Raw genomic sequence first — 56,904 nt, 5'->3', positions numbered from 1 at the left:
TGACTGGCAATTGTCCGGTGGCGGCTTCTATTTACTGGTGGCGCGCAAGATCGTGGTAGGCCTGCGACCGCTCCGTCAGGAGCGCCGCGAGCCGATGGGCAAGCTGATCCCGTTGCCGATGGCCAAGGTCAATCGTCGTAACATCGAACCGTGATACTTCCTTTTTTCCGACCGGGGTTGCCCCGGTCCCGGGCGTCGTCGATCTTCGATTGGCGGGCCACTGCATTTTCTGGATAGATTGGCATGAGCGATAGCGTAGAACTCTTCACCGATGGCGCCTGCAAGGGCAACCCTGGCCCTGGCGGCTGGGGCGCATTGCTGGTGTGCAAGGGCGTGGAGAAAGAACTTTGGGGAGGCGAAGCCAATACCACCAACAACCGCATGGAGCTGATGGGCGCGATTCGCGGCCTGGAGGAGCTCAAGCGTTCGTGCGATGTGTTGCTGGTGACCGACTCCCAGTACGTAATGAAAGGCATCAACGAGTGGATGGCCAACTGGAAAAAACGCGGGTGGAAAACCGCAGCCAAGGAACCGGTCAAGAACGCTGACCTGTGGATGCTGCTGGACGAGCAGGTCAATCGCCATAACGTCACCTGGAAATGGGTACGTGGGCACATTGGCCATCACGGCAACGAACGGGCGGATCAACTGGCCAACCGTGGCGTGGATGAAGTGCGCGGCTTCAAACAGGCCTGAATCGAATTCAACCGATGTACCGAGTCGCGGCCTTCGCGAGCAAGCCCGCTCCCACATGGGAGCTTCGTCGAGCACAGGTTCTGTGCACGCCACCAATCCAGTGTGGGAGCGGGCTTGCTCGCGAATGGGCGCGACTCGGTATATCTGAAGACCCCGGCAAGCGTGTTAATATCGCCGCTTTTGCCCGATTGACCGATTGAGAGCTGAGCACCCGATGGCCACCAGATCCGTTGTACTCGACACCGAAACCACCGGCATGCCGGTGACCGACGGCCACCGGATTATCGAGATCGGTTGTGTCGAGTTGATCGGTCGGCGCCTCACTGGCCGGCATTTTCACGTTTACCTGCAACCGGACCGCGAAAGTGACGAGGGCGCCATCGGCGTTCACGGCATCACCAACGAATTCCTGGTGGGCAAGCCGCGTTTCGCCGAGGTGGCCGAAGAGTTCTTCGAATTCATCAAGGGCGCGCAGCTGATCATCCATAACGCGGCGTTCGACGTTGGCTTCATCAACAACGAATTTGCCCTGATGGGCCAGCACGATCGTGCGGACATCACCCAGCACTGCTCGATTCTCGATACCTTGATGATGGCCCGGGAACGTCACCCAGGGCAGCGCAACAGCCTCGACGCCTTGTGCAAGCGCTATGGCGTCGACAACTCCGGCCGTGAACTGCACGGCGCCTTGCTCGACTCCGAGATCCTGGCCGACGTCTACCTGACCATGACCGGTGGCCAGACCAGCCTGTCCCTGGCGGGCAATGCCTCGGACGGTAATGGCTCCGGCGAGGGTGCGGACAACTCCGCCACTGAAATCCGCCGCCTGCCGGCCGACCGTCAGCCAGCGCGCATCATACGCGCCACTGAAGAGGAGCTGGCGCAGCACATGGCTCGGCTGGAAGTCATCAGCAAATCCGCCGGTGGGCCGGCGCTTTGGTTGCAATTGGCTGAGGCTGAGGCCTCGGCATAGGTCCGTTAACAAGATCGCAGCCTCGTTTCACTCGACAGCTCCTACAGAGTGAAACGAGGCTGCGATCTTTTGATCTTCTCCGATCAGTTGACCCATTTCAGTGCATCGCACTCGCCACATCCGTTCCAACCCTCTACCCTGAGGTGATTGGCAGGCTCTGGCCTGCCGCCTCAGGACACTGAGCCCATGTATAAAGATCTGAAATTCCCGGTCCTGATCGTCCATCGCGACATCAAGGCCGACACCGTCGCTGGCGATCGCGTGCGGGGTATCGCCCGGGAACTGGAGCAGGAAGGTTTCAGTATCGTCTCGGCGATGGACTACACCGAAGGCCGGCTGGTCGCGTCGACCCATCATGGCCTCTCGTGCATGCTGATAGCGGCAGAAGACGCCAGTGCCCATTCGCATTTGTTGCAGAATATGGCCGAGTTGATCGGGCTGGCGCGAGTGCGGGCGCCGGACCTGCCCATTTTCGCCCTCGGCGAGCAAGTGACCCTGGAAAACGCACCCGCCGATGCCATGGCCGAGCTCAATCAGTTGCGCGGCATTCTCTATCTCTTCGAAGACACCGTGCCATTCCTCGCACGCCAGGTGGCGCGGGCCGCGCGCAAGTACCTCGATGGCTTGCTGCCGCCGTTCTTCAAGGCGTTGGTGCAGCACACCGCCGATTCCAATTATTCCTGGCACACCCCCGGTCACGGGGGCGGGGTGGCGTATCACAAGAGCCCCGTGGGGCAGGCTTTCCATCAGTTCTTCGGGGAAAACACCCTGCGTTCGGATCTCTCGGTCTCGGTGCCGGAACTGGGTTCACTGCTGGATCACACCGGGCCCCTGGCAGAGGCGGAGGCGCGGGCGGCGCGTAACTTTGGCGCCGATCACACCTTCTTCGTGATCAACGGCACCTCGACGGCGAACAAGATTGTCTGGCATTCGATGGTCGCTCGAGACGATCTGGTGCTGGTTGATCGCAATTGCCACAAGTCGGTGTTGCACTCGATCATCATGACCGGAGCCATTCCGCTGTACCTGTGCCCGGAGCGCAATGAACTGGGGATCATCGGGCCGATTCCATTGATTGAGTTCAGCCGCGAATCGATCCAGGCCAAGATCGATGCCAGTCCGTTGACCAAGGGCCGGACACCGAAGGTCAAGCTGGCGGTGGTGACCAATTCAACCTACGACGGCCTCTGCTACAACGCCGAACTGATCAAGCAGCAGTTGGGCAATAGCGTCGAAGTCTTGCATTTCGACGAGGCCTGGTACGCCTATGCGGCATTCCATGAGTTTTTCAGCGGCCGCTACGGCATGGGCACGTCTCGCAGTGCAGACAGCCCGCTGGTGTTCACCACCCATTCCACGCACAAACTGCTGGCGGCATTCAGCCAGGCGTCGATGATACATGTGCAGGACGGTGGTGCCCGGCAACTGGACCGTGATCGTTTCAATGAAGCCTTCATGATGCATATCTCCACGTCACCGCAGTACGGCATCATCGCGTCGCTGGATGTGGCGTCGGCGATGATGGAGGGCGGGGCCGGGCGTTCGCTGTTGCAGGAGATGTTCGACGAGGCCCTGAGCTTTCGGCGGGCGCTGGCCAATTTGCGCCAGCATATCGCCGCCGACGATTGGTGGTTTTCAATCTGGCAGCCGCCATCGGTCGAAGGCATCGACCGTGTGGTGACCGAGGACTGGCTGCTGCAACCTGCGGATGACTGGCACGGCTTCGGCGAGGTGAGCGACGACTATGTCTTGCTCGATCCGATCAAGGTCAGCCTGGTGATGCCGGGCCTGACCGCGGGCGGTGCGCTCAGCGAGCGCGGGATTCCGGCGGCCGTGGTCAGCAAGTTTCTGTGGGAGCGCGGGCTGGTGGTCGAAAAGACCGGGCTGTATTCGTTCCTGGTGCTGTTTTCGATGGGGATCACCAAGGGCAAGTGGAGCACGTTGCTGACCGAGTTGCTGGAGTTCAAGCGCAGCTACGACGCCAACGTCAGTCTGGCCAACTGCCTGCCTTGCGTGGCGCAACAGCACGGCGCGCGCTATCAGGGCATGGGCTTGCGAGACCTGTGCGATCAGTTGCACGCCTGTTATCGCAGTAATGCCACGGCCAAGCATCTCAAGCGGATGTACACGGTACTGCCACAAATCGCCATGAAGCCGGCGGATGCGTATGATCATCTGGTACGTGGCGAAGTCGAAGCGGTTTCGATCGATGCGCTGGACGGACGTATCGCCGCCGTGATGCTGGTGCCATACCCGCCGGGCATTCCGTTGATCATGCCCGGAGAACGCTTTACCGAGGCGGCCCGCTCGATCATCGACTACCTGGCGTTTGCTCGCACGTTCGACAGCAGTTTCCCGGGTTTCGTTGCTGATGTGCACGGATTGCAACACGAAGACGAGGGCAATGGGCGGCACTACACCGTCGATTGCATCAAGGAATGAGGACCTTTCCCAGTATGCAACCGGTCATGAATCCGAATTACCCAGGGCTGTCGGTGCGCGTGGCCGACGAGGGCTTTGCCGCTTATATATGGGGCAGTGATTTCAGTTTTGAAGTCGCCGCCTACGGCGCTGCCGAAATCGGCCAGCCGGTAGAGCAGTGGAAGGTCACGCCCATCACCCCTTATCGCAAATGCTATGGCATCGATCCGGAAGAGTTCAGCAGCTTTCGCGATGCCGCCGACAGCGCGATTTTCATGGCGTACCTGGACGACGAACCTGTTGGCCACCTGGTGATCAGCACCAACTGGAACGGTTTTGCCCATATCGATGAGTTGGCGGTACATGCACCGGCCAGGCGACACGGTGTGGCCAAGGCATTGCTGGATGTGGCGCAGTTCTGGAGTCGCAAGAAGAAACTGCCCGGCGTCATGCTGGAGACCCAGAACAACAACCTGGGTGCCTGCCGGCTTTACGAGCGTTGCGGCTTCATGATCGGCGGCATCGACCATCTGCGTTATCGGGGTATTGATCCCAATACTGCCGAAGTGGCGCTGTTCTGGTACCGATTGTTCGACAACCCGCTGGAAAATCCCATCAGTTCGCCAACATCACCGCGGCTTGTTCCGTGATGATCGCCAGCAAAGCCTGAAGGGCTGGCGAGGGCTCGCCGTTCTTAAGGGTCAAGGCGTAGAGGGTGACCGGCACGGCTGGTGCCAGCGGGCAAGCGTCGAGCCCGGTCGATTTGGCGCCCAGGGCGGTGAAAGGGTCGACAATGGCCAGGCCTTCACCGGCCTCGACCATGCTGCGCATCATCTGGTGGGTTTGCACCCGCGTCTGTATGACCGGTGCCGGCCGCAGCGCATGCAGTTTGTTTTCAAGCGCCGGGCTGATCGGGTCGTGGCCTTCAAGTCCGACCATCGCCTGGCCGGCCAGGTCCTGGAGCGAGATGTACTTCTGCTTGGGTTGCAGCCAGCCGTGAGGGGCGAGCAGTTGCAGCTTGCCGTGAGCGATCGGTTGGCAATGAATATCGTCGTGATCGGGATCGTGCAGGCTCAGGCCCAGGTCACTTTCGCGAAGCAGCAGGCTGCGCACGATCTCGCGTGTGGGTTGGCTCAGGAGCGTACAGGGTGCGTCAGGCAAGCGTCGGCGCAGCGCGGCGATGCTGTGCGGCAACAATTGCTGGGCCAGGGGCGGGGTGCAGATGATGCGTAACGGCGCCGCCAGGTATTGCCTCAGGCTGCTCGCCAGGCGCTGCACCGGTTCGAGTGCATCGTAGACACGGGTGATTTCGACCTGCAACGCCCGCGCCTCACGCGTGGCCTGCAAGCGTCCGCGAACGCTTGCGAACAGCATGAAACCCAACTGATCCTCGGCGTCGCGCAAAATGCGTTCGACTTCGGTCACCGGCAACTGCAGCCATTCAGCGGCGGTGCCCAGGTGACCGGTCTGCAGGAGCGCCTGGATCACTTCGATATGGCGTAAGCGCATGCGTGAAGTCCATGTTCAGCAGGTGAAGAAGGAGTCAGTGACTGAATCCTAACCCAAGTCTGCGCATATGACTTCTGCTCATAACACCGAGTTATGAAGCGCGGATCGATTCCGGCTCGCGGATCAGCGTTACACCCGTTTGCACCAATTGAAACTCGTTGTCATCGAGTTTGTTGACGCGGTCGCCGATTGCCAGTTTGTACGTGGTGACAGACGTGCCGTCAGCGGACTGGGTGGATTCCTGGAACTCATGTACGGAATAAACACGGCCTTCCGCGTCTCTTGCATGGAACTGACCGACGAGTACTGCTGCCATCTGCTTAGAACCTCTGGAGATAAATCACTCAATGTGCGGTGGGGTAGACCGCCACTGAGCACGGTAAGTTTTCCTACGTAAAAAAAATATATCAGGACGCACAATACTGTGTTTATTGGCTGAACCGTCGCCTGATCATCTATAACTACAGGCTCCTCCCACGGACAATCGAGCGTCTTCCATGAGTAATGTCTATAACATCGCCGTAGTGGTCGGCAGCCTGCGTAAAGCATCGATCAACCGTAAGGTCGCCCTCGCGCTGGCGGATCTGGCGCCGGCCAACCTCAAGCTCAACATCGTCGAAATCGGGGATTTGCCGCTCTACAACGAAGATATCGATGGTGCTTCACCGCCGGCAGCCTACAGTACTTTCCGACAACAAGTCAGTTCATCCGACGCAGTGCTGTTCGTTACCCCGGAATACAATCGTTCGGTGCCTGCCCCGATGAAAAACGCCATCGACGTGGGTTCGCGCCCCTATGGCAAGAGTGCCTGGAGTGGCAAGCCGGGTGCGGTGATCAGTGTTTCGCCGGGGGCGGTCGGTGGATTCGGTGCGAATCACCACCTGCGCCAGTCCATGGTGTTTCTCGATGTGCCGATGATGCAACAACCGGAAGCCTACCTCAGTGGCGCCGGTGCCGCGTTTGACGAGGCGGGCAACCTGTCCGAATCCGTCAGGCCGTTCTTGCAGAAGTTCATCGATGCCTACGGCAAGTGGGTCGAACAACACAAGAAGGTTTGATGAATCGGATTACGCACCGTTAGCCAGTCGGCTACAGATCATTGTTTCCATTTCCGACAACCATGCGGCGGTTTGCGCCGCCGCTGGTTGCGCGGTGACGCAATAACGCCGTCCGCCCCACGCCATGATGACCCAGGCATCGATAATCGCCTGTGAAGGGGGGGCAGGCAGATCGCCACAGGCGGCGAACGCTTCGCGCCATTTCTGCGACAGCTCGTCGAACAGCCTTCGATGGTGTTTAGGCTCGGCGATCTGGTGTTCGATGAGCAGCACGGCATGGTTGAAAAAGGGCTGGTGCTCATCGTCGGGGGTACAGGTCAGGCGTATGAGGCGTTTAATCCGGGTTGCCCAGTCCAGTTCATTGGCTTGCACAACCGCTTCATCCAGATGCTGCAACAAGGCATCCAGTCGATGTCGGATATAGCCGGAGAGCAGGGCTTCCTTGCTCGGGAAATAGTCGTACAGCGTGCCAACCGCAACGCCTGCCTCAAGCGCCACTTCCCGGGTGGTCAAGCCAGGCCAACCGTTTCTGCGCCAAATCCGAACAAAAGCCTGGTAAATCGCTTCGACGGTGAAAATCGCCCGGGCCTGACTCGGCCGTTTCAGCGGTTTTGCCCGGGGATTGACGTTGGGCGAGCCGCCCCTGGTGTTTCCGAACCCGCTCTTCATCGGCTGCCATTACTCTGGTGCTACCCGCCACACTAGCGCAGCAGGAGATTGAAGGATGCAAAGTTCATGTACGGTAACACGGCTGATAACCCGCAAAAATGCCTTGGACCAGAGTCGGATTGAAGAGCTGCAGCGAAGTCTGATTCCGGCGGTCGGCGAGGTGATCTTGAAGATTGACCGTTGCGCGCTGACGACCAATAACATTACTTACGCCGCCTATGGCCATTCGATGAACTACTGGGGATTCTTCCCTACAGGTTTAGAGCAGTGGGGTCACGTCCCTGCCTGGGGCTTTGCCGATGTCGTGGCCTCTGACGTGGCTGGCATCAAGGTCGGGGAACGTTTCTACGGGTATTTCCCGATTGCCAGCCATCTGTGGATGCGCCCTGAGCGGGTTACCGAACGTGGTTTCTACGACGGTGCCGAGCATCGACTCGGGTTGACCTCGGCGTACAACCAATACACCCGTTGCAGTTGGGATTCGTACTACAGCCCGGAAACCGAAAACCTGCAGATTTTGCTCAAACCCTTGTTCCTGACCTCTTCCATGCTCGCGGACTTTTTGCAGGACAAGCAGTTCTTTGGTGCAACTCGACTGGTGTTCTCCAGCGCCTCGAGCAAAACCGCCTACGGCACCGCAGTCTGCCTGGGCAATCTTGCCGGCGTGGAACGCGTTGCGCTGACTTCAACCGGTAACAAGGCTTTTGTCGAGAGTCTTGGTTGTTACGAGCGAGCGGTGTCTTACGCGGATTTGGCGGACGTGCCCAATGATCGTCCAACACTATATGTGGATTTTTCCGGCGACCTTGAACTGCGTGACCAAGTGCACCGGCATTTCGCTGGACAGTTGGCCTACAGTTGTTTCGCCGGCTCGGCACAAAGCACCGATGAGGCTCGATTGACAGCCATCGAGGGCCCGCAGCCGGTGTTCTTTTTTGCGCCGATCCAGATTCGCAAGCGTAATGCCGATTGGGGGCCGGAAGGGGTCAGTCAGCATATCGGCGAGGGTTTGCAGGCGTTTTTCCGGAAAGTCACGGCCAATGAGCCGCCGTTGCTGAAGGTGGTGCAAAGCCAGGGTTACGAAGCGGCGCAGACGGTTATTTCACGCCTGTTCCATGGACAGGTCGCGCCGGTGGAGGGGCATGTGATTCGGTTGTGACTGAAGTGGTCCCTTCGCGAGCAGGCTCGCTCCCACATTGGAAATGCGTTCCCTTGTGGGAGCGAGCCTGCTCGCGAAGGGGGGCGTTCAGCCAGCGAAAAACTCAATACTGCCCCGGCACATTCGGCCAAAGATCCGCCACCAGGAACAAGCGTTCCGCTTCCTCCCAATCGCCGTGGGCATTTTCCGTCAGGCGCACCAGCAGTTGCGCCGGCGCCGCAGGTTCCAGATCGCTGAGCCAGGCCTCCAACTGTTCCGCGTCCCAGGTCTGCTCCGCGGGGTAATGCGCCGGTGCCAGCCAGGCATGCCGGGGCAGGGGTTGCCAGCGACCGGGCGGACTCTGCGCGAAAAAATGCTTCCAATCCTTTTGATGCAGCCAACGACCGCGCAGGTGTTGTGGGTGCGCGCCACTGGGCGAGGCCGCCTGCCCCGGCCATGGGTAGAGCAAATAACCGCCCAACCACAAATGCGCGCTGAACTCCCGGATATCCAGCGCCGCCAGCACCGCGCGACTCTCGGCACGCGCGGAAATCGGCAATTGGTGCTGGCTCAGGTGGGCCAGTTTGCGGTCCAGCCGATCGTGGCAGCCCGGACCGAGCCACTGCGCGGTGTCGTGCCCGTCGCCGTTCTGCGGGCCGAGGTAAAGCTTGATCGCCAGTTCCAGGTGATGCACGCCGTCGCGATCGCGCAGCAGCATGTCCAGCTCGCCCAGGGTGTGACCTTCACGGCGGATAGGCATGTTGGCGGCAATCAACTCGATGCCGGGCGCATGCTGCACGGCAAATTGCCAAAGCCGTTCATAATAAAGGCCCAGGCGTCGGGTGCGGGCCTGGGCCAGCCAGTGCAGCAAACCGTAACTGTCCCGGTCGAGTTTTCTAAGCCAGGTTTCCAGGTGTTCCGGGGCCTGCACCCAGTCACTGCCAGCCAATGGATGTCGCTGCGGCCAGGGCGTGGCGCCGAGCATCGGCGGGGCGAGGATGACCCACGCCAGGTCGCGCACTTCGGGGTGGCGCAACTGGTGGGGTAACTGCAGCAAATCTGGAAATAGGATCATCTTGCGAGCATAGCCCGAATCGTGGGTACACCTTGAGGCTGAAAGGATTTTGTCTATCTCGCGCTTTCACCCATAATCGTGTTTTTCGCCGTCGCAGGCCCCCGCGTCCCCATAGGAGCCCCATGGAGCAATTTCGTAATATCGGCATCATCGGACGCCTCGGCAGTTCCCAGGTGCTGGATACTGTCCGCCGACTGAAACGTTTTCTGCTCGATCGTCACCTGCACGTGATCCTTGAAGACACCATTGCCGAAGTCTTGCCGGGCCACGGTTTGCAGACCTCGTCGCGCAAAATGCTCGGTGAAGTCTGTGACATGGTCATTGTGGTGGGCGGTGATGGCAGTCTGCTTGGCGCGGCACGGGCGCTGGCCAGGCACAATATCCCGGTGCTCGGCATCAACCGGGGCAGCCTGGGGTTTCTCACCGACATCCGCCCCGATGAGCTGGAAATCAAGGTCGCCGAAGTGCTCGATGGGCACTATCTGGTAGAGAACCGCTTCCTGCTGCAAGCTGAAGTTCGTCGCCACGCCGAAGCCATTGGCCAGGGCGATGCGCTGAACGATGTGGTGCTGCACCCCGGCAAATCGACGCGCATGATCGAGTTCGAGCTGTACATCGACGGCCAGTTCGTCTGCAGCCAGAAGGCCGACGGCCTGATCGTCGCCACGCCCACGGGCTCCACGGCCTATGCGCTTTCTGCCGGCGGCCCGATCATGCATCCCAAGCTCGATGCCATTGTGATTGTGCCGATGTACCCCCATACCTTGTCAGGCCGGCCGATTGTGGTCGATGGCAACAGTGAGCTGAAAATCGTCGTGTCCAAGGATATGCAGATATACCCGCAAGTCTCGTGTGACGGGCAGAACCACTTTACCTGTGCGCCCGGCGACACCATCACCATCAGCAAGAAAGCCCAGAAGTTGCGGCTGATCCACCCCCTCGACCACAACTACTATGAAGTGTGCCGGACCAAACTCGGCTGGGGCAGCAGGTTGGGTGGTGGAGGCGACTGATGCTCGATCCCGCGCGTAGCTACGACCTGATCGGTGACGTGCACGGTTGCGCTCTGACCCTTGAGCACTTGCTCGACCGGCTCGGTTATCACAAGCAAGCCGGCGTTTGGCGCCATGCCTCGCGCATGGCGGTGTTCGTCGGCGATATCATTGACCGCGGCCCACGGATTCGCGAGGCGCTGCACATCGTCCACGACATGGTCGAGGCAGGGCAGGCGCTGTGCATCATGGGTAACCATGAATTCAACGCCCTGGGCTGGGTAACCCCGGCATTGCCTGGCAGCGGCAAGCAGTTCGTGCGCGAACACACGCCGCGCCACGCTCGTTTGCTGCATGAAACCTTAACCCAGTTCGAACATCATCCGGGTGACTGGCATGACTTCCAGCAGTGGTTCTATGAACTGCCGCTGTTTATCGATGCCGGACGCTTCCGGGTGGTGCATGCCTGTTGGGACGCCGGATTGATCGAGCCGCTGCGGGCATTGTTCCCCGATGGCTGCATCGACGAGCACTTCCTCCAGTCCTCGGCCGTGCCTGACAGCTTTGCCTGTACCGTGTTCGACCGCCTGTTGCGCGGCACCGACATGCGCCTGCCCCATGGCCTGACCATGACCAGCGGCGATGGCCTGACACGCTCGTTCTTCCGCACCAAATTCTGGGAAGACGATCCGCAAACCTACGGAGACATCGTGTTCCAGCCCGACGCCTTGCCCGACCCGGTGGCCCGAACGCCACTGTCGTCAACCGAAAAAAACAACCTGCTGCGCTACGGCGCCGACCAGCCGTTGCTGTTCGTCGGTCACTACTGGCGCAGCGGCAAACCGGCGCCGATTCGTCCGAACCTGGCGTGCCTGGACTACAGTGCGGTGCTCTACGGAAAACTGGTGGCCTATCGACTGGACCAGGAAACCCGGCTCGACCCGCACAAGTTTGTCTGGGTCGATGTCGAGCGACCGGAGGTGTTGCAATGAGCCGCGTCGCAGTCTTGCGCCTGCCGCTGGCGGTGGACCTGAGCGGGTTCGTCAATTTGTTGCAGCGCATGCAGGTGCCGCATCGGGTTAGCGAGGAAGCCGGTGAACAGGTGCTTTGGGTACCGGCCAACATCAGCGACGACGTGCGTGTGTTGTACGAGCGCTATCCCGAGGGCGATCCGGAGCACAAGCTCGATATCCCGATCGCGCAGTCGATTCGCCGGCCGAACTTCGCCGAGCAGGTCCGCCATGGCAAAGCGACCGCGGCAGTGCTGCTGCTGAGCCTTGTCGTCGGCGCGCTGACGTTGCTGGGCGATAACCTGAGTACGTTGCGCTGGCTGACGTTTCTCGATTTTCGCGTGGTCGGCGAGTACATCCATTTCGTGCCATTGGCCGACAGCCTGGCAGCGGGGCAGTGGTGGCGCCTGGTGACACCGATGCTGATTCACTTCGGCTTCCTGCACCTGGCCATGAACGGCATGTGGTACTGGGAGCTGGGGCGACGTATCGAATCGCGCCAGGGCAGTGTCAACCTCATCGGCCTGACCTTGTTGTTCAGCCTCGTGTCCAACTATGCCCAGTTCGTGTTCAGCGGGCCAACCCTGTTTGGCGGATTGTCCGGGGTGCTGTACGGCCTGCTCGGGCACTGCTGGATTTTTCAGATTTTGTCGCCCAACAGCGCCTATCGCCTGCCCCGAGGGGTATTGGCGATGATGCTGATATGGCTATTGTTGTGCATGTCCGGACTGGTTTCGATGATCGGTTTCGGCGAAATCGCCAACGCGGCCCACGTTGGCGGGCTGCTCGTCGGATGCTTGACCGGTTTGTTGGGTGGTTTGTACAACCGCCGTAAACTGGCCGTCTAAAACTGTTATGTGATTCAAAGAGCGCGGAGACCCAATGTCCTCTTTTAACGAAATGATCAAGAACATCACCCCGGATATCTACCAGAGCCTGAAACTGGCGGTGGAAATCGGAAAATGGTCCGACGGTGGCAAGCTCACCGCCGAACAACGCGAACTGTCGTTGCAGGCGATGATCGCCTGGGAAATCAAGAACCTGCCTGAAGAAGAGCGTACTGGCTACATGGGGCCCCAGGAATGCAGCTCCAAATCGATTCAAGTACCCAATATCCTGTTCAAGTCGGATGCCATCCATTGATCGAGATTGGCCGCGGTGCAATCAGTAAAATGTCGGCGCGCCTGGACGGGCCGAACGTGCAATATGCCTTTCGCCTGGGCGACGACGAGGTTCCGGTCAATCCGTTGATCGGCACCACGGTGCGCCTGGAATACCTGGGGGCGATCCACTGCACCCATTGCGGGCGCAAGACCAAGACCAGTTTCAGCCAAGGCTACTGCTACCCGTGCATGACCAAGCTGGCCCAGTGTGATGTGTGCATCATGAGCCCGGAACGCTGCCATTTCGACGCCGGTACCTGCCGGGAGCCGGAGTGGGGCCAGACGTTCTGCATGACCGATCACATTGTCTACCTGTCGAATTCTTCCGGGGTAAAGGTCGGCATCACCCGCGCCACCCAGCTGCCGACCCGCTGGATCGACCAGGGCGCCAGCCAGGCGTTGCCAATCATGCGCGTCGCGACCCGCCAGCAATCAGGCTTCGTCGAAGATCTGTTTCGCAGCCAGGTCGCCGACAAGACCAATTGGCGTGCCTTGCTCAAGGGCGATGCGGTGTCGGTGGACCTGCCACAGATCCGTGACCAGTTGTTCGACAGCTGCGCCGAGGGCCTGCAAGGCTTGCAGGAACGATTCGGCCTGCAGGCGATCCAGACTATTGCCGACGTCGAACCGCTCGAAATCCGCTTCCCGGTCGAGCAGTATCCGGCGAAAATCGTCAGCTTCAACCTGGACAAGAACCCGATTGCCGAAGGCACGTTGATGGGGGTCAAGGGCCAATACCTGATCTTCGATACCGGCGTGATCAACATTCGTAAATACACGGCTTATCAGCTCGCCGTGCATAGTTAAGGACTCCAGCATGCGCACCGAACAACCGAAGATGATCTACCTCAAGGACTATCAGGCGCCCGAGTACCTGATCGACGAAACTCACCTGACCTTCGAGTTGTTCGAGGACCACAGCCTGGTCCATGCGCAACTGGTGATGCGCCGCAACCCCGAGCGCGGCCCGGGCCTGCCACCGCTGGTGCTGGATGGCCAGCAGCTGGAATTGCTGTCGGTGACCCTGGCCGACCGCGAGCTGGGCCTTGCCGATTACCAACTCACCGAGAATCATTTGACTCTGCAGCCGACCAGCACGACGTTCACGGTCGATACCAGCGTCAGGATTCACCCGGAAACCAACACCGCGCTGGAAGGCCTGTACAAGTCCGGTACGATGTTCTGCACCCAGTGCGAGGCCGAAGGCTTCCGCAAGATCACCTATTACCTCGACCGTCCGGACGTGATGAGCACTTTCACCACCACGGTGGTCGCCGAACAGCACAGCTACCCGGTGCTGCTGTCCAACGGCAACCCGATCGCCAGTGGTCCTGGCGAAGATGGCCGCCACTGGGCGACCTGGGAAGACCCGTTCAAGAAGCCGGCGTACCTGTTCGCGCTGGTGGCCGGTGATTTGTGGTGCGTCGAAGACACTTTCACCACCATGACCCAGCGTAACGTAGCGCTACGCATTTATGTCGAGCCGGAAAATATCGACAAGTGCCAGCACGCCATGAACAGCCTGAAGAAATCCATGCGCTGGGATGAAGAGGTCTACGGTCGCGAGTACGACCTGGACATCTTCATGATCGTCGCCGTGAACGACTTCAACATGGGGGCCATGGAGAACAAGGGCCTCAACATCTTCAACTCCAGCGCCGTGCTGGCGAAGGCCGAAACCGCCACCGATGCCGCGCACCAGCGGGTCGAGGCCATCGTTGCCCATGAATACTTCCACAACTGGTCGGGCAACCGCGTGACCTGCCGCGACTGGTTCCAGTTGTCGCTCAAGGAAGGCTTCACGGTGTTCCGCGATTCCGCCTTCTCCGCCGACATGAACTCGGCGACGGTCAAGCGCATCCAGGACGTGGCCTACCTGCGTACCCACCAGTTTGCCGAAGACGCCGGTCCCATGGCTCACGCGGTACGCCCGGACAGCTTCATCGAGATCTCCAACTTCTACACCCTGACCGTGTACGAAAAGGGCTCGGAAGTGGTCGGCATGATCCACACCCTGCTTGGCGCCGAAGGCTTCCGTAAAGGCAGCGACCTGTATTTCGAGCGCCATGACGGCCAGGCCGTGACCTGCGATGACTTCATCAAGGCCATGGAAGATGCCAATGGCGTCGACCTGACCCAGTTCAAACGCTGGTACAGCCAGGCTGGCACGCCTCGTTTGGCGGTAAGCGAGTCTTATGATGCCGCGGCGAAAACCTACAGCCTGACCTTCCGCCAGAGCTGTCCGCCGACCCCGGACAAAGTTGAAAAACTGCCGTTCGTGATTCCCGTCGAACTCGGCCTGCTTGACAGCCAGGGCGGTGAAATTGCCCTGCGTCTTGCCGGCGAAGCGGCGGCGCAGGAGACTTCCCGGGTCCTCTCGGTCACCGAAGCCGAGCAGACGTTCACCTTCGTCGACATCGCCGAACAGCCGCTGCCTTCGCTGCTGCGCGGTTTCTCGGCGCCAGTGAAACTGAGCTTCCCGTACAACCGTGACCAACTGATGTTCCTGATGCAGCACGACAGCGACGGCTTCAACCGCTGGGATGCCGGTCAGCAACTGTCGGTGCAGGTGTTGCAGGAACTGATCGCCCAGCAGCAGAAGGGCGAAGCGCTGGTACTGGATCAGCGTCTGGTTTCGGCCTTGCGTACCGTGCTGTCCGACGAGACGCTGGACCAGGCAATGGTCGCCGAAATGCTGTCGCTGCCAAGCGAAGCGTATTTGACCGAAATCAGCGAAGTGGCCGATGTCGAGGCGATTCACACCGCCCGCGAGTTTGCCCGCAAGCAACTGGCCGATGCGTTGTTCGAAGGCTTGTGGCTGCGTTACCAGGCCAACCGCGACCTGTCGAAAAAGACCCCGTACGTGGCCGAAGCCGAGCATTTTGCCCGTCGCGCACTGCAGAACATTGCGCTGTCGTACCTGATGCTCAGCGGCAAGCCCGAAGTGCTGGCGGCGACGCTGGAGCAGTTCGATGCCTGCGACAACATGACCGAACGCCTGACTGCGCTCGCTGTGCTGGTCAACTCGCCATTCGAAGAGCAGAAAGCCAAGGCACTGGCCAGCTTCGCCGATCACTTCAAGGACAACCCGTTGGTCATGGACCAGTGGTTCAGCGTCCAGGCCGGCAGTGTGTTGCCGGGTGGCCTGGATCGGGTCAAGGCATTGATGCAGCACCCGGCGTTCAACATCAAGAACCCGAACAAGGTGCGGGCACTGATCGGTGCGTTCGCCGGGCAGAACCTGATCAACTTCCACGCGGCGGACGGTTCCGGGTATCGCTTCCTGGCGGATCTGGTGATCGAGTTGAACGGCTTCAATCCGCAGATTGCCTCCCGGCAGTTGGCGCCTTTGACACGCTGGCGCAAGTACGATGATGCACGTCAGGCCCTGATGAAGGGTGAGCTGGAGCGGATTCGGGCTTCGGGGCAACTGTCCAGCGATGTGTTTGAGGTCGTCAGCAAGAGTCTGGCTTGAGTCTGGCTTGAACTTGGCGGCCTTCGGGCCGACCAGGTTCATGGGGGGCTGAGTACATATCCATTGCTGCGGCAACGGCGGCTGGCGGTTTCGCCCTTACGGCGACTCACTTTTTTTTCAAACGCCAAAAAAAAGTAAGCAAAAAAAGGCTCGCCCCGAGCGTCCGGCCCCTCGCTGGGGCTCGGGGTTCCTTCGCTCCGGCATTCATCCGGGGGCATCGCCCTCCGGTTGGCTTCGCTGGCACCTACATGCGATGTGTTCGACCGCGTCGAACGGCGCTGCGCGCCAATCCCCGGATGAACGCCTCCATTCAGCCTTCCGAAGGGGCGGGTGGATCAAAATCAAAAGCAAGCGAGGCGAGCTGACACTCGACCTGCTTTGGCGGAGGTAGCACATCCCCACTGTAGGAACTGCCGAAGGCTGCGATCTTTTGATCTTGGCGCCTGCCAGCCGACCTGACTTTCGCGAATGCACCCAATCCCCTGTAGGAGCGAGCATGCTCGCTCCTACAGACTCTTCAAAGTGACCCGCTGTAAGAGTGGAACCATCAGTCGCCGTTACCTAAATAACGGATATGTACACCAACCCCCAACCCCGCAATCACCCCACCTGATATCCAATCATTCAGTAAAACCACATCCCCCTGCGGTTAACAAAACATAACGTGCCATCGATTGTCAGCCCTTTAAAAACCTCTATAGGATAAGCCAGCTTCCGAAGGGGCTCTGGATTGCGGGTTTCGAGACTATGCTTGAAACAGGTCATCCCGCGAACACCCCTTGCGGCGCCCTGAAAGGTTGAATGACCTAACAATAATAATGGGGGAAGGTCTATGAGTGAGCCTGTCATGGGTGTGGGTATCTGCCGCCCGCCGGCACTGCGCAAATTCGCGTTGCTGGCCACAGCGCTCTCGCTGTTGGGCTCTGTCATGCTGTCGGCACCTGTGCTGGCCGCGGCTGCGCCAGCATCCGACGTCGTTTATTCCGTTGAATCGGCCAAGGCCAGCAAAAGCCTGGTACTCGATGTCGTGCACGCCGGCAAGCGCCTGGTGGCGGTCGGTGATCGCGGCCACATTCTGTATTCCGATGACCAGGGTGCGACCTGGACCCAGGCCAAGGTGCCGACCCGGCAACTGCTGACGTCGGTGTTCTTCGTCGACGGCCAGCATGGCTGGGCCGTCGGCCATGACGCGCAGATCCTTGCCAGCGAGGATGGTGGCGTCACCTGGACCAAGCAATTCGAAGATCTGAAACGCGAATCTCCGCTGCTTGACGTCTGGTTCCAGGACGCCAACAGCGGTTTTGCCGTGGGCGCCTACGGTGCGTTGATGGCCACCACCGACGGCGGCAAGAACTGGGAAGACGTCAGCGATCGCCTGGACAACGAAGACCAGTTCCACCTCAACGCCATCGCGGCGGTCAAGGACGCCGGCCTGTTCATCGTTGGCGAGCAGGGCAGCATGTTCCGCTCCGCCGACTGGGGCCAGACCTGGGAAAAACTCGAGGGCCCGTATGAAGGTTCGCTGTTCGGTGTGATCGGAACCGCGCAACCCAACACGTTGTTGGCGTATGGCCTGCGCGGCAATCTCTACCGCTCCACGGATTTTGGCAGCAACTGGGATAAGGTCGAACTCAAGGCTGAACGCGGTGACCTGGAATTCGGCCTGTCCGGCGGTACATTGCTTGACGATGGTTCCATTGTGATCGTCGGCAACGGCGGTTCGGTGATCAGCAGCAGCGACAACGGTGAAACCTTCAGCGTCTTCAACCGTCGGGATCGTATCTCGCTCTCTTCGGTCGTCGCGGCGGGGAACGGCAATCTGATTCTGGCTGGACAGGGCGGCGTTCGCGCCACTTCGCCAAATGGCGCTGAGCTGGGCAAATGAGCCGGGTTAATAATAAGAAGGCGTAGTCATGACATCCTTAAGCACCCATCATCAGGACAAGGCGACGTTTCTTGAGCGCCTGATCTTCAACAATCGCCCGGCAGTGATTTTCATCTGCCTGCTGGTCAGTGTGTTCCTGTTCTGGCAGGCGACGCTGATCCGCCCGTCCACCAGCTTCGAAAAAATGATCCCGCTCGAGCATCCGTTCATCCAGAAGATGATGGAGCACCGTAACGATCTGGCGAACCTGGGCAACACCGTCCGCATTTCCGTGGAAGCCACCGACGGCGACATCTTCTCCAAGGAGTACATGGAGACGTTGCGCCAGATCAACGACGAGGTGTTCTACATTTCCGGTGTTGACCGCTCCGGCCTCAAGTCGTTGTGGAGCCCGAGCGTGCGCTGGACCGAAGTGACGGAGGAAGGCTTTGCTGGCGGTGAAGTGATCCCGCAGAGCTACAACGGCTCCCAGCAAAGCCTCGACCTGTTGCGTAACAACGTGCTCAAGTCCGGGCAAGTCGGGCGGCTGGTAGCCAACGACTTCAAGTCGAGCATCGTCGACATCCCGCTGCTGGAGTCCTACCCGGACCCGCAGGACCAGGGCAAGTTGCTGGCACTGGACTATCGCAAGTTCTCCCACGAGCTGGAAGACAAGATCCGCGACAAGTTCGAGAAACAAAACCCCAACGTGAAGATCCACATTGTCGGTTTCGCCAAGAAAGTTGGCGACCTGATCGACGGCCTGGTGATGGTGGTGATGTTCTTCGGTGTTGCCTTCGTCATCACCTTGATCCTGCTGTACTGGTTCACTAACTGCATGCGCAGCACAGTGGCGGTATTGAGTACCACCCTGGTGGCGGTGGTCTGGCAGTTGGGGTTGATGCACTTCTTCGGCTTCGGGCTCGATCCCTACTCGATGCTGGTCCCGTTCCTGATCTTCGCCATCGGTATTTCCCACGGCGTGCAGAAGATCAACGGCATCGCCCTGCAATCCAGCGAGGCGGAAAACGCCCTGACGGCGGCGCGGCGCACCTTCCGCCAGTTGTTCCTGCCGGGGATGATCGCGATCCTCGCCGATGCAGTGGGCTTCATCACGCTGCTGATCATCGATATCGGTGTGATCCGCGAGCTGGCCATCGGTGCTTCCATCGGTGTGGCCGTGATTGTGTTCACCAACCTGATCCTGTTGCCGGTGGCGATTTCCTACGTAGGTATCAGCAAGCGTGCCGTAGCTCGCAGCAAGAAGGATGCGATCCGCGAGCACCCGTTCTGGCGCCTGTTGTCGAACTTTGCCAGCGCGAAGGTTGCACCGGTTTCGATTTTCCTGGCGCTGGTCGCCTTTGGCGGTGGCCTCTGGTACAGCCAGAACCTGAAGATCGGTGACCTCGACCAGGGCGCGCCGGAATTGCGTCCGGACTCGCGCTACAACAAGGACAACAACTTCATCATCAGCAACTACTCCACCAGTTCCGACGTGTTGGTGGTGATGGTCAAGACCAAGGCCGAAGGCTGCTCACGCTACGAAGCCATGGCGCCGATTGATGAGCTGATGTGGAAGATGCAGAACACCGAGGGCGTGCAGTCGGCGATCTCGCTGGTCACCGTGTCCAAGCAGATGATCAAGGGCATGAACGAGGGCAACCTGAAATGGGAAACCCTGTCGCGTAACCCGGACGTGCTGAACAACTCCATCGCCCGCGCCGATGGCCTGTACAACAACAGTTGCTCATTGGCACCGGTGCTGGTGTTCCTCAACGATCACAAGGCCGAAACCCTGGACCGTGCGGTGCATGCGGTGCAGGAATTCGCCAAGGAACACAACACCGAGAACCTGGAATTCATCCTGGCGGCCGGTAACGCGGGTATCGAGGCGGCCACCAATGAGGTGATCAAGAAGTCCGAACTGACCATCCTGATCCTGGTGTACATCTGCGTCGCGGTCATGTGCATGATCACCTTCCGTTCCTGGGCGGCGACCTTGTGCATCGTGTTGCCGCTGGTGCTGACGTCGGTGTTGGGCAACGCCCTGATGGCCTTCATGGGCATCGGCGTGAAAGTCGCGACCCTGCCGGTGGTGGCGCTCGGGGTGGGGATTGGCGTGGACTACGGCATCTACATCTACAGCCGCCTGGAAAGCTTCCTGCGTGCCGGCCTGCCGTTGCAAGAGGCGTACTACCAGACGCTGAAATCCACCGGCAAGGCCGTGCTGTTCACCGGCTTGTGCCTGGCCATCGGCGTATGCACCTGGATCTTCTCGGCCATCAAGTTCCAGGCTGACATGGGCCTGATGCTGACCTTCATGCTGCTGTGGAACATGTTCGGTGCGTTGTGGCTGCTGCCGGCACTGGCGCGGTTCCTGATCAAGCCGGAAAAGCTGGCGGGGCAGAAGGGTAATTCGCTGTTTGCTCACTGATCCCTGGTTGAAACAAAAAAGCCGCAACCTCAGGGTTGCGGCTTTTTTTTGTGCGTGAAGATCAAAAGATCGCAGCCTGCGGCAGCTCCTACAGGGGAATGATGTACATCTGTAGGAGCTGCCGCAGGCTGCGATCTTTTGATTTTGCTTTACGAGGGATCGGTGCCAAGCACCACATTCAGCGCACTACGCGCATCATCCAGCTGCACCAGCGTTGCATGCCGCGCACCCAGCGCATCGCGGTTTTCGATGGCCGTGAGAATCGCCTTGTGCCGCGGCAACGCCAGCTCATGCAGGTTTGGTCGCTGATTGGAATGCTTCAACGCTTCGGCAATCGCTACCGAGAGCATGTTGCACAGGTTCGCCAGCAAGTCGTTGTGGGTGGCGTCGGCTATACGGCTGTGGAAATCCAGGTCCGGTTGCAGCAAGGCTTCCGGCGTCGGTGCCGCCTCCATGCGCTGGTAGGCTTCACCGATGGCGGCAATATCCGCATCGGTGGCGAACTGCGCGGCGAGGGCGGCAGCGGCCGGTTCGATGATGCTGCGCACACTGGTCAGCAGGTCGAAAAACTGGTTCTGCGGGCTGCTTTGCATCAGCCAATGCAGGACGTCCGGGTCGAGCATGTGCCATTCCTTGCGCGGCTTGACCACCGTGCCGACCCGCGGACGGGAATACACCAGGCCCTTGGCGACCAAAACACGGGTGGCTTCGCGCAACACCGGCCGGCTGACGGCATACTCCTCACAGAGCAGGGCTTCGGCGGGCAGTTTGTCGTCCGGCAGGAAACGTCCCGAGACGATCTGCATGCCCAGTTCCTGAACGATGCGCGAGTGCATGCTTTTGCGGTCGGAGGGTTTGCGGTAATCCATGGGGAACGGCGCGGTCCTGTGCGATGGCGATGCCGCGCATGATAACAGGCGCGGCACTGTCTTGAAGTGATCGTTCCCACGCAGAGCGTGGAAACGATCAGGGGGAGGGCTGCGGAGTCAGTGGGAGTGGCGGGGCACCTCGGCGCCTCGGCAACCGACCAGGAAGTCGAAGTCGCAACCCTGATCCGCCTGCAGGACGTGGTCGATGTACAGCTGGCGATAGCCGCCCACCAACAATTGCTGTGGCGGCTGCAGGTCGGCCATGCGCGCCGCCAGTTCGGCGTCCGGGATGTCCAGGTGCAGTCGACCGCTGGCGCAGTCGAGTTCAATCCAGTCACCTTCCTTCACGGCTGCCAAAGGACCGCCAGCCGCTGCTTCCGGGGCGACGTGCAAGACCACGGTGCCATACGCGGTACCGCTCATGCGCGCATCGGAAATGCGCACCATGTCGGTCACGCCCTGGGCCAGCAGCTTGGCCGGCAAGCCCATGTTGCCGACTTCGGCCATGCCCGGATAACCCTTCGGCCCGCAATTCTTCATGACCAGGATCGAGTTGGCATCAACGTCCAGTTCCGGATCGTTGATTCGCGCCTTGTACATGTCGAAATTCTCGAACACCACGGCTCGCCCGCGATGCTGCATCAATTCGGGTGTGGCGGCGGAGGGCTTGAGCACCGCGCCCAGTGGCGCCAGGTTGCCGCGCAATACGCAGATCCCGCCGTCGGCGCGGATCGGGTTGTCGAGGGTGCGGATGACTTCGTCCTCGCCATAGATCGGCGCGTCCCTGGTGTTTTCGCCGATGGATTTGCCGTTGACGGTCAAGGCATCGGGATTGGGGATCAGGTTGGCTTCGCCAAGGCGGCGTAATACCGCTGGCAAGCCACCGGCATAGTAGAACTCCTCCATCAGGAAGCGCCCGGACGGTTGCAGGTCGACGATGGTCGGCATACCGCGACCCATGCGGGTCCAGTCGTCCAGGTCGAGCTCCACGCCGATGCGGCCGGCGATGGCCTTGAGGTGAATCACGGCGTTGGTCGAACCGCCGATGGCGGCGTTGACCCGGATGGCATTTTCGAAGGCTTCCTTGGTGAGGATCTTCGACAGCTTCAAATCCTCGCGCACCATCTCCACGGCACGCATGCCGGACATGTGCGCCAACACATAACGACGAGCGTCCACGGCGGGAATCGCCGCGTTGTGGGGCAGGGAGGTGCCCAGTGCCTCGGCCATGCAGGCCATGGTCGAGGCGGTGCCCATGGTGTTGCAGGTACCGGCCGAGCGAGACATGCCGCCCTCGGCCGCGAGGAAGTCGTCGAGGGTGATGGTGCCGGCCTTGACCTGTTCGCTCAGTTGCCAGACCACGGTGCCCGAGCCGATGTCCTTGCCTTTGTGCTTGCCATTGAGCATCGGGCCGCCGGTGACGACGATCGCTGGCACGTCGCAACTGGCCGCGCCCATCAGCAATGCCGGGGTGGTCTTGTCGCAGCCGGTCAGCAGTACCACCCCGTCGATCGGGTTGCCGCGAATGGCTTCCTCCACGTCCATGCTCGCCAGGTTGCGGGTCAGCATGGCGGTGGGGCGCAAGTTGGATTCACCGTTGGAGAACACCGGAAATTCCACCGGAAAGCCTCCAGCCTCGATCACTCCGCGCTTTACGTGTTCCGCGATCTGGCGGAAGTGCGCGTTGCACGGGGTCAGTTCCGACCATGTGTTGCAGATGCCGATGATTGGCTTGCCATGGAACTGGTGATCGGCGATGCCCTGATTCTTCATCCAGCTGCGGTACATGAAGCCGTTCTTGTCGGCGGTGCCAAACCATTGGGCGGAGCGCAGGGTGGGTTTCTTATCAGACATGATCGATTCTCTTATTGTATGACTATATTGTTCGAGCTGAGGCGTAACATAAGCGCAAATTCGCCTGTTTGGAAGTGTTGTTGGATAAATAGTATTACTATATAGTCGTTTTCAGCGGAGGGATGGCCCTGACGGTTAGCCGTGAGAGGCGTCCCCCGAGGTTCTATAAAAACAACAATCGGAGACCGATCTCATGAGCCAGGAATTGCGGCTGATCCGCCGCATCACACTGAAACTGATTCCCTTCCTGATCCTGCTGTACCTGATCGCCTACGTGGATCGCTCCGCAGTGGGCTTCGCCAAACTGCACATGGGCGCCGACATCGGTCTCGGTGATGCGGCGTACGGGTTAGGCGCAGGGCTGTTCTTCATTGGCTATTTCCTCCTGGAAATCCCCAGCAACCTGATGCTTGACCGTTTTGGCGCACGACGCTGGTTCGCCCGGATCATGGTCACCTGGGGCGCCATTACCATCGGCATGGCGTTCGTCCAGGGGCCAAACAGCTTCTACCTGATGCGCTTTTTGCTCGGTGCGGCGGAAGCCGGGTTCTTTCCTGGCGTTCTGTACTACATCACCCAGTGGTTCCCGGTGCGCCATCGCGGCAAGATCCTGGGGTTGTTCATCCTGTCCCAACCCATCGCAATGATGATCACCGGGCCCGTGTCCGGCGGGCTGTTGGGCCTGGATGGCGTTCTTGGCCTGCACGGCTGGCAGTGGCTGTTTATCGTCATCGGCACCCCGGCGATCCTGCTGACCTGGCCGGTACTGCGCTGGTTGCCGGATGGCCCGCAACAGGTGAAGTGGATGGACCAGGCCGAGAAGGACTGGCTGAGCGGCGAACTGCAAAAGGACCTGCAGGCATACGGCCAGACCCGCCACGGCAACCCGCTGCACGCGCTCAAGGACAAACGCGTGTTGCTGCTGGCGCTGTTCTACCTGCCGGTGACCCTCAGCATCTATGGCCTGGGCCTGTGGTTGCCAACCTTGATCAAGCAGTTCGGCGGCAGCGACCTGATGACCGGGTTCGTGTCATCGGTGCCCTATGTCTTCGGGATCGTTGGTCTGCTGATCATCCCGCGCAGCTCCGATCGATTGAATGATCGTTATGGTCACTTGGCGGTGCTGTATGTGTTGGGCGCCATCGGCTTGTTCCTCAGCGCCTGGCTGACGTTTCCGGTATTGCAATTGATGGCGCTGTGCCTGGTGGCGTTCGCACTGTTTTCCTGCACGGCGATTTTCTGGACCTTGCCCGGGCGCTTCTTTGCCGGCGCGAGTGCGGCGGCGGGGATTGCCCTGATCAACTCGGTAGGCAATCTCGGCGGCTACATCGGCCCGTTCGTGATCGGCGCGCTCAAGGAATACACCGGCAACCTGGCGTCGGGGCTGTATTTCCTGTCCTGCGTGATGGTGTTCGGCCTGGTGTTGACCGGTGTGGTGTACCGCCAGTTGGAACGCAAGCATGTGTTGCCGGCCGATCAGTTTGCTGCCAGTGCCCGTGGGGCTACCCGTACCTGACACAGGCCTGATACAGACCTGTAGGAGCTGGCTTGCCAGCGAAGAGGCCCTGTCAGCAGACATCAGTATTGACTGTCAGATCGCCTTCGCTGGCAAGCCAGCTCCTACAGGGTTTGCGGTGTTTTCAAGTAAAAGGAAAAAAATCATGCGTTTGGTTCAGTTCGAATTGAGTAACGGCGAGCGCCGTGTCGGCGTGGTCGAGGGGTCGCAGGTCCTGGAAGTTCGTGAGGCGCGCACGGTTCGCGACCTGGCGCTGGCGGCGATCGAAGCAGGCGTCAATCTGGAGCAACAGGTGCAGAGCCTGGGGCTTGGCATCAGCCACGACTATGCCGAACTGCTGGCGCAATTGCGCATCCTGCCACCGCTGGATCACCCGGATCCGGCGCACATGCTGGTCAGTGGCACCGGCCTGACTCACCTGGGCAGCGCGTCGGCCCGGGACAAGATGCACCAGCAGGTTGGTGACGAAGCCGCGATGACCGATACCATGCGCATCTTCAAATGGGGCGTGGAAGGCGGCAAGCCTGCGGCCGGTCAGGCGGGCGTGCAGCCGGAATGGTTCTACAAGGGCGACGGCAGCATCGTTGTGCGCCCCGGCCAGCCATTCCCGTTGCCACCGTTTGCCGAAGACGCCGGTGAAGAGCCTGAACTCAGCGGCCTTTATGTCATCGGTCACGACGGCAAGCCGTATCGCCTCGGCTTTGCCGTCGGCAACGAGTTTTCCGATCACGTGATGGAGCGCAAGAACTACCTGTACCTGGCCCATTCGAAACTGCGCAGTTGCAGCTACGGCCCGGAGCTGCGGGTCGGCGAACTGCCGCAACACCTGGCCGGCACCAGTCGCATCCTGCGCGACGGCCAGGTGCTGTGGCAGAACGAGTTCCTCAGTGGCGAGGCCAACATGTGCCACAGCCTGGCGAACCTTGAATTCCACCATTTCAAGTACAGCCAGTTCCTGCGTCCAGGGGACGTGCACATTCACTTCTTCGGTACCGCGACCCTGTCCTTCGCTGACGGCATTCGCCCACAACCGGGCGACGTGTTCGAGATCAGCCAGGGCGAGTTCGGCGCGCCGTTGATCAATGGCATCGTTGCTGTCGATGCGGCGTTCGAACCCGGCACTGTCGGCACTCTTTGAGGAATTTCCCCATGCTTCGAATTCTTGGCCACAACTACATCGGCGGCCAGCGCAGTGCGTTGGGCAGCGTCAAATTGCACAGTGTCGACGCCGAGACAGGCGAGGCGTTGCCCCACGATTTCACCCAGGCCACGCCGCAAGAAGTCGATGCCGTCGCCAAGGCTGCCGCGCAGGCGTATTCGGCTTATCGCAATCTGAGCGCGGAGCGTCGCGCAGAATTTCTCGATGCCATCGCCAACGAACTGGATGCGCTGGGCGATGAGTTTGTCAGCCTGGTGTGCCGCGAAACGGCATTGCCGGCCGCACGGATCATCGGTGAGCGTGGCCGCACCAGCGGGCAGATGCGCTTGTTCGCCAGTGTGCTACGGCGGGGCGATTTCTACGGGGCGCGGATCGATCAGGCGCTGCCTGAGCGCCAGCCCTTGCCACGTCCCGACCTGCGCCAATACCGTATCGCTCTCGGCCCCGTTGCTGTGTTCGGGGCCAGCAACTTTCCCTTGGCGTTTTCCACCGCCGGTGGCGACACGGCATCGGCCCTGGCTGCCGGTTGCCCGGTAGTGTTCAAGGCCCACAGCGGCCACATGGCCACGGCCGAGCAGGTGGCCGATGCGATCATCCGTGCGGCAGAAAAAACCGCGATGCCGGCCGGCGTGTTCAACATGATCTACGGCGGCGGAGTCGGTGAAGCGCTGGTCAAGCACCCGGCCATCCAGGCGGTGGGCTTTACCGGTTCGCTCGCGGGTGGACGGGCGCTGTGCGACATGGCAGCGGCACGCCCACAACCGATCCCGGTGTTCGCCGAGATGTCGAGCATCAATCCGGTGATCGTGCTGCCCCAGGCACTGCAAGTGCGCATGGACACCATCGCCCGCGGCCTGTCGGCTTCGGTGGTGCAAGGCTGCGGTCAGTTTTGCACCAATCCTGGCCTGGTGATGGGTATCCGTTCGCCGCAGTTCACCGCTTTCCTCCAGTCACTGGCGGACATGATGGCCGATCAACCGGCGCAGACCATGCTCAACGTCGGCACGCTGGGCAGCTATGCACGGGGCGTGCAAAAGCTCCTTGATCACCCCGGTATCGAACACCTGGCGGGTAAACCGCAACAAGGGCGTCAGGCGCAACCGCAATTGTTCAAGGCCGATGTGAGCTTGCTGATCGAGGCTGATGAAGTGCTGCAAGCGGAAGTCTTCGGCCCGACCACAGTAGTAGTCGAAGTGGCGGATCAGGCGCAACTGAGCGCCGCGTTGAACGGTCTGCATGGTCAATTGACCGCGACGATCATCGGTGAGCAGGCCGATTTCGAACAGTTCAGCGAACTGACGGGGTTGCTGGAGCAGAAAGTCGGGCGAATCCTGCTCAATGGTTATCCAACCGGCGTGGAGGTCTGCGATTCGATGGTGCACGGCGGGCCGTATCCCGCGACCTCGGATGCGCGCGGCACGTCGGTAGGGACCTTGGCCATCGACCGTTTCCTGCGCCCGGTGTGTTTCCAGAACTACCCCGATAGCCTGCTGCCGGATGCGTTGAAAAACAGCAACCCACTGCGCATTCAACGCCTGGTGGATGGCAAGCCGACTCGCGACGCCCTTTGACGGTTACACACCCCCCTGTGGGAGCGGGCTTGCTCGCGAAGGCGGTGTATCAGTCGGCACTTGGATTGACTGATACACCGCCTTCGCGAGCAAGCCCGCTCCCACATATGATTAGCGTCGTGTGCGAGAGTTGTGACCGACACGGGCTTGCCTCTCATTGAGCTATCATTGCGTTTTTCCCATTCAAAGATTGACTGCCATGACTGCCGTAACAGATACCTTGCTCAACGCCCTCGAACATTGCGGGATGGTGGAAATCGATGGGCTGCACGCCTTCGAATTCGCCCTCGATGTCGACGACAACCTGCACATCGAATGCATGGACGGTCGAGCGGCCAGGCACTGGGAATTCACCCCGGCACAGGTCCAGGACGCCACCTTCGATACCACCCTGCAAAGCTGGCTGATCAAGGGCAAAGACGGCGAACACCGTCTGGTATGCCTCGGCGACGTCATCAGCGGCGATAACGACGACGATGATGATCAACAGGATGCGTAACGTCTGGCCACTGCTGATCGCCGGCAGCATCGGCGCCATGGGCGTCCAGGTGGCATCCGCCGATAACTATCAATTGCTCGTGGGTTCCTACACCGCCGGGCAAAGCCAGGGTATCTATCGCCTGAACTTTGACAGTGCGACCGGGCAGATCGACGCCAGGCCGCTGCAAGTGATCAAGAGCGAAAACCCGTCCTGGCTGACCCTGTCCAGGGATCAGCAGCGCGTGTTCGTGGTCAACGAGAATGGCCCGGGCCAGACCGATCCGGTCGGGCGGGTCAGCAGTTATGCCATCGACCCCAAGACCCAGGCACTGACCCTGATCAATCAGGTACAGAGCCTGGGCAACGAGCCAACGCATTCGAGCCTGAGCCTTGAAGCGAGCCACTTGTTTGTCAGTAACTACTCGGTGGCTGAAGATCCGGGCGGCACCTTGGCGGTGTTGCCGGTGGCGGCGGACGGCTCGTTGAAACCGGTGGTGCAGATGAGCAGCCATCCGGCCAGCCGGGTCAACCCCGAGCGGCAGATGTCAGCGCACGTACACGCGACGATACCGTCGCCAGACGGCCAATACGTGTTTTCCAACGACCTGGGGGCGGACAAGGTCTTTGCCTACCGCTTCGACCCAAAGGCCAATCCTGACTTGCCGTTGACCCCGGCAACACCGTCGTTCGTGCAGCTGCCGCCCGGTAGCGGGCCGCGCCATCTGCTGTTCAGTGCCGATGGCAAGCACGCCTGGCTGACCATGGAAATGAGCGCGCAAGTGGCGGTGTTCGATTACCGCGACGGCAAGCTTGAGCAAACCCAGTTGGTCGATCTGGCTGCCGGTCAGCCCGTTTCGGACAAGGCCGCTGCGGCCTTGCACGCATCCAGGGACGGCAAGTTCCTGTATGTCAGCAACCGTGGCACGGCCAACCAGTTGCTGGTGTTCGCCATCGACCCGGCGACCGGGCATCTCAAGGAACTGCAAAGGCGCCCTGTGGAAGGCGATCATCCACGGGAGTTCAGCCTCGATCCGAGCGGCAAGTTCGTGCTGATCGCCAATCAGAAAAGTAACCAGATTGTCGTCGTCGAGCGCGATGCCATCACCGGCTTGCTGGGTAAAACCGTGCAAAAACTGCCGATGGATGCACCCAGTGACCTGAAATTCATGGTGCGTCAATAGGCCGCAGGCTCCGGTTGATGGGGCCTGCGTCCTTCTATCAATGAGGGTGATATCTGTAAGTGTCACAAAGCATTTCAAGCTGATAACCCTCGAGGGTTAAGTTTGCTTCACGGCCCCACCGGGCATGCAAGCCAACTGACTTCGAGGAATATCCGCATGAACTTCAATCTCTTCTCCGTAATTGCCGCATCCGCCATTTCCGCCACCGTGGCCCTGCCAGCCAGCGCCAACGTTGAAATCAGCGACAAGAAAACCCACGCCCAGAGCTACACCCAGAAATACCTGCAACAGAGCGCCAACTTCTACGCCGCCCTGGATCACAAAGCCCAGCACTGAAAGACCCTACCTGCAGCCTTTTATGCAGGAGCGACGTCACTTGCCGATCGAAGCCCAGGCAGCGAAAGGCGTTGAAGTGATGTCGCTCCTGCATAACGCGTTTGCGACAATGTCATTTAGCCACCGATGTAATGCTTGATATCAGGTGGCCATATCTCTAAATTTGACGCTGATTTTTTGACTCCTCCTTCTCAAGAAAAGGATTGCCAAAATGACGATGCGTCTTGCCGTGGTGCTGTTGTTCCTCTATTCGACCCCGATCCTGTCTGCTGCCGACCCGATTCCCGGCGAACCCGACGCTGCCCGCGAGCGCATGATCAGTTTTATTGAAGACTGAGATAGACGGGCTCAATGATCAACGAAGTTGATATTTGCTATGCATCAGACTCGTTGGTTACCGCTGCTTTTTTGATTGATTCTATGGACTCTGAAACATGTCCACGGAGTTCATCATGGCCAGCACCATCATCACCTCTGCCAAACACGGCGCCTACGTGGCAATCGGTCTCTATTTGGTCATGGTGCTGGTTGTCAGTCTTTCGCCGCAGTCGCGGCAAACCGTCGAGCCGCCGATTCACGTCGCGCACCCTGGCATCCAGTTTGAACATCGCGCACAACAGGCGATGGTCGATCCGGCCGAACTGGCGGGAGTGGGCGGAGCATGAACCGGTGCAAACTTCTGCTGATCGCCTTCCTGGCATTCATAACCAATGGCTTTTCCCTGCTGGGGATCGGGAATGGGTCAATAGGCGGGGTGGCACGGGCCATCGAGGCCAACCACAACATCGCGCGCAACATCGAGATCGCCAAGGCCATGGGGATGCTCGCGGGCAACCCGCCACACGAGCCCGATAGCGGGTTTTTCGGGCCGTTCCAGGTGGATTGCTCGGTGATTGGCATGTGCGAGGTATTGGCCTGAAACGCCACCCCCTGTAGGAGCGAGCACGCTCGCGATAAACCCCGAGGACGCCGCGGGGGTATCAGTCACCCCGCGTAATCGTTGACGACCATCGCGAGCATGCTCGCTCCTACAAGGATCGGTTATTTCGCCATCACCGATGTAAACAACTCCGACGCCAGAAACCGCCGCAACCAGTCCTGTAGCCGTCGATAGGGCGTTTGCGCGAACCACTCGCGATCGACATGGGCGAATTGCCGTATGAAGGGCATCAGCGCGACGTCGGCCAGGGTTGGGTGGTTGACCAGCAAATAATCGCGGCCTTCCAGCAACTCATCCAGCCTACGCAGGAACACCTCGCCCTCGGCGCGGTAAAAAGCCATCGGCTGTTGCGGATAGCGCTCGGCGTATTTGTAGCGGTTCAGATGCACCTTGAAGACCTGGTCGTTCTCCTCGATCAACGCCGCGATGGCGCGCTGCCCTTGCGGATCATCCTTGAGCAGCCAATCCTGCGGATCATGCTGTGCCAAGGCCCATTGCATTATTTCCAGGCTTTCATCGATAACCAGGCCGTCCACGTTCAGCACCGGAACCGTACCTTTGCTCGACAGTGCGAGCATCTCGGCGGGTTTGGCCTTAAGGCTGACTTCGACAATGTCCACGGCCACTGTGCTGTAGCGCAGTGCCATGCGTGCCCGCATGGCGTAAGGGCAGCGGCGGAACGAGTAGAGGGTGTTCATTTCACCTCCAGGGTGCTCAAGCCATTGCCTTGGCGCCGAACCTGGATCTGCACCGGAATCCGCTCGTGCATTTCCTGCACATGGGAAATCACCGCGACCTTGCGCCCCTGGGCCTGCAGGCCGTCGAGGGCGTCCATGGCCAATTGCAGGGACTCCGGATCGAGGCTGCCGAACCCTTCGTCGATGAACAGCGATTCGATCTTCAGCGTGCTCGAGGCCATCGACGCCAGGCCCAGCGCCAGGGCCAGCGACACCAGGAAGGTCTCGCCGCCGGACAACGAATGCACCGAGCGCAGTTCGTCGCCCATCTCGGTGTCCATCACCAGCAAGCCCAGCATGCTGCCGCCGCGCTTGAGGCGGTAGCGCCGCACCAGTTGGCGCAATTGCACGTTGGCGTGGTGCACCAGCAGGTCGAGGTTGTAGGCCTGGGCGATCTTTCGGAAGGTGTCGCCGGTGGCCGAACCGATCAGCGCGTTCAAGCGAGCCCAGCGCTGGTACTCGGTGTACGCGTCGGCGATCTGTTGCGCCAGGGCCTGATTGGCGTTCTGCCGGCGTTGATCCTCGGCCTGTTCGGCACGCAGCTCGGCGCAGCGTTGTTCGCTGACGTTGAATTGGTTCTGCAACTCGGTGAGCGCGTTGGCGAGTTGCTCGTCATCCAGGTCGCCGATGTGCTGCGCCTTGTGATCGAGCAAACGCTTGTCGCGTTCCTGGAGCAGGACGTTGGCCTGTTCGATGGCTTTTTCGCTGAGTTGCAAGCGTTGGCGTAGTTCGCTCACATGGGCATCGTCGACCTGAAGCAGGTCTTCAAGGCCACCGTCATCCAGTTCTGGATGACGGGCGCGCCATTCGGCGATTTTGCCGCTCAGTTCGCGGTTTTCGCTTTCCAGTGTGTGCAAACGCTCTTGCTGCGCCTTGAGTTCGGCCGCGATTCGCACCCGTTGGGTGAGCAGGTTTTGCAGTTCCGTGGCTGTGCCGGATTCGGCGTTGCGCGCCTGTTCAATGTCTTGCTCAAGCTGCTGCTGCCACTGCTCGGCGCTGCCGTGCGAGCCGAGCAATTGTCCAAGCGTCTGCTGGCTGGCCTGTTGTTGTGCGGCCAGCGCATGGAACTGCTGCTCGGCGATTTGCAATTGCTGCACGCGGGTCTGCTGCCGATCCTGTTCCTTCTCCAGCTGTTGCTGACGCTGTTGCTGTTCGGCCAGCTCGTCCTTTTGCTGATCGAGTTGCGCCAGGCGCTCGGCGATCTGCCGATCAAGCTGCATGAAGGTCGCGGCGGGCTCAGTACGAAGTGCTTGCAGGGTATCGGCTGGCAGCAGGCTGGCGAATGCGCTGAGTTCTTCGTCCAAGCGCTGACGATCATTGGCCAGTTCACGCCGTTGATTGTCCAGGTGCTGGGCGGCGCTCTGATGCGCGGTTTCAGCTTGGCGCAATTGCTGGGTCAGGCGCGCAGCATCCTGTTGCAAGGTGAGCAAGGCGGTTTGCCGTTGTTCGTCCTGGGTGATGCTCTGGTTCAACTGACTGTTTTGCTGGCTGAGCCAGGCGCCGCGTTTGTCGTCATCCTGATCGAGCAGTGTGGTGGCCAACGGATGCGCTTGAAGGCTGGGTGCGAGGGCTTGCTGCGCGATCGCCAGTTGTTCCTGCTGTTGCAGCAGTTCTTTTTGCCGGGCGATCAACCCGCCCACTTCGGCACGCAGTTCGCCGAGTTTTTCCTTGAGCTGGTCTACCGCCTGTTGCGCAGAGGCCTGTTCGCCTTCATCAAAGCGACCCAAACTTTGCAACAGGGCTTCGGGTTGATGATAGGGATGCTCATGGCTGCCGCAGACCGGGCAGGGTTGGTCATCGTGCAACTGCGCGCGCAGTTCCTCGACGCTGGCGCTGCGGGCCAGGCGCTGGCGTTCCAGCAGGTCGCGAGTGACCGTCAGGGTCTGCTCGGCGACGGCAAGTTCAGCCTTGGCCTTTACCCCGTCCTGGGTCAGGCGCTCACGTTCCTGTTGCGCGGCGACCTGGCGTTGTTGCAACTCGGCGCCGCGCTTGTCCAGGTCCTGTTGGCTGTCCCACAGCCGGGTCAGATCTTCGATGGCACGCAGTTGCTTGCGGTTGTCCTGCAACAGGCTGCCGAGGATACCGATCTGTTCGGCGACGGCATCCGGCTCGGCGCCAGCCTCTTTGAACAGCACCTCCAGTTGCTGTTTCTGCGCTGCGAAGGCTTGTGCGGTGCGCTCGGCATTGTGCTCGAGGTTCGCCAGTTCCGCCTGGCCCTTGTTCAGTCGATTGCCGATCAACATCAGCTGTTGCAGGCGATCACGGTAGGCATTCCAGGCATCGCTCAACGGCGCCAGATGAGCGCTTTGGGCCAGCTCGGCCGCCATGCGTTGCAAGTGTTCGGTCGCCCGGGCCAGTTGCTCATGCAAGGTTTGAATCGCGTTCTGGCCCTGGGTGCAGGCCTGTTCGGCGGCTTGCCTGGCTTCGGCGCTCAGGGTCGCGTCCTTGGCCAGGCGGGCGAGGGTGCTTTGTTCCTCGAAAGCCTGGCGCAACAGCGGCGCGCATTCGGTTTGTCGTTGCTGCGCCTCGCCCAGGGCGATCCGCGTTGCACCCAGTTGCTGTTCCAGTAGCGCCTGACGCTCGCTGAGTTCGCCATGTTGCCGGGTATGCTGGGCAATCTGCTCTGCCAGGGGCGTGAGTAGCGAATCGACCTCGGCCTTGCGCGCGAACTGGTGCCGCTGCGGGGCCAGCTGTTCGAGGCGTGTCAGCTTCAAGCGCTCGCCAGCCAGGCTTTCCCAGGTGTGTCGGGCACTGTGCAGTTGTTCGGCAGCGGCCAGTTGCGCGTCATGCAAACGGCGCAGTTCTTTAAGCCAGGCGTCTTGCAGCTCGAGCTGCTTGAGCTGCGCCTGCTGCAATTTCAGTTGCTGTTGCGCGGCATGGAAGCGCTCATCGAGCTCGGCGCGCGCTTCTGGCGCCAGCGGCGTGACACCGCTGGCTTGATCCTGCAGCAGCTTGTGCGCTTCGCGGGCTTCCTTGGTCTTGTCGAACGCTCGACGGCCCAAGCGAGTGTAGAGCGCGGTGTCGGTGAGTTTTTCCAGCAGTTCGCTGCGGTCGTTGTCATCGGCCTTGAGGAAGGCACTGAATTCGCTCTGTGCCAGCAGCACGGCCCGGGTGAACTGCTCGAAGTTCAGGCCCAGCGCGGCTTCAAGCTGGGTCTTGTACTCACCTTTCTGGCTGGCCAGCAGTTGATCCTGATCGAGGTCGCGCAGGCTCTGGCGACTGGCTTGCAGCTTGCCGCCAGCCTTTTCCCTGGCGCGATTGGCTTCCCAGCGCGCGCGATAACGCCGGCCGTCGACGCCGACAAAATCCACTTCGGCATAGCCTTCGCCGGTGCCGCGACGCAGCAGGGTGCGTGGGTCACCGGTGCCGATTTCGCCATCGGCGTCCGGCACCTTGGCGTCGCGCCCGGTGTTGTTCAGGCGCGGCACGGCACCGAAAAGCGCCAGGCACAGCGCGTCGAGCAGGGTGCTCTTGCCCGCGCCGGTCGGGCCGGTAATGGCGAACAGTCCGGCACTGGCCAGGGGCTCGGCGGTGAAGTCGATTTCAAACGGACCGGCCAGTGAGGCGAGGTTCTTCAGGCGGATGGCGAGGATCTTCATGGCTGTTCATCCTCCATCTGCACGTCTTGCAGCAGCTCGGCAAAGTCCTTGAGGGTTTGCTCATCGACCTCGCTGCCGTAGTTGTCCTGCCAGGCGCGGCTGAACAGTTCCTGGGGCGTGAGCTGGTCCAGCTCAATCAACCCGGCGCCGTTATCGGCGCCTTCGCGGCTGCCGTTGCCCGCGTATTCGGCGGCGATGCGTACCAGGCGCACGGCTTTGCCCTGCAGGGCGCTTTCCACTTGATGACGCAAATCCGGTTGCGGCTCGTCCAGGCGCACTCGCACTTCCAGCCAGGGTTGGCGCTGGTAGTCGGCCAACAGGTCGATGATGGGCAGGTCGGCCAATTGCACCAGGATGTCCGCCAGGGGCGCAGGGCCGATACGTTGCAGATTGACGGCACGGGGGATCAGTTTCGGTTCGACGCTGACCAGGCTTTCGCCATCGAGTGTGATGTCGAGAATCTGGTGCTGGTAGCCGATCTCCGAGAACGACAGGGGGATCGGCGAGCCGCTGTAGCGAATGCGCGCCTCGCCATTGACCTTCTGTGGCTTGTGCAAATGCCCCAGGGCGACGTAACTGATGGTCGGCCCGAACAGGCTGGCGGGCAGGGCTTCGGCGTTGCCGATGATCAGGCTGCGCTCGGAATCCTCCGACACCGAACCGCCGGCCATGTGCGCATGGCTGATGGCGATCAGCGCTTGACCGGGCTGGCGCTTGGCATTGGCCGCTTCGATCAGCCATTCATGAACCTGGCCGATACCGCGCAGGTAGTCATCGCCCAGATGCGCGCCCGTCACTTCGGCTGGGCGCAGGAACGGCAGCGCCAGGCACCAGGCGGCAATGTCACCCCGGGCATCGGGCAGTGGCAGCAACAGGCGTTCGGCATCCAGATGCCCGTCATCCAGCCACAGCACACGCCCCAGGGCGTGGGTGCGCAATCGGCGCATCAAGGGCGCGGGCAGTTCGATCCGCGAACCGGAATCGTGGTTGCCGGCGATCATCACGATGGTCAGCAACGGTTGCCGCTCATGGGCGCTGACGATGAAGTCGTAAAGACGTTCCTGGGCTTTGACCGGCGGGTTGACCGTGTCGAAGATATCGCCGGCGATCAGCAGCACATCCGGCTGATCCAGCTTGAGCTGACGCAGCAGCCAGTCGAGAAAACAGCCGTGCTCGAAATCGCGATCCTGGCCGTGCAGATTCTGCCCGAGGTGCCAGTCGGAGGTGTGGAACAGACGCAAGGCGAACTCCGTAGGAAAAAAGATGATGGCCGCGGGGAAAATGACAACGGCGAAAGGGGGAGAGTTTACTGGCAAACGGGGTGGGTGTGGCCAGACACTGCGCGTAGACCTGTAGGAGCCGGCTTGCTGGCGATAGCGGTGGGTCAATGGACTTCGATGGTGCCTGACATACCGCTATCGCCAGCAAGCCGGCTCCTACAGAGGGGTGTTACTTCGGATACAGCGGCGGCAAGCCACTGTCGGCGACCGGATCCTGAACCCGTTCTGCGATCGGGATCGTACGGATGGCCCGCCACAGGTCTTCCCCTTGCCAGTGCTGCCCGGTTTCGCTGTACAGCGCGCCGTTCAGGCCGTCGAGGGCGTCTGAAAGGGGGACGAAGCGAGCGGCCATGTCGGCCAGGGTTTCCGGTTGCTGGCGGGCCCAGGCGTCGAGTGCCTGGCGGGTGGCGTGGGGGTCGTTGGCCTGGCAGGCACGCTTGAGGTCGTCGAGCACGGTGCGTGGGCTCGGGCCGGTTTGCGCCGCACGCTGGATGGCCGGTTGCGAGCGCGCACGCCACCAGAGGCCAAAGCCCAACAGGGTGGTGCAGGCCAGGATCAGGCTGCTGAGTTTCCAGCGCCAGAGGGATTCGCTGATGGCACTGCTGTCGAGTGCCGAGGTCCCGGCCGGGGTGTCGACCAGCAAACTTGGATTGGCGGCCACCTGCAGGGTCCGGGCGGGCAGGCTGCTGTGCTCCAGATGGTCTTCGAAGGTGTTCCACCAGACCACTTCGACCGAAGGCAACTCTATGGCGCCGCTGCGCGAAGGCACCAGTGCTTCGCGGTCTTCGCGGCTGCCGACCAGGCCTCGCTCGCTGTTCTGGTTACCCAGCACCGGTTGATCGGGATAGCGCCGCAAGCCACTGGCCTCGGTGCCGGGCAGTGGCGGCAGTTGCGAGCTGCCCAGGCCTTCGGCCTTGACCGTGAGACTGCGGGTGAGCGAGTCACCGACCTGAACGCGTTCCGGTTCCGGGTTCCAGCTTTCGCTGAGCGTCAGGCTGCGAGCCGGCAACCAGGGCAGGTCGGCGGGGTAGGTGACGGGTTTCGCCTTGACCGTCAACAGCAGTTGGCCGGAACTGACGCGCATCAATTTGCCGGATTTCGGTGCCTGGGCGCTGGCGTCCTGGACGGGTTGCGCGCCCACCAGCGCGGCATTGAATATCTGCGCCGGAATGATCAGCTCGCCGCTGTGTTGCGGGTAGATCGCGTAGCGCATCTCGATGACGCCGTGGCGTATGCCGTTGATGTCTTTCTCGTAGGTGCGCGACTCGCCCAACTGCTCGATGCGGGCATCAGGAATTTGCAAGGGCGGCAGGCTGCTGTCGTCGTACAGAGACACCGAATGGTAGATGCGCAAGGTCAGGATGGCCTGGGCCTGCACATACACGCTGGTTTGATCGAGGCTGGCGTCGATGAACACCGGCGCCTGTTTGTCCGGGTTCGCCTGTGGGTCGCTCTCGATCACTTGCACGGTGATCGGCTGGCTCTGCACGTCGCCCAGCTTGAGCGCGGGGATCACCACGGTGCCATTTTGCAAGGGCAGCAGGGTGATGATCCAGCGGGTGGTGGCCTGGTTGTCGCCATTGAGCGTATTCAGCTGGTTGACCTGGCGGGTGCCACGGACTTCGAACAGTGGCTCAAGTGAGGTCAGGTCGGGCTTGCCAAACTGGGTCACGTCGTTGGATTCCAGGGTCAGTTCGACCGTCTCGCCGGAATTCAGTCGAGCCCGGTCGACACTGGCAACCAGCTCGGCTGCCTGGGTCTGCACGACGCAGAGTAGCAAGGCGGGCAGCGGCACAAGCATGAAGGCGGTGAAGCGGGTCATCGAGTTTTTCCCTGATCCTGATGTTGTTGCTGTTCGTACCAGAATTTGCGCCGGAGCAATTCTCCCGGATCGTCCGGGATTTGCCTGAGCCATTGCTCCAGTGCCTGCTGCTGCTCGCCGTCGATGCTGTCGCTGGCCGGGCGCATGGGCGCAACGGTGTGCTGTTCGTCTCCCAGTTCGCTTCCCGGGACCTCATTGGTGCCAGGGCGCGGGGGCGTGGTGGCGGAGGGCTCGGAGGTTGCCTGCGTTTGTTCGCCAGCCGTTTCGGGCTCACCGGCTTTCGACGGTTGCGCAGCGTCACTGGGTGGTGCTTGCTGCTCGACATCGCTGGTTGCTTCATCGCCGGCTTTGTCAGGGGGTGGCGTTGCGGCCTTCTGCTTGAGCAGACTCTCCACCAAGGCCTTGTTGGTCAGCGCCGGACGCAGGTCTGGTTGGCGTTCAAGGGCTTGCTCGTAAGCATCCAGTGCCGCTTCCAGCTCGCCACTCCTGGCCAGGGCGTTGCCACGATTGTAGTGGGCATGGGCGTCGTTGCCTTCGGCGAACCGCTGGGCGGCGCCACTGTAGTCGCCGGCTTCGTAGAGGGCAACGCCTTGCCACTGGTGATCTTCGAAGTGCCGGGCAGCCTCGGCCGGGCGTTTCTGCTTGAGCAAGTGCTGGCCTTGCTGGTCGGGGCGCAACCACAGGTCCTGAAAGTCGAAGGCATAGCCCGGTTGCGGCAGCATCAGCAACAGCGGCAGGCAGAGCAACCAGCCGCGACGACCGGCGCAGGCCGCCAGCAACAGCAGTGGCAAGAGCAGCCAGTAGCCCTGGTCGGCCCAGGTATCGAGACGCAGGGTCTGGCCGTCGTTGCGCAGGTTGCGCGGACCGTCGAGCAGGCCGAGGGCGCGCAGGTCAGCGTCGCTCAGGCGTGCGTGGCGGTAGTGTCCGTCCAGGTCATTGAGGAAGGCTTTCAAACCGGGTTCATCCAGGCGCGACACGAGAATCGCCCCCTGTTCATCCTTGAGGAAACTGCCATCTTCCTGGGTAATGGGCGCGCCTTCGGCGGTACCGATGCCGAGCATCAGCAATTGCGTCGATTTGCCGCTCAAGGCGCGACTGATACCCAGGCGTTCCTGTTCATTCAGGCTGGTGCCGATCAACAGGATCCGGCCGTCGCCCAGCGCTGCCTGTTCCAACAGTGCCAGGGCCTTGAGCACCGCCAGGTCGGCACGGTGTCCGGCTTCGGGCATCAACGACGGCTTGAGCGCATCGAGCAGGTTGCGGCTGGTGGACAGGTCGTCCGACAGCGGCACCAGGGTGTGGGCGCTGCCGGCGAAGACGACGATCGCCGTCTGTGCATCGTTGCGGCTCTGCAGCAGGTCGAAGAGTTTGCGCCGGGCTTGTTCCAGGCGGTTCGGCTGAACGTCGGTGGCGAGCATCTGCGGGGTCAGCTCAAGGATCACCACCAGCGGATCGGCGGGTTTCTGGCTGATCTGCTCGACGCGGGCAAAGCTTGGTCCGAGCAATGCGAGGACAGCGATCAACCACGCCACGCCCAACGCAACCCACGGCAGTTTGCTTTCGCGCCCGCTACCGCCACTGAGCAACGCCGCATGGAACGCCGGTGGCAGGATCATCTGCCAGCGCCCGGCGCGCTTCTGCCGATGCCACAGTTGCCAAAGCAACCAGCCAAGCAGTGGCAGCAACAGCAGCCACCACGGGCGGAACCAGTACGGCCAGAGAGCGCTCATCGGCGCCTCCGCAGGCGCAGCCGATTGAGGCGCTGGCGCCAGTCAGGCAATTGCGTTTGCAAGAACAAATCCTTGGTAAACAGTCGTTGCAGCGGGTTGTCCGGCCACAGGACGCGCGCCACCAGCAGCATGCTCAGCAACAACGCCAGTGCCAGTGGCCAGTGATACAACGCCTGGGCCGGGCGGGCCTGGGTCGGTTGCTGGGTCACAGGCTCGAGTTGGTCGAGGGTGGCCTTGATCGCTTGCAATTGCTTGCCATCTTGAGCGCGGAAGTACTGGCCGCCGGTGGCATCGGCGATCGCTTTCAAAGTGGGTTCGTCAAGATCCAGGCTCGGATTGATCCCCAGGAAACCCGGTGTGCCGCTTTGTTCCGGGTCGGCGCCGATGCCGATCGGGTAGATCTTCACACCTTCCCTGGCCGCCAGGCGCGCGGCGGTGAGCGGGTCGATTTCGCCACCGTTGTTGGCGCCATCGGTCACCAGGATCAGCACGCGACTTTGCGCCGGGCGTTGCCGCAGGCGCTTGACGGCCAGACCGATGGCGTCGCCGATGGCGGTGTTCTTGCCAGCGATGCCGATGCGCGCTTCGTCGAGCCAGACGCGCACGGTATGCCGGTCAAATGTCAGCGGCGCCTGCACGTACGCCCGGCTGCCGAACAGAATCAGGCCGACCCGGTCGCCGTCGCGACTTTCGAGAAAATCGCCAAGCAAATGCTGGACCAGCGAGAGGCGGCTGACCTCATCGCCCTGCCACTGCATATCGGGAAAGTCCATCGAACCGGACACATCCACCGCCACCAGCAGATCGCGTCCACTGGCGGCAATCGGTAGCGGTTCGCCGAGCCATTGCGGGCGCGCAGCGGCGCTCAGCAACAGCAACCAGAGCAGCAGGAACGGTGCCTGTTGGCGCCAGGCAGGCAGGTTGGCGCGGGCCCGGCGGCGGGCGAGGCCTTCGAGGTCGCTGAGGAAGCTGACCTTGAGCGCCGGCTCGCCACTGTCGGCTACCGGCAACAGCACCCGCATCAGCCAGGGCAGCGGCAGCAGGGCGAAGATCCATGGCCAGGCGAACTCAAACATGTTTGCGAATCCAGGTGTCGACTGCCTGGGTCAAGCCGGCGATGGCCTTGTCGTCGAGCTTGCATTCGGGCTTGTAGGCGCCTTCGACCAGCACCATCCAACGGGTCAGGCCGGCAGCGGGGCAGCGGTTATCGAGAAAAGCCAGCCATTTGCGGCCATTGAGGGTGTGGCTCTGGCTGTAGGGATAATGGTTGCGGCACAGGCGCTTGAGCAGGCCATTTAGCTGTTGCAGCCAGGCACCGGCGGGCGCGCCGTCGTAAGGCTTGGGCATGCGCGCCAGTTCCGCCAGTGCGGCCACGCGCACCGGGTCCAGGGGTTGTTCGACGGGCGCGACCGGCGGCTTGCCTGGCAACAGGTGCCGCAGTTTCCACAGGCCGAAGCCGATGGCCGGCAGCAACAGCAGCAGCAACCACCAGCCCGGGGCCGGTGGCCAGAAGTCCACGGGGGGCGGGAAAATCAGTGGCTGCAGTTGCTCGAGACCGTTCATCGACCTTTTCCCGGTTTCTGTGGGTTGAGGTACTCACGCAATTGCTCGACCATTTCACTTTGCGTGCTCAACGGCATCAGCAACACCCGTAGCTTCTGCGCCAGCAATTCCCAGCGGGCGATGCGGTCTTCGGCCTGGGCGCGGTAGGTCTGGCGCAGGTCGAAGTTGAGCGTGTCGAGTTCCAGTTGTGCGCCGCGCTCGGCGAAGCGCAACAACCCGGCGGCGGGCAGCGCATGGTCAAGCGGATCGGATACTGGCAGCAGCAACAGGTCGCAATGGCGCGACAGCAGGCTCAGCTGCTGTTCGGCGTTGCCGGACAAGGCACGCTCATCGCAGATCACAATCACCAGGCTGCCGGGGCGCAATACTTCGCGCGCACGGCGCAAGGCGATGCCAAAAGCATCGCGATCAGGCTCGCTTTCAGTGTGTAGCGACTGATTGACCCGTACCAGGCGGTTGAGCAACTGCAGCAGGCTCTGTTTGCTGCGCCTTGGCTTGATTTCGTAATGCTCGTTGTCGCCGAACACCAGGCCGCCGACCCGGTCGTTATGCCCCAGCGCGGCCCAGCCAATCAGGCTCGCGGCCTGGGCGGCCAGCACCGACTTGAACATCAGCCCCGAGCCGAAGAACAAACGCCGACTTTGCTCGACCATGATGAAGATCGGCCGCTCGCGTTCTTCGTGAAACAGCTTGGTGTGGGGTTCCTGGGTGCGCGCCGTCACGCGCCAGTCGATGGTGCGTACGTCGTCGCCGGCCTGGTAAACCCGCACCTGATCGAAATCCACGCCGCGGCCCCGCAGCTTGGAGTGATGCAGGCCGATCAGCGGGCTGCGCTGGCTCGGCGTGGAGAACAGCTGCACTTCGCGCACGCGGTGGCGCATCTCGATCAGCTCGGCGAGCGTGACGCGGATGCCCGGCTGGGGCGGCAGGAGGGCGTTCATCGGACTCAAGCGACAGCAACGACGTCGAGAATGCGCTGGACCACCCGATCCTGGTCGATCCCGGCAGCCTCGGCTTCAAAGGACAGGATGATGCGGTGGCGCAGCACATCGAACAACACCGCCTGAATGTCTTCCGGGCTGACAAAGTCGCGCCCGGCCAGCCAGGCGTGCGCCCGGGCACAGCGGTCCAGTGCGATCGAGCCGCGAGGACTGGCGCCGTAGGCAATCCACTCGGCCATTTCCGGGTCGAACTTGCCCGGGGTGCGGGTGGCCATGACCAGTTGCACCAGGTATTCCTCCACGGCATCGGCCATGTACAGGCCGAGAATTTCCTTGCGCGCGGCGAAGATCGCCTGCTGGCTGACCCGGCGTTCAGGCTTTGTTTCGCCATTGAGGGCTTCGCCGCGGGCCTGCTGCAGGATTCGTCGTTCGACGGCGGCATCGGGAAAGCCGATTTTCACGTGCATCAGGAAACGATCGAGCTGGGCTTCCGGCAGCGGGTAGGTGCCTTCCTGCTCGATGGGGTTTTGCGTGGCCATCACCAGGAACAGCGGCGACAACTCATAGGTACTGCGTCCGACGCTGACCTGGCGCTCGGCCATGGCTTCGAGCAAGGCCGATTGAACCTTGGCCGGGGCGCGGTTGATTTCGTCCGCCAGCACCAGGTTATGGAAAATCGGGCCTTGCTGGAACACGAAGCTGCCGGTTTCAGGACGGTAGATCTCGGTGCCGGTGATGTCGGCTGGCAACAGGTCGGGAGTGAACTGGATGCGATGGAACTGCGCTTCGATGCCTTCCGCCAATTCCTTGATGGCCTTGGTCTTGGCCAGGCCGGGAGCGCCCTCGACCAGCATGTGGCCGTCGGCAAGCAGGGCGATGAGCAAGCGCTCGATGAGTTTTTCCTGGCCGAGAATCTGCGTTGAAAGAAAGGTTCGCAGCGCGAGCAGCGCTTCACGATGTTCCATCGATGACTGTTCCTGGAAAGGGTGACCGAAGACGTTCATATAACGCCAGGGCTGGGGGCGTTACTTTAATCCATCGCGGGGGGCGGCGACTAACGGCATTTTGCGCAAAGAGTGGGAAATGACTGGCAAAACTGCTGGAAGTTCGTGGGGCATGCCGATTGGTGCCGCTCTTGCGGACGCCTTCGCGGGCAAGCCCGCTCCCACAGTATCTGCGTTAAGCATGCGGTTTGCGCAACTCCCCAGAACCCTCTGGGAGCGGGCTTGCCCGCGAAGGCGTCCGCACAATCGCTGAAATATCAGAGCTGGCTAATGTAAGTGCCAGTACCCTTGAGGATGTTCTGCAAAGTTTCTTCCACTTCAGCCAGGTCCACCATGTCCGGGTTGAAGGTGATCTCCAGCACATCATCCCCATTCAACGCATCGGCATCCGCGGCAGCGATTTCGATCTTAAGCAGCGTAGGACTGAGGGTGACTTTCACGCCGTCGAGGGTCGAAGGCTCACCATCGAGGGTGATTTCCAGCTCGTCCTCATCCGGGTAACGGCTCATCAGGAACATTTCGCCCTTGTCGCTGTGGCAACAGAGCATGGCCATGTTGTCTTCCTCGTCATCGCACGGGTTGACGATCAAGAGGGCGGTGGTCATTTGCATGGGTATTTCCTGGCTCGACGAGCGTTGTGAAGGCGATTAGGCGGTAATTCTGCCAGCCCCCGCGAATTTCTGCTTGTTCGAGTGTCAGAGTCTGTTAGGGGCGAGCAAGGTGTTCCCGGTCATTTCTGGTACGCAAGTCCCGTAAAACCGTCATTTTCCCGTACGACTGCTAGTGTTGTTCGATGCGCACGCCAAGAGCAGCGTACCGTTGACCGAATATGTCGCAGCATCGCAAGCATGGGCCTTGCCGCACTCGTTAAGCTGCGCAACGGATGAGCACCCGTAAAGGCATTGCGTTGCCCGCAGCCCAGTCGCTTTTGCAGATGCCCATTCACGGAGGTGAATGTGACCCGAGTGTCTCGTTTAGCTTCACCCACCTGTCACCTGTGTTTCCTCTGCCCGAGAATCAGGAACAGGGTGACGGGTAGCCCCGAACAGGGGTTTTGCAAGAGACGCTTCCATCAATAACAAGCCCAAGCGGAGTACCACAGATGGCGTTCTTCACCGCAGCCAGCAAAGCCGACTTCCAGCACCAACTGCAAGCGGCACTGGCGCAGCACATCAGTGAACAGGCACTGCCACAAGTGGCGCTGTTCGCTGAACAATTCTTCGGCATCATTTCCCTGGATGAACTGACCCAACGTCGGTTGTCTGACCTCGCTGGCTGTACTCTTTCTGCGTGGCGCCTGCTTGAGCGCTTCGATCACGCGCAACCGCAAGTGCGCGTCTACAACCCCGATTACGAACGTCACGGCTGGCAGTCGACCCACACCGCGGTCGAAGTGCTGCACCATGACCTGCCGTTCCTGGTGGACTCGGTGCGTACCGAGCTGAACCGCCGCGGCTACAGCATCCACACCCTGCAAACCACCGTGCTGAGCGTGCGTCGTGGCAGCAAGGGCGAGCTGCTGGAAATCCTGCCCAAAGGCACCCAGGGCGACGACGTGTTGCACGAGTCGCTGATGTACCTGGAAATCGACCGGTGCGCCAATCCGGCCGAACTGAACGTGCTGAGCAAAGAGCTGGAGCAGGTGCTGGCAGAAGTGCGTGTCGCGGTCGGCGATTTCGAACCGATGAAAGCCAAGGTCCAGGAAATACTCACCAACCTGGACAACAGCCAGTTCGCCGTCGATGCCGACGAAAAGAGCGAAATCAAGAGTTTCCTGGAATGGCTGGTGGGCAACCACTTCACCTTCCTGGGCTATGAAGAGTTCGTGGTCAGCGATGAAGCCGATGGCGGCCACATCGTCTATGACAAGGACTCCTTCCTCGGCCTGACCAAACTGCTGCGCGCCGGCCTGAGCTACGATGACCTGCGCATCGAAGACTACGCCGTGAAATACCTGCGCGAACCGACGCTGCTGTCGTTCGCCAAGGCCGCACATCCAAGCCGTGTACACCGTCCGGCTTACCCGGACTACGTGTCGATCCGTGAAATCGACGCCAACGGCAAGGTCATCAAGGAATGCCGTTTCATGGGCCTGTACACCTCCTCGGTGTATGGCGAGAGCGTGCGGGTCATCCCGTACATCCGCCGCAAGGTCGCGGAAATCGAACGCCGTTCGGGTTTCCAGGCCAAGGCTCACCTGGGCAAGGAACTGGCGCAGGTGCTCGAAGTCCTGCCACGCGACGACCTGTTCCAGACCCCGGTGGACGAGCTGTTCAGCACCGTGATGTCGATCGTGCAGATCCAGGAACGCAACAAGATCCGCGTATTCCTGCGCAAGGACCCGTACGGCCGCTTCTGCTACTGCCTGGCCTACGTGCCGCGTGATATCTACTCCACCGAAGTGCGGCAGAAGATCCAGCAAGTGCTGATGGATCGCCTCAAGGCCTCGGATTGCGAGTTCTGGACCTTCTTCTCCGAGTCCGTGCTGGCCCGCGTCCAGTTGATCCTGCGCGTCGACCCGAAAAACCGCATCGACATCGACCCGCAGCAACTGGAAAACGAAGTGATCCAGGCGTGCCGCAGCTGGCAGGACGATTACTCGGCCCTGACCGTCGAAACTTTTGGCGAAGCCCATGGCACCAACGTGCTGGCCGACTTCCCGAAAGGCTTCCCGGCCGGTTACCGCGAGCGATTCGCCGCTCATTCGGCTGTGGTCGACATGCAGCACCTGCTGAACCTCAGCGAAAAAAATCCGCTGGTGATGAGCTTCTACCAGCCACTGGGCCAAGTGGGCCAGCGTGAGCTGCACTGCAAGCTGTATCACGCCGATACGCCGCTGGCGCTGTCCGACGTGTTGCCGATCCTGGAAAACCTCGGCCTGCGCGTGCTGGGTGAGTTCCCGTACCACCTGCGTCACAACAACGGCCGCGAGTTCTGGATCCACGACTTCGCCTTCACCGCAGCCGAAGGCCTGGACCTGGACATCCAGCAACTCAACGACACCCTGCAGGACGCGTTCGTCCACATCGTGCGCGGCGATGCCGAGAACGATGCGTTCAACCGCCTGGTACTGACCGCCGGCCTGCCGTGGCGTGACGTGGCGCTGCTGCGTGCCTACGCCCGTTACCTGAAGCAGATTCGCCTGGGCTTCGACCTGGGCTACATCGCCAGCACCCTGAACAACCACACCGACATCGCTCGCGAATTGACCCGGTTGTTCAAGACCCGCTTCTACCTGGCGCGCAAGCTCAGCAGCGACGATCTGGAGCAGCGCCTGGAACACGCGATCCTCACCGCGCTGGACGACGTCCAGGTGTTGAACGAAGACCGTATCCTGCGTCGTTACCTGGACCTGATCAAGGCCACCCTGCGCACCAACTTCTACCAGACCGACGCCAACGGCCATAACAAGCCGTACTTCAGCTTCAAGTTCAACCCGCACTTGATTCCTGAGCTGCCCAAGCCGGTGCCGAAGTTCGAAATCTTCGTTTATTCGCCGCGCGTCGAAGGCGTGCACCTGCGCTTCGGCAACGTGGCCCGTGGCGGCCTGCGCTGGTCTGACCGTGAAGAAGACTTCCGTACCGAAGTCCTGGGCCTGGTAAAAGCCCAGCAAGTGAAGAACTCGGTCATCGTGCCAGTCGGTGCGAAGGGCGGCTTCCTGCCGCGGCGCCTGCCACTGGGCGGCAGCCGTGACGAGATCGCGGCCGAGGGCATCGCCTGCTACCGGATCTTCATTTCCGGCCTGTTGGACATCACCGACAACCTGAAGGACGGCGCCTTGGTGCCACCGGCCAACGTCGTGCGCCATGACGACGATGACCCGTACCTGGTGGTGGCCGCGGACAAGGGCACCGCGACGTTCTCCGACATCGCCAACGGCATCGCCATCGACTACGGCTTCTGGCTGGGTGACGCGTTTGCGTCCGGTGGTTCGGCCGGTTACGACCACAAGAAAATGGGCATCACCGCCAAGGGCGCGTGGGTGGGCGTACAACGCCACTTCCGCGAGCGCGGCATCAATGTCCAGGAAGACAGCATCACCGTGGTTGGCGTCGGCGATATGGCCGGTGACGTGTTCGGTAACGGCTTGTTGATGTCTGACAAGCTGCAACTGGTTGCGGCATTCAACCACTTGCACATCTTCATCGACCCGAACCCGAACCCGGCGACCAGCTTCGCCGAGCGTCAGCGCCTGTTCGACCTGCCACGTTCGGCCTGGTCTGACTACGACACCAGCATCATGTCCGAAGGTGGCGGCATCTTCTCCCGTAGCGCGAAGAGCATCGCGATTTCCCCGCAGATGCAGGAACGCTTCGACATCCAGGCCGACAAGCTGACCCCGACCGAGCTGCTGAACGCCTTGCTCAAGGCGCCGGTGGACCTGTTGTGGAACGGCGGTATCGGTACGTACGTCAAGGCCAGCAGCGAAAGCCACGCCGATGTCGGCGACAAGGCCAACGATGCATTGCGCGTGAACGGCAACGAACTGCGCTGCAAAGTGGTGGGCGAGGGCGGTAACCTCGGCATGACCCAACTGGGTCGCGTGGAGTTCGGCCTCAACGGCGGCGGCTCCAACACCGACTTCATCGACAACGCCGGTGGCGTGGACTGCTCCGACCACGAAGTGAACATCAAGATCCTGCTGAACGAAGTGGTTCAGGCCGGCGACATGACCGACAAGCAGCGCAACCAGCTGCTGGCGAGCATGACCGACGAAGTCGGTGGCCTGGTGCTGGGCAACAACTACAAGCAGACCCAGGCGCTGTCCCTGGCGGCCCGTCGTGCCTTGCCACGGATTGCCGAATACAAGCGCCTGATGAACGATCTGGAAGGTCGCGGCAAGCTGGACCGCGCCATCGAATTCCTGCCGTCTGAAGACCAGATCAACGAGCGTGTCGCGGCGGGCCATGGCCTGACCCGTGCCGAGCTGTCGGTGCTGATCTCCTACAGCAAGATCGACCTCAAGGAGCAGCTGCTGGGCTCCCTGGTGCCGGATGACGACTACCTGACCCGCGACATGGAAACCGCTTTCCCGCTGACCCTGGTGAGCAAGTTCTCCGAAGCCATGCGCCGTCACCGTCTGAAACGCGAGATCGTCAGCACCCAGATCGCCAACGATCTGGTCAACCACATGGGCATCACCTTCGTGCAACGACTCAAGGAGTCGACCGGCATGAGCCCGGCGAACGTGGCCGGCGCCTATGTGATCGTGCGTGACATTTTCCACCTCCCGCACTGGTTCCGTCAGATCGAAGCCCTGGATTACCAGGTGTCCGCCGACGTACAGCTGGAGCTGATGGACGAGCTGATGCGCCTGGGCCGTCGCGCCACGCGCTGGTTCCTGCGCGCCCGTCGCAACGAGCAGAACGCTGCCCGTGACGTCGCGCACTTCGGTCCGCACCTCAAGGAGCTGGGTCTCAAGCTCGACGAACTGCTCAGCGGCGAGATCCGCGAGAACTGGCAGTCGCGTTATCAGGCGTACGTCGCAGCCGGTGTCCCGGAGTTGCTGGCGCGCATGGTGGCTGGCACTTCGCACCTGTACACCCTGCTGCCGATCATCGAGGCCTCCGACGTGACCGGCCAGAACCCTGCGGACGTGGCCAAGGCCTACTTCGCCGTGGGCAGTGCACTGGACATCACCTGGTACCTGCAACAGATCAGCGCCTTGCCGGTGGAAAACAACTGGCAGGCCCTGGCCCGTGAAGCGTTCCGCGATGACGTCGACTGGCAGCAACGCGCTATCACCATCTCGGTCCTGCAACAGGGCGACGGCACCCAGGACGTGGAAACACGGCTGTCCCTGTGGATGTCGCAGCACGAAAGCATGATCGAACGCTGGCGCGCGATGCTGGTGGAAATCCGTGCCGCCAGCGGTACGGACTACGCCATGTACGCGGTGGCCAACCGTGAGCTGCTGGACCTGGCTCTGAGCGGGCAAGCGGTAGTGCCTGTCACTGCGGCTGTCAGCGCCGAGCTGGAACCGGCGGCCTGATCAGGCGTTGAATGAAAAAGCCCCGCATTGAGAGATGCGGGGCTTTTTTATGTCTGAGGGTTTTTCATCATCCTTTCGGCCCTCTTCGCGGGCAAGCCCGCTCCCACAGGTGACCGAGTACTTCCATAAGAACGCGATCCACTGTGGGAGCGGGCTTGCCCGCGAAGAGGCCTTCGGGGTCAATACAACTTCTGAACCTTGTTATCATCAAGCATCGACACTTTATCTGTCGGCCTGGTCAACAAATTATTGAGCGACTGGTCAAACTTCTGCAATGCCCTTACTTGCACATTCTGTTGTTCGTTAATGTCGGCGACAATCTCTTCGCTGCGTTTAAAGTCTGCCCATACAGGACTTAGCGCCTTCGCATCATACCCTTTTGCAGTGCCGATATAACTCAGGTTCTTATCGTAGAAGTCCACGCTGACATTGGCCTCGATGTCCGAACTGCGCGAGGTGATCAACTGGCTGCGGCTGTCGACGACGGCGACCACGTCCGGTTTTGCCGCCTGCAGGCTTTGCATGTCCGGGTATACCGTGACTGAGCCGAATTGCCGTTGCAGGGAGGCCTTGACCCAGTCCACCGCCAAATCGGGTTTTGACGTGGTCACATAGGCATCATGGATGGACTGCACCAGCAGGCTCTGGCCGAAACCGGTGCCGGCATTGGCCTGGTAGTCCTGCAGGTAGGCGCGGTTGGCCTGGGTATTGCGGCTGTAGACAATGCCAAGCGTGACATCGCTGCCGTTGGGTATGCGCGTTGCACTGCTGCGACCCACCGGTTGCGTAAAGATACCCTCCAGCGGAGTCACCGCTGAAGGTGCCGTGGGAATTGAGCAACCGGTTATCAGAGTGGCCATGGTCAATGTACTGACGAACGCAAGTTTCATGGTGTTTCTCCAGTGAAACAACTTCGGTCGGAAAGTTACAGTTGCCGTATGAGCACGGCAGTCACTCCAGACTAAACCGTGTATTGCTGATTGAAATAGCCAATCTATGCACTTATCCAATAGACAATAGTTTTGTTTGGTTTAACGGAGCGCGGTTAATTGCCTGAAGATATAAAGACGCCCAAATCAAGAGGTTGGGCGTTTTTATTTATGGCTACAGGTTCAACGATCAGTTTTGCAGTGGGGTCAACACTTTCTCGTCCGGTGACAACACCATGAACACCAACAGCTTCGCAGGTTTGGTTTTGCTGGCATTTTTCGAGACCAGATGTTCCGAGCCGGCAGGTTCGTACCAATACTCGCCAGCCTTGTAAGTAACCTCTTTTTCGCCCTTCACCTGGGAAGTGATCGATCCCGAAAGGACATAGGCCATGGCGGTGCCATCGTGTTTGTGGGCGATCGACGCTTGGCCTGGCTTATAGTCGACCTCGATCATCAAGGCCTTTTTCCCTGGGGCGTTCTTCAGCATCTGGTCCTGCAGCACCGTGACCTTTTCTGAAGGATCACCGGCTTCGTGGGCAAACGCCGAGGCGCAAACGGTCAAGGCAAGGGCAGCGAGAGAGCAGCGCAAAACGTTCATGGTTCATCACCTGCAGTGGTTGGTTGTCAGGGACCAATCTATTGCGCCAGGTGGGATAAACAAACAGCCAATTCTTGCGAAGGCCAGGTGACCAATTTGCGGCGCCGCCACGAAAAAGATCGCAGTCCCCGGTAAGGTTTGCAGAGGTACCCATACTCTGCAAGCGCGACCAAGGACTGCGATCTTTAACCGTGTTTTATCTGATCGGAAAGCTATTGAAGTCGACAGCGTTGGCCAACTGGCAATCGATCAGGTCGATGAAGCCTTGCACCTGGGGGTTGTTGAAATGCGATTGCATCGCCGTTTCCGATTGCCAGTGGGCGCTGACAGTCCAGCGATTACTGTCCTCAGGGCAGCGGTCGACCATATAGGATTCACAGCCCGGTAGTTCGCGCAGGGTATCGACAATCTTTTGCAATTTCTGACCCAGTTCTTCCGAGCGACCGGCGACGGCCTGCACCTGTACGGTATTGATCACTTTGTAGGACATTGGCTCACACTCCTCATTGAGGGATAACGCCTATGCAGGATAGGCCTGCACCCCCGGACCACCAATAGCCAATCGCCGAATAAAGGCGCAGTCCAATCCATCAGGCAACCTGCTGCAAAATGTCCCGGAAACGGTCCAGGGCGATGTCGATATCCAGGGTCTCGATAGCACCAAAGCCGAGGAAAAACCCGTCCTGCGGCGCTTGCTGGTAGAAAAAGCTGTCAATGCCATAGAGCCCGACCTCAACCTTTTTCGCCAGCTCGACCACCAGTGGCACGTTGATCGCTACCTTGCACAGCACCACCATGTGAAATCCCGCCGTGGTCGGCACCGCTTCGAGCCAGGGCGCGAGATCACCGGCCATGCGCGCCAGGATTCGCTCACGCCTGCCCGCATAGATGGTATGGCAGCGACGAATGTGTTTGAGCAGGCAACCTTCGGCGATGAATTTGGCCAGCGCCCACTGGGGCAGGGTGGAGGTGTGCAAGTCGGTGAGTTGTTTGGCGCGCACCACCGCCTCGAGAATCGCGGGCGGCAGGATCGCGTAACCCAGGCGCAGCTCTGGCAGCAGGGTTTTCGAGAAGGTCCCGACATAGGCGACGATCCCGCGCTCGTCCATGCTTTGCAGCGAGTCCGTGGGCCGGCCTTCGTAGCGGAACTCGCTGTCGTAGTCATCCTCGATGATGATCGCTCCCAGTTCATGGGCGCGCGCCAGCAGCGCAGCACGGCGCTCCTGGCTCATGGGCATGCCCAACGGGAACTGGTGTGACGGGGTGACGTAGATCAGCCGCGTACCGAGGGGGATTTTCTCCACGACAATCCCTTCGGCGTCCACCGGCACGCCAATCACCGTGGCACCATGGGTGCCGAACAACAGGCGCGCCGGCGGATAACCGGGATCTTCCATGGCGACGATACTGCCCGCTCGTATCAGCACCCGGGAAATCAGATCCAGCGCCTGTTGCGCACCATTGCACACCACCACGTCCTCATCCTGGCAGACGACCCCGCGAGAAAAGGCGATGTGCTGCGCGATGGCATTGCGCAGCGCAGGCAGGCCTTCGGGCAGGCTGTAGAAGCCCTTGGACCCGGCGATCTGGCGCAAGGCGTGGGACGTGCAGCGCCGCCAGTCGTCCTGGGGAAACTGGCCCTTGCTGGTGGCGCCGCCAATGAAGTCGTAGCGCAGCGAGCCTTCCAGCGTCGGATGTCGCAGAAACACCGGCAGGCTGCGCCAGGATTCGATGACCTCGAAGCCCGCTAGCTCATTATGAGTTTGTTTGCGATCGATTTTCGAGACGCGGGCGTTGACATAGGTGCCTTTGCCGATCACCCCGGTGAGGTAGTTTTCATAGGTCAGCTGGGCATAGGTATCGGAAATGGTCTTGCGCGAAATGCCCAACTGTTCGGCCAACAGGCGGCTGGGAGGTAGTTGCGTCCCGGCGGCCAGGCGACCCGATTCGATGGCGCTGCGCAGTTGCGTGTACAACTGGCCCGCCAGGTCCTTGCGTCCGTTAATGACAACGTGTAGTTCCATACCGGCAAGGCTCCATGGCGATTGAGGCGCGTGTGCGTTACGCCAGATTACCCTCAACTGGCGTTTATGCAGTAGTTGCGTGGCGTAAAAACCGCCAATTGGTCTGGGCCCAGGTGGTCCACGGAAATTCCGCGCAATTGGATATGTAACGCAGCGTTAACAACGTCTACCTTGGCGGCATATCGACGCCATATGAGGTCACGCCATGACCCTCCGCCTGGATTATTACAGCGCCTCGCCCAAGGCGATGAAAGCGCTGATCGCCATGGAAGCCCTGACCAGCAACCTGAGTATCGAGCCGGCGCTGCTGCACCTGATCAAGATCCGTGCTTCGCAGATCAATGGCTGTGCGTTCTGCACCGATATGCACTCGGTGGACGCACGGCGCCTGGGCGAAACCGACCGCCGCCTGTACTCCATCGTGGTCTGGCGCGACAGCAACTTCTTCAACCCGCGCGAGCGCGCCGCGCTGGCCTGGACTGAAGCGGTGACGCTGCTTTCGCAGGACCACGTGCCAGAGGCTGTCTACGAGCAAGCCAGGGCGCAGTTCAGCGAAGGTGAACTGGTGGACCTGACCATCGCTGTCACCACCATCAACAGCTGGAATCGACTGGCCGTTAGTTTTCGCCAGGCCCCCAGCGCCTGAAAGGCTGTCACACGTCGTTCATGTACCTTGCGCAGGATGGTGCTCCCAGTGAAAGATCGACAGGGAGTCATCGATGTCATTCATGGAAACCCGGGGCGACCAGCCTGTAGCCCAATATCCCGCACCCCTCGATACAACCTCCTCCTGGCGCACCCGCGCGGCGCAGATCGATCCACTGCTGGCGCAATGCTTCAGTGTGATCGCCCGGTGCGGCTGCTTCATGCAGGCAGCGCGGCGCCTCAACATCAAGGCAACCCGGTTGCGCCAGCAATTGGCGCAGCTTGAAAAACAGCTGCGGTGTTCACTGTTCAGCTCTTCGGAGGATGGCCTGGTACTCAGTCGAGACGGCCTGCAACTGCACAAGCAGCTGATCGCCCTGGCGCATGAACGCGATCTGCCGGTGCTCGAGCAACCTGTGGTGCGCTTGGCGGTGGCCGAGACGATCCTGCACGACATCCTTGGCCGCGATCTGGTGGCGCTGCTGCGACGCAATGCCGGTGCGCGCTTGGACATCATTACCCTCGACAGCGAATTGTCCCTGCAGGCGGTCAGTGCCGATGTCGTGGTGTGGATAACAGGCATCGACTCGCCAACGCCGGGACCGAGTTTTGCTGTCAACGTGCCCAGATGCCTGGCACGGCTCGACTATCTGCCGCACATCGCCAAACGCTATTCACGAGTCGCCGCGCGGCCGGCCGGTCTCGATGACCTGGCCGATTTCATGCTGGTGCAATGGCAGCATGATCGACAGATCGACAGTTTTCGGCTTTGGAACGACCTGGTCGACCAGCGCCTGGCCGGGGTCGTGCAGTCGCATTCCTATCCACTGATGCTGGAGATGGTCCGTTGCAGCGCCTGCATCGGCCTGTTGCCTGGCTACATGAGCCATTTCGACCGTGGCTTGATCGGTTTGCCGGGGTTGTTCAGCCAGCCGATGCAGCGCCAGGTGTGGCTGGCGGTGAATACCGAGGCCGAGGGCGATGCGCAGGTGCAGACGATTGTCGAGTTGATCCAGAACACTTTCAGTGAACGTCGGGACTGGTTCCTGTAGGAGCGAGCATGCTCGCGATGGACGGCAACGATAACGCGGGGCGCCTGAAACCCCGCGGTGTTCCCAGGTTTTTCGTCGGAACGCCGCCCGGAGCATGCTCGCTCCTACAGGGTGTTTTTCCATGTTGGATGCGTTGTAGAGTGAACGGCCATGTCTCTATCAAGGATGAATCACCCATGACCGGCACCGACGCTGTCATCACCCTCGAACGCCTCAACCATTCCCACGTCCCGGGCATCACCGCGCTTTACCACGAACCGGTCGTCGCCCGTCAGACCCTGCAAATGCCGTTTCCATCCTCCGAGACTTGGCAAAAACGCGTGGAGACGGACAATGAACGGATCGTGCAATTGGTCGCCCTGCATCAAGGGACGGTTATCGGTAGCATCACCCTGGAACAGTTTCCACGCATCCGCCGCAGCCATGCGGGCAGCTTCGGCATGGGCGTTGCTTCCCAATGGCAGGGCAAGGGCGTGGGTTCGAAACTGTTGGCGGCGGTGCTGGATATCGCTGACAACTGGATGAACCTGCGAAGGGTTGAACTGAGCGTGTATGCCGACAACGAAGCCGCCATCAGCCTGTACCGCAAGTTCGGTTTCGAGACCGAAGGGCTGTTTCGCGACTATGCGGTGCGCGATGGCGTCTACGTCGATACCTTGAGCATGGCGCGCATCCGCCGCATGCCCAAGTGCGATTGATCCATACCACTCGCGCTTTTAGTCGTACGCCGGCGGCGCGCATCTGCCATGCTCAATGTCCGCAGCACCGCTTCAATCAAAGGAACACCGCAATGGACGACGTACGGCAACTGGGCGAGATGCTTCGTCACTACGCAGACAGCGAAGCGCACAAAAAGCAGCTGTTCGAGACACAATCAGCCGAGTGGGCCAGGCGCATCGAGGAGTTGTTCGATCAGATCCAGCAGTGGCTGGAGCCGGTTCTGGCACCGAATCTGCTGGAGGTGAGCCGCGAAGCGTATGTCGCGTCCGGGCCGAGTGTGCCGGTGGAGACGTCTACCTTCAAGACTGAAAAGCTGAGCATTACGATCGCCGGCAAACCAGTGGAGTTCGTGCCGGATGTGATGGGTGCCGGTGGGCAGATTTCCCTGGCAGTGATGGGCTTTACCGCTGCGCGCTACGGCAGTGTTTCACTGGTGTGCATGCCATCGTCCAATGGCTGGCAGTGGCGCAAGACCAATGGTCTTAAAGATCCGGATACCTTTGTCTTCGATGCGGATTTCCTGGCGCAGCAGTTGCAGAGCCTGATTCCGCGCGAACGCGGCTGAGTTTTCGCGACACTGTGAATCCCCTGTGGGAGCGAGCCTGCTCGCGAAAGCGATGAATCAGTCAATATCGATGTCGACTGTCAGCCCGTCTTCGCGAGCGGGCTCGCTCCCACAATGAATGGGTTGTAGGTCAGATTTCGATTTTGCCCCAACCCGGCTTTGGCTCTTGCGGCGCGACCGCGTTGATCCGCTTGCCGGTAGCGGCCTCCACTCGCCGGGCGACTTCCGGGTCATCGGCAAACGGCATCAGGCTGGCATCGTCCAGGCTTTCGGCGGTCTGGTGGCGCAAGCAGTATTCGATGGCGCACCACAGGAACACTACCCCCAGGATATTCAACAGGACTTCAGTCATCAGGCTATCTGCGCCTCGCTTTGCGCCATCGCCACGTCGGATACCCGTACCGTCCGCCACACGTTGTAAGCCATCACCAGCATGCCCGTGAGGAACAACACGCCACCGGCAAAGCGCACCACGAACCCCGGATGGCTGGCCTGCAACGCTTCGACGAAGGAGTAGGTCAGCGTACCGTCATCGTTGATCGCACGCCACATCAGGCCTTGGGTAATGCCGTTGACCCACATCGAGGCGATGTACAGCACGGTGCCGATAGTGGCGAGCCAGAAGTGCAAGTTGATCAGCGGGGTGCTGAACATCTGCGTGCGACCGAAAACCTTTGGCACCATGTGGTAAGTCGCGCCGAAGGTGATCATCGCCACCCAGCCGAGGGCCCCGGCGTGCACGTGGCCAATGGTCCAGTCGGTGTAGTGGGAGAGGGCGTTGACCGTCTTGATCGCCATCATCGGCCCTTCGAAGGTCGACATGCCGTAGAAGGCCAGGGACAGCACCAGGAAACGCAGGATCGGGTCGGTGCGCAGCTTATGCCAGGCGCCCGAAAGGGTCATCATGCCGTTGATCATCCCGCCCCAGCTCGGTGCCAACAGGATCAGCGACATGGCCATGCCCAGTGACTGCGCCCAGTCCGGCAAGGCGGTGTAGTGCAAATGGTGCGGACCTGCCCAGATGTACAAAGTGATCAGCGCCCAGAAGTGCACGATCGATAAACGATAGGAATACACCGGCCGGTTCGCTTGCTTGGGCACGAAGTAGTACATCATCCCAAGGAAACCGGTGGTCAGGAAAAAGCCCACGGCGTTGTGCCCGTACCACCACTGGACCATGGCGTCGGTTGCCCCCGAATACACCGGGTAGGATTTGAACCAGTCCACCGGAATCGCCAGGTGGTTGACCACGTGCAGCATCGCAATCACCACGATGAACGCACCGAAGAACCAGTTGCCGACATAGATGTGTCGGGT

51 protein-coding genes (2 of these 51 running past the window's edge) are annotated in these 56,904 nt (G+C 60.8%); 29 read left to right on the top strand and 22 right to left on the bottom strand.

The genetic code is table 11. From position 1 onward, the window contains the following. The 5 genes from CGA21_RS18785 to CGA21_RS18765 form a co-directional block, all read left to right on the top strand. On the top strand, nt 1-154 hold the final stretch of the coding sequence (locus CGA21_RS18785) for a class I SAM-dependent methyltransferase (protein ID WP_020799286.1). 605 nt of this gene lie to the left of the window's left edge; the window shows 154 of its 759 coding nt (coding positions 606-759); its start codon lies off the left edge, out of view; its stop codon occupies nt 152-154. A gap of 89 nt (nt 155-243) precedes the next feature. Continuing rightward, nucleotides 244-696 (top strand): ribonuclease HI, encoded by a 453-nt coding sequence (gene rnhA, locus CGA21_RS18780; protein ID WP_020799287.1) that lies wholly within the window; start codon nt 244-246, stop codon nt 694-696. A gap of 214 nt (nt 697-910) precedes the next feature. After that, the gene (gene dnaQ / locus CGA21_RS18775; RefSeq protein WP_110752108.1) at nt 911-1,669 is read left to right on the top strand and encodes a DNA polymerase III subunit epsilon; all 759 of its coding nucleotides are present in this window, start codon (nt 911-913) and stop codon (nt 1,667-1,669) included. Between the two features lie 186 nt (nt 1,670-1,855). Further along, nucleotides 1,856-4,111: an Orn/Lys/Arg decarboxylase N-terminal domain-containing protein gene (locus CGA21_RS18770; protein ID WP_188264780.1), complete on the top strand. Its 2,256-nt coding sequence runs from the start codon at nt 1,856-1,858 to the stop codon at nt 4,109-4,111. A gap of 14 nt (nt 4,112-4,125) precedes the next feature. Then, nucleotides 4,126-4,740, top strand: coding sequence for a GNAT family N-acetyltransferase (locus tag CGA21_RS18765; RefSeq protein WP_110752112.1), 615 nt, complete (start codon nt 4,126-4,128; stop codon nt 4,738-4,740). On the opposite strand, the gene CGA21_RS18760 is transcribed toward CGA21_RS18765, so the two are convergent. Together CGA21_RS18760 and CGA21_RS18755 are read right to left on the bottom strand one after the other, a co-directional pair. Then, a complete protein-coding gene (locus tag CGA21_RS18760) occupies nt 4,706-5,599 on the bottom strand; it encodes a LysR substrate-binding domain-containing protein (RefSeq protein ID WP_110752114.1) in 894 nt (297 codons plus the stop codon). The genes CGA21_RS18765 and CGA21_RS18760 overlap by 35 nt on opposite strands. A gap of 91 nt (nt 5,600-5,690) precedes the next feature. Continuing rightward, nucleotides 5,691-5,915 (bottom strand): hypothetical protein, encoded by a 225-nt coding sequence (locus CGA21_RS18755; RefSeq protein ID WP_110752116.1) that lies wholly within the window; start codon nt 5,913-5,915, stop codon nt 5,691-5,693. A gap of 181 nt (nt 5,916-6,096) precedes the next feature. Here CGA21_RS18755 and CGA21_RS18750 point away from each other — a divergent pair, with 181 nt between their 5' ends. Continuing rightward, nucleotides 6,097-6,657, top strand: a complete 561-nt coding sequence (locus tag CGA21_RS18750) for an NADPH-dependent FMN reductase (RefSeq protein WP_110752118.1) — start codon at nt 6,097-6,099, stop codon at nt 6,655-6,657. A 9-nt stretch (nt 6,658-6,666) separates the two neighbouring features. Here the strand turns inward: CGA21_RS18750 and CGA21_RS18745 are convergent, their stop codons facing one another. Then, nucleotides 6,667-7,326: a TetR/AcrR family transcriptional regulator gene (locus CGA21_RS18745; protein ID WP_188264779.1), complete on the bottom strand. Its 660-nt coding sequence runs from the start codon at nt 7,324-7,326 to the stop codon at nt 6,667-6,669. A gap of 55 nt (nt 7,327-7,381) precedes the next feature. On the opposite strand from CGA21_RS18745, the gene CGA21_RS18740 reads away from it, so the two are divergent. Further along, nucleotides 7,382-8,485 (top strand): DUF2855 family protein, encoded by a 1,104-nt coding sequence (locus CGA21_RS18740; RefSeq protein WP_188264778.1) that lies wholly within the window; start codon nt 7,382-7,384, stop codon nt 8,483-8,485. Nucleotides 8,486-8,588: 103 nt separating this feature from the next. On the opposite strand, the gene CGA21_RS18735 is transcribed toward CGA21_RS18740, so the two are convergent. Next, the gene (locus CGA21_RS18735) at nt 8,589-9,539 is read right to left on the bottom strand and encodes a DUF1853 family protein (protein WP_110752124.1); all 951 of its coding nucleotides are present in this window, start codon (nt 9,537-9,539) and stop codon (nt 8,589-8,591) included. A 122-nt stretch (nt 9,540-9,661) separates the two neighbouring features. On the opposite strand from CGA21_RS18735, the gene CGA21_RS18730 reads away from it, so the two are divergent. The 8 genes from CGA21_RS18730 to CGA21_RS18695 all read left to right on the top strand — a co-directional run bounded on the left by CGA21_RS18730 (nt 9,662) and on the right by CGA21_RS18695 (nt 20,477). Continuing rightward, the gene (locus CGA21_RS18730) at nt 9,662-10,552 is read left to right on the top strand and encodes an NAD(+) kinase (RefSeq protein ID WP_020799297.1); all 891 of its coding nucleotides are present in this window, start codon (nt 9,662-9,664) and stop codon (nt 10,550-10,552) included. After that, on the top strand, nt 10,552-11,523 hold the full coding sequence (locus CGA21_RS18725; RefSeq protein ID WP_188264777.1) for a metallophosphoesterase: 972 nt from the start codon (nt 10,552-10,554) through the stop codon (nt 11,521-11,523). The genes CGA21_RS18730 and CGA21_RS18725 overlap by 1 nt, the downstream gene beginning before the upstream one ends. Beyond that, complete coding sequence (locus tag CGA21_RS18720) at nt 11,520-12,389, top strand: rhomboid family intramembrane serine protease (protein WP_110752126.1); 870 nt, start codon at nt 11,520-11,522, stop codon at nt 12,387-12,389. Before CGA21_RS18725 ends, CGA21_RS18720 begins: the two co-directional genes overlap by 4 nt. Before the next feature lie 34 nt (nt 12,390-12,423). After that, nucleotides 12,424-12,684, top strand: coding sequence for a YeaC family protein (locus CGA21_RS18715; protein ID WP_020799300.1), 261 nt, complete (start codon nt 12,424-12,426; stop codon nt 12,682-12,684). Beyond that, nucleotides 12,681-13,511, top strand: coding sequence for a DUF2797 domain-containing protein (locus CGA21_RS18710; RefSeq protein WP_110752128.1), 831 nt, complete (start codon nt 12,681-12,683; stop codon nt 13,509-13,511). The genes CGA21_RS18715 and CGA21_RS18710 overlap by 4 nt, the downstream gene beginning before the upstream one ends. Before the next feature lie 10 nt (nt 13,512-13,521). Then, entirely contained in the window at nt 13,522-16,179 is a 2,658-nt protein-coding gene (pepN, locus tag CGA21_RS18705) for an aminopeptidase N (RefSeq protein ID WP_188264776.1), read from the top strand. 832 nt (nt 16,180-17,011) lie between these two features. Next, complete coding sequence (locus CGA21_RS18700; RefSeq protein ID WP_188264775.1) at nt 17,012-18,064, top strand: YCF48-related protein; 1,053 nt, start codon at nt 17,012-17,014, stop codon at nt 18,062-18,064. Between the two features lie 28 nt (nt 18,065-18,092). Continuing rightward, nucleotides 18,093-20,477 (top strand): efflux RND transporter permease subunit, encoded by a 2,385-nt coding sequence (locus CGA21_RS18695; protein WP_020799306.1) that lies wholly within the window; start codon nt 18,093-18,095, stop codon nt 20,475-20,477. Between the two features lie 149 nt (nt 20,478-20,626). Here CGA21_RS18695 and CGA21_RS18690 read toward each other — a convergent pair whose 3' ends face one another. Then, on the bottom strand, nt 20,627-21,346 hold the full coding sequence (locus CGA21_RS18690; protein WP_110752136.1) for a FadR/GntR family transcriptional regulator: 720 nt from the start codon (nt 21,344-21,346) through the stop codon (nt 20,627-20,629). 117 nt (nt 21,347-21,463) lie between these two features. Then, nucleotides 21,464-23,200, bottom strand: a complete 1,737-nt coding sequence (locus CGA21_RS18685) for an IlvD/Edd family dehydratase (protein ID WP_110752138.1) — start codon at nt 23,198-23,200, stop codon at nt 21,464-21,466. A gap of 193 nt (nt 23,201-23,393) precedes the next feature. Between CGA21_RS18685 and CGA21_RS18680 the strand changes: the two genes are divergently transcribed. The 9 genes from CGA21_RS18680 (at nt 23,394) to CGA21_RS18645 (ending at nt 30,362) form a co-directional block, all read left to right on the top strand. Beyond that, nucleotides 23,394-24,716, top strand: coding sequence for an MFS transporter (locus CGA21_RS18680; RefSeq protein ID WP_188264774.1), 1,323 nt, complete (start codon nt 23,394-23,396; stop codon nt 24,714-24,716). 145 nt (nt 24,717-24,861) lie between these two features. Then, nucleotides 24,862-25,854 (top strand): AraD1 family protein, encoded by a 993-nt coding sequence (gene araD1, locus CGA21_RS18675; RefSeq protein ID WP_110752142.1) that lies wholly within the window; start codon nt 24,862-24,864, stop codon nt 25,852-25,854. Between the two features lie 11 nt (nt 25,855-25,865). Beyond that, entirely contained in the window at nt 25,866-27,446 is a 1,581-nt protein-coding gene (locus CGA21_RS18670) for an aldehyde dehydrogenase (NADP(+)) (protein WP_188264773.1), read from the top strand. Between the two features lie 199 nt (nt 27,447-27,645). Beyond that, a complete protein-coding gene (locus CGA21_RS18665; RefSeq protein WP_188264772.1) occupies nt 27,646-27,945 on the top strand; it encodes a DUF5629 family protein in 300 nt (99 codons plus the stop codon). After that, nucleotides 27,938-29,107: a lactonase family protein gene (locus CGA21_RS18660; RefSeq protein ID WP_188264771.1), complete on the top strand. Its 1,170-nt coding sequence runs from the start codon at nt 27,938-27,940 to the stop codon at nt 29,105-29,107. The genes CGA21_RS18665 and CGA21_RS18660 overlap by 8 nt, the downstream gene beginning before the upstream one ends. A 156-nt stretch (nt 29,108-29,263) precedes the next feature. Beyond that, nucleotides 29,264-29,443 (top strand): hypothetical protein, encoded by a 180-nt coding sequence (locus tag CGA21_RS18655; protein WP_008066314.1) that lies wholly within the window; start codon nt 29,264-29,266, stop codon nt 29,441-29,443. Between the two features lie 211 nt (nt 29,444-29,654). Further along, nucleotides 29,655-29,780 (top strand): hypothetical protein, encoded by a 126-nt coding sequence (locus tag CGA21_RS30150; protein WP_020799317.1) that lies wholly within the window; start codon nt 29,655-29,657, stop codon nt 29,778-29,780. Between the two features lie 115 nt (nt 29,781-29,895). Further along, complete coding sequence (locus CGA21_RS18650) at nt 29,896-30,108, top strand: hypothetical protein (RefSeq protein ID WP_110752258.1); 213 nt, start codon at nt 29,896-29,898, stop codon at nt 30,106-30,108. Further along, entirely contained in the window at nt 30,105-30,362 is a 258-nt protein-coding gene (locus tag CGA21_RS18645) for a hypothetical protein (protein WP_188264770.1), read from the top strand. The genes CGA21_RS18650 and CGA21_RS18645 overlap by 4 nt, the downstream gene beginning before the upstream one ends. A 122-nt stretch (nt 30,363-30,484) precedes the next feature. On the opposite strand, the gene CGA21_RS18640 is transcribed toward CGA21_RS18645, so the two are convergent. The 10 genes from CGA21_RS18640 to CGA21_RS18595 all read right to left on the bottom strand — a co-directional run bounded on the left by CGA21_RS18640 (nt 30,485) and on the right by CGA21_RS18595 (nt 43,670). Beyond that, on the bottom strand, nt 30,485-31,081 hold the full coding sequence (locus CGA21_RS18640) for a glutathione S-transferase (protein WP_188264769.1): 597 nt from the start codon (nt 31,079-31,081) through the stop codon (nt 30,485-30,487). Further along, complete coding sequence (locus CGA21_RS18635; protein ID WP_188264768.1) at nt 31,078-34,719, bottom strand: AAA family ATPase; 3,642 nt, start codon at nt 34,717-34,719, stop codon at nt 31,078-31,080. The genes CGA21_RS18640 and CGA21_RS18635 overlap by 4 nt, the downstream gene beginning before the upstream one ends. Next, nucleotides 34,716-35,960, bottom strand: a complete 1,245-nt coding sequence (locus CGA21_RS18630; RefSeq protein ID WP_188264767.1) for an exonuclease SbcCD subunit D C-terminal domain-containing protein — start codon at nt 35,958-35,960, stop codon at nt 34,716-34,718. The genes CGA21_RS18635 and CGA21_RS18630 overlap by 4 nt, the downstream gene beginning before the upstream one ends. A gap of 208 nt (nt 35,961-36,168) precedes the next feature. Further along, nucleotides 36,169-37,821: a BatD family protein gene (locus CGA21_RS18625; protein ID WP_188264766.1), complete on the bottom strand. Its 1,653-nt coding sequence runs from the start codon at nt 37,819-37,821 to the stop codon at nt 36,169-36,171. Further along, complete coding sequence (locus CGA21_RS18620; RefSeq protein ID WP_110752158.1) at nt 37,818-39,551, bottom strand: VWA domain-containing protein; 1,734 nt, start codon at nt 39,549-39,551, stop codon at nt 37,818-37,820. The genes CGA21_RS18625 and CGA21_RS18620 overlap by 4 nt, the downstream gene beginning before the upstream one ends. After that, entirely contained in the window at nt 39,548-40,627 is a 1,080-nt protein-coding gene (locus CGA21_RS18615) for a vWA domain-containing protein (RefSeq protein ID WP_110752160.1), read from the bottom strand. Before CGA21_RS18615 ends, CGA21_RS18620 begins: the two co-directional genes overlap by 4 nt. Further along, nucleotides 40,620-41,114 carry a DUF4381 domain-containing protein gene (locus CGA21_RS18610; RefSeq protein ID WP_110752162.1) on the bottom strand — a complete coding sequence of 165 codons (495 nt, stop codon included), beginning with the start codon at nt 41,112-41,114 and terminating at the stop codon, nt 40,620-40,622. The genes CGA21_RS18615 and CGA21_RS18610 overlap by 8 nt, the downstream gene beginning before the upstream one ends. After that, on the bottom strand, nt 41,111-42,055 hold the full coding sequence (locus tag CGA21_RS18605; RefSeq protein WP_020800600.1) for a DUF58 domain-containing protein: 945 nt from the start codon (nt 42,053-42,055) through the stop codon (nt 41,111-41,113). Before CGA21_RS18605 ends, CGA21_RS18610 begins: the two co-directional genes overlap by 4 nt. A 5-nt stretch (nt 42,056-42,060) precedes the next feature. Continuing rightward, a complete protein-coding gene (locus CGA21_RS18600; RefSeq protein ID WP_020800601.1) occupies nt 42,061-43,020 on the bottom strand; it encodes an AAA family ATPase in 960 nt (319 codons plus the stop codon). A 296-nt stretch (nt 43,021-43,316) separates the two neighbouring features. Next, on the bottom strand, nt 43,317-43,670 hold the full coding sequence (locus CGA21_RS18595) for a hypothetical protein (protein WP_110752166.1): 354 nt from the start codon (nt 43,668-43,670) through the stop codon (nt 43,317-43,319). Between the two features lie 491 nt (nt 43,671-44,161). Here CGA21_RS18595 and CGA21_RS18590 point away from each other — a divergent pair, with 491 nt between their 5' ends. Beyond that, a complete protein-coding gene (locus CGA21_RS18590) occupies nt 44,162-49,051 on the top strand; it encodes an NAD-glutamate dehydrogenase (RefSeq protein ID WP_188264765.1) in 4,890 nt (1,629 codons plus the stop codon). 179 nt (nt 49,052-49,230) lie between these two features. On the opposite strand, the gene CGA21_RS18585 is transcribed toward CGA21_RS18590, so the two are convergent. The 4 genes from CGA21_RS18585 to CGA21_RS18570 all read right to left on the bottom strand — a co-directional run bounded on the left by CGA21_RS18585 (nt 49,231) and on the right by CGA21_RS18570 (nt 52,605). Beyond that, a complete protein-coding gene (locus CGA21_RS18585) occupies nt 49,231-49,941 on the bottom strand; it encodes an ATPase (RefSeq protein WP_188264764.1) in 711 nt (236 codons plus the stop codon). Nucleotides 49,942-50,170: 229 nt separating this feature from the next. Further along, entirely contained in the window at nt 50,171-50,581 is a 411-nt protein-coding gene (locus CGA21_RS18580) for a cupin domain-containing protein (protein WP_188264763.1), read from the bottom strand. A 196-nt stretch (nt 50,582-50,777) separates the two neighbouring features. Next, nucleotides 50,778-51,071, bottom strand: a complete 294-nt coding sequence (locus CGA21_RS18575) for an antibiotic biosynthesis monooxygenase family protein (protein ID WP_110752174.1) — start codon at nt 51,069-51,071, stop codon at nt 50,778-50,780. Nucleotides 51,072-51,171: 100 nt separating this feature from the next. Further along, the gene (locus CGA21_RS18570) at nt 51,172-52,605 is read right to left on the bottom strand and encodes a PLP-dependent aminotransferase family protein (RefSeq protein ID WP_188264762.1); all 1,434 of its coding nucleotides are present in this window, start codon (nt 52,603-52,605) and stop codon (nt 51,172-51,174) included. A 205-nt stretch (nt 52,606-52,810) separates the two neighbouring features. On the opposite strand from CGA21_RS18570, the gene CGA21_RS18565 reads away from it, so the two are divergent. From CGA21_RS18565 to CGA21_RS18550, 4 genes are all read left to right on the top strand, one after another. Then, nucleotides 52,811-53,251, top strand: coding sequence for a carboxymuconolactone decarboxylase family protein (locus CGA21_RS18565; RefSeq protein ID WP_188264761.1), 441 nt, complete (start codon nt 52,811-52,813; stop codon nt 53,249-53,251). A 73-nt stretch (nt 53,252-53,324) separates the two neighbouring features. Next, a complete protein-coding gene (locus CGA21_RS18560; protein ID WP_188264760.1) occupies nt 53,325-54,302 on the top strand; it encodes a LysR family transcriptional regulator in 978 nt (325 codons plus the stop codon). A gap of 176 nt (nt 54,303-54,478) precedes the next feature. Continuing rightward, a complete protein-coding gene (locus CGA21_RS18555; protein ID WP_110752184.1) occupies nt 54,479-55,000 on the top strand; it encodes a GNAT family N-acetyltransferase in 522 nt (173 codons plus the stop codon). A gap of 92 nt (nt 55,001-55,092) precedes the next feature. Further along, complete coding sequence (locus CGA21_RS18550) at nt 55,093-55,587, top strand: hypothetical protein (protein WP_188264759.1); 495 nt, start codon at nt 55,093-55,095, stop codon at nt 55,585-55,587. A 130-nt stretch (nt 55,588-55,717) separates the two neighbouring features. Here CGA21_RS18550 and CGA21_RS18545 read toward each other — a convergent pair whose 3' ends face one another. Together CGA21_RS18545 and ccoN are read right to left on the bottom strand one after the other, a co-directional pair. Continuing rightward, nucleotides 55,718-55,939 (bottom strand): cbb3-type cytochrome c oxidase subunit 3, encoded by a 222-nt coding sequence (locus CGA21_RS18545; RefSeq protein WP_110752188.1) that lies wholly within the window; start codon nt 55,937-55,939, stop codon nt 55,718-55,720. Continuing rightward, nucleotides 55,939-56,904, bottom strand: partial view of a cytochrome-c oxidase, cbb3-type subunit I gene (gene ccoN, locus CGA21_RS18540; protein WP_110752190.1) — the 3' portion only. Its footprint extends 462 nt past the window's final position; only the last 966 of its 1,428 coding nucleotides appear in the window; the start codon falls outside the window, past its right edge; it ends in the stop codon at nt 55,939-55,941. The genes CGA21_RS18545 and ccoN overlap by 1 nt, the downstream gene beginning before the upstream one ends.

It is taken from the genome of Pseudomonas sp. PSB11, assembly GCF_014596605.1.
GTDB classification, from domain to species: Bacteria; Pseudomonadota; Gammaproteobacteria; order Pseudomonadales; family Pseudomonadaceae; genus Aquipseudomonas; species Aquipseudomonas umsongensis.
This window is presented reverse-complemented; position numbering and strand designations above follow the sequence as displayed.

What these genes read in the sequence shown, in the direction of transcription:
- rnhA (WP_020799287.1), top strand. Translation starts at nt 244, where the DNA reads ATGAGCGATAGCGTAGAACTCTTCACCGATGGCGCCTGCAAGGGCAAC.
- dnaQ (WP_110752108.1), top strand. Translation starts at nt 911, where the DNA reads ATGGCCACCAGATCCGTTGTACTCGACACCGAAACCACCGGCATGCCG.
- CGA21_RS18770 (WP_188264780.1), top strand. Translation starts at nt 1,856, where the DNA reads ATGTATAAAGATCTGAAATTCCCGGTCCTGATCGTCCATCGCGACATC.
- CGA21_RS18765 (WP_110752112.1), top strand. Translation starts at nt 4,126, where the DNA reads ATGCAACCGGTCATGAATCCGAATTACCCAGGGCTGTCGGTGCGCGTG.
- CGA21_RS18760 (WP_110752114.1), bottom strand. Translation starts at nt 5,599, where the DNA reads ATGCGCTTACGCCATATCGAAGTGATCCAGGCGCTCCTGCAGACCGGT.
- CGA21_RS18755 (WP_110752116.1), bottom strand. Translation starts at nt 5,915, where the DNA reads ATGGCAGCAGTACTCGTCGGTCAGTTCCATGCAAGAGACGCGGAAGGC.
- CGA21_RS18750 (WP_110752118.1), top strand. Translation starts at nt 6,097, where the DNA reads ATGAGTAATGTCTATAACATCGCCGTAGTGGTCGGCAGCCTGCGTAAA.
- CGA21_RS18745 (WP_188264779.1), bottom strand. Translation starts at nt 7,326, where the DNA reads ATGAAGAGCGGGTTCGGAAACACCAGGGGCGGCTCGCCCAACGTCAAT.
- CGA21_RS18740 (WP_188264778.1), top strand. Translation starts at nt 7,382, where the DNA reads ATGCAAAGTTCATGTACGGTAACACGGCTGATAACCCGCAAAAATGCC.
- CGA21_RS18735 (WP_110752124.1), bottom strand. Translation starts at nt 9,539, where the DNA reads ATGATCCTATTTCCAGATTTGCTGCAGTTACCCCACCAGTTGCGCCAC.
- CGA21_RS18730 (WP_020799297.1), top strand. Translation starts at nt 9,662, where the DNA reads ATGGAGCAATTTCGTAATATCGGCATCATCGGACGCCTCGGCAGTTCC.
- CGA21_RS18725 (WP_188264777.1), top strand. Translation starts at nt 10,552, where the DNA reads ATGCTCGATCCCGCGCGTAGCTACGACCTGATCGGTGACGTGCACGGT.
- CGA21_RS18720 (WP_110752126.1), top strand. Translation starts at nt 11,520, where the DNA reads ATGAGCCGCGTCGCAGTCTTGCGCCTGCCGCTGGCGGTGGACCTGAGC.
- CGA21_RS18715 (WP_020799300.1), top strand. Translation starts at nt 12,424, where the DNA reads ATGTCCTCTTTTAACGAAATGATCAAGAACATCACCCCGGATATCTAC.
- pepN (WP_188264776.1), top strand. Translation starts at nt 13,522, where the DNA reads ATGCGCACCGAACAACCGAAGATGATCTACCTCAAGGACTATCAGGCG.
- CGA21_RS18700 (WP_188264775.1), top strand. Translation starts at nt 17,012, where the DNA reads ATGAGTGAGCCTGTCATGGGTGTGGGTATCTGCCGCCCGCCGGCACTG.
- CGA21_RS18695 (WP_020799306.1), top strand. Translation starts at nt 18,093, where the DNA reads ATGACATCCTTAAGCACCCATCATCAGGACAAGGCGACGTTTCTTGAG.
- CGA21_RS18690 (WP_110752136.1), bottom strand. Translation starts at nt 21,346, where the DNA reads ATGGATTACCGCAAACCCTCCGACCGCAAAAGCATGCACTCGCGCATC.
- CGA21_RS18685 (WP_110752138.1), bottom strand. Translation starts at nt 23,200, where the DNA reads ATGTCTGATAAGAAACCCACCCTGCGCTCCGCCCAATGGTTTGGCACC.
- CGA21_RS18680 (WP_188264774.1), top strand. Translation starts at nt 23,394, where the DNA reads ATGAGCCAGGAATTGCGGCTGATCCGCCGCATCACACTGAAACTGATT.
- araD1 (WP_110752142.1), top strand. Translation starts at nt 24,862, where the DNA reads ATGCGTTTGGTTCAGTTCGAATTGAGTAACGGCGAGCGCCGTGTCGGC.
- CGA21_RS18670 (WP_188264773.1), top strand. Translation starts at nt 25,866, where the DNA reads ATGCTTCGAATTCTTGGCCACAACTACATCGGCGGCCAGCGCAGTGCG.
- CGA21_RS18665 (WP_188264772.1), top strand. Translation starts at nt 27,646, where the DNA reads ATGACTGCCGTAACAGATACCTTGCTCAACGCCCTCGAACATTGCGGG.
- CGA21_RS18660 (WP_188264771.1), top strand. Translation starts at nt 27,938, where the DNA reads ATGCGTAACGTCTGGCCACTGCTGATCGCCGGCAGCATCGGCGCCATG.
- CGA21_RS18655 (WP_008066314.1), top strand. Translation starts at nt 29,264, where the DNA reads ATGAACTTCAATCTCTTCTCCGTAATTGCCGCATCCGCCATTTCCGCC.
- CGA21_RS30150 (WP_020799317.1), top strand. Translation starts at nt 29,655, where the DNA reads ATGACGATGCGTCTTGCCGTGGTGCTGTTGTTCCTCTATTCGACCCCG.
- CGA21_RS18650 (WP_110752258.1), top strand. Translation starts at nt 29,896, where the DNA reads ATGGCCAGCACCATCATCACCTCTGCCAAACACGGCGCCTACGTGGCA.
- CGA21_RS18645 (WP_188264770.1), top strand. Translation starts at nt 30,105, where the DNA reads ATGAACCGGTGCAAACTTCTGCTGATCGCCTTCCTGGCATTCATAACC.
- CGA21_RS18640 (WP_188264769.1), bottom strand. Translation starts at nt 31,081, where the DNA reads ATGAACACCCTCTACTCGTTCCGCCGCTGCCCTTACGCCATGCGGGCA.
- CGA21_RS18635 (WP_188264768.1), bottom strand. Translation starts at nt 34,719, where the DNA reads ATGAAGATCCTCGCCATCCGCCTGAAGAACCTCGCCTCACTGGCCGGT.
- CGA21_RS18625 (WP_188264766.1), bottom strand. Translation starts at nt 37,821, where the DNA reads ATGACCCGCTTCACCGCCTTCATGCTTGTGCCGCTGCCCGCCTTGCTA.
- CGA21_RS18620 (WP_110752158.1), bottom strand. Translation starts at nt 39,551, where the DNA reads ATGAGCGCTCTCTGGCCGTACTGGTTCCGCCCGTGGTGGCTGCTGTTG.
- CGA21_RS18615 (WP_110752160.1), bottom strand. Translation starts at nt 40,627, where the DNA reads ATGTTTGAGTTCGCCTGGCCATGGATCTTCGCCCTGCTGCCGCTGCCC.
- CGA21_RS18610 (WP_110752162.1), bottom strand. Translation starts at nt 41,114, where the DNA reads ATGAACGGTCTCGAGCAACTGCAGCCACTGATTTTCCCGCCCCCCGTG.
- CGA21_RS18605 (WP_020800600.1), bottom strand. Translation starts at nt 42,055, where the DNA reads ATGAACGCCCTCCTGCCGCCCCAGCCGGGCATCCGCGTCACGCTCGCC.
- CGA21_RS18600 (WP_020800601.1), bottom strand. Translation starts at nt 43,020, where the DNA reads ATGGAACATCGTGAAGCGCTGCTCGCGCTGCGAACCTTTCTTTCAACG.
- CGA21_RS18595 (WP_110752166.1), bottom strand. Translation starts at nt 43,670, where the DNA reads ATGCAAATGACCACCGCCCTCTTGATCGTCAACCCGTGCGATGACGAG.
- CGA21_RS18590 (WP_188264765.1), top strand. Translation starts at nt 44,162, where the DNA reads ATGGCGTTCTTCACCGCAGCCAGCAAAGCCGACTTCCAGCACCAACTG.
- CGA21_RS18585 (WP_188264764.1), bottom strand. Translation starts at nt 49,941, where the DNA reads ATGAAACTTGCGTTCGTCAGTACATTGACCATGGCCACTCTGATAACC.
- CGA21_RS18580 (WP_188264763.1), bottom strand. Translation starts at nt 50,581, where the DNA reads ATGAACGTTTTGCGCTGCTCTCTCGCTGCCCTTGCCTTGACCGTTTGC.
- CGA21_RS18575 (WP_110752174.1), bottom strand. Translation starts at nt 51,071, where the DNA reads ATGTCCTACAAAGTGATCAATACCGTACAGGTGCAGGCCGTCGCCGGT.
- CGA21_RS18570 (WP_188264762.1), bottom strand. Translation starts at nt 52,605, where the DNA reads ATGGAACTACACGTTGTCATTAACGGACGCAAGGACCTGGCGGGCCAG.
- CGA21_RS18565 (WP_188264761.1), top strand. Translation starts at nt 52,811, where the DNA reads ATGACCCTCCGCCTGGATTATTACAGCGCCTCGCCCAAGGCGATGAAA.
- CGA21_RS18560 (WP_188264760.1), top strand. Translation starts at nt 53,325, where the DNA reads ATGTCATTCATGGAAACCCGGGGCGACCAGCCTGTAGCCCAATATCCC.
- CGA21_RS18555 (WP_110752184.1), top strand. Translation starts at nt 54,479, where the DNA reads ATGACCGGCACCGACGCTGTCATCACCCTCGAACGCCTCAACCATTCC.
- CGA21_RS18550 (WP_188264759.1), top strand. Translation starts at nt 55,093, where the DNA reads ATGGACGACGTACGGCAACTGGGCGAGATGCTTCGTCACTACGCAGAC.
- CGA21_RS18545 (WP_110752188.1), bottom strand. Translation starts at nt 55,939, where the DNA reads ATGACTGAAGTCCTGTTGAATATCCTGGGGGTAGTGTTCCTGTGGTGC.